Annotated in this window: 57 protein-coding genes, 2 pseudogenes and 1 riboswitch (2 of these 60 running past the window's edge); of the genes and pseudogenes, 14 read left to right on the forward strand and 45 right to left on the reverse strand. The window is 39.1% G+C overall.

Annotation, left to right across the window (positions count from 1 at the left end; genetic code table 11):
• The 9 genes from ACZSMY_RS05055 to ACZSMY_RS05095 form a co-directional block, all read right to left on the reverse strand.
• Positions 1 to 1569, reverse strand: the 5' portion of a protein-coding gene (locus ACZSMY_RS05055) for a gamma-glutamyltransferase family protein (RefSeq protein WP_465147520.1). 120 nt of this gene lie to the left of the window's left edge; 1569 of the gene's 1689 nt are visible here — the first part of the coding sequence; the start codon lies at positions 1567 to 1569; the stop codon falls past the left edge of the window.
• A 100-nt stretch (positions 1570 to 1669) separates the two neighbouring features.
• The gene (locus ACZSMY_RS05060; RefSeq protein ID WP_052485064.1) at positions 1670 to 2695 is read right to left on the reverse strand and encodes a WD40/YVTN/BNR-like repeat-containing protein; all 1026 of its coding nucleotides are present in this window, start codon (positions 2693 to 2695) and stop codon (positions 1670 to 1672) included.
• Between the two features lie 633 nt (positions 2696 to 3328).
• On the reverse strand, positions 3329 to 3697 hold the full coding sequence (locus ACZSMY_RS05065; RefSeq protein ID WP_042533985.1) for a hypothetical protein: 369 nt from the start codon (positions 3695 to 3697) through the stop codon (positions 3329 to 3331).
• A gap of 55 nt (positions 3698 to 3752) precedes the next feature.
• Entirely contained in the window at positions 3753 to 4274 is a 522-nt protein-coding gene (locus ACZSMY_RS05070; protein ID WP_042533983.1) for a hypothetical protein, read from the reverse strand.
• Positions 4275 to 4334: 60 nt separating this feature from the next.
• Positions 4335 to 4994, reverse strand: a complete 660-nt coding sequence (locus ACZSMY_RS05075; RefSeq protein WP_175297059.1) for an ABC transporter permease — start codon at positions 4992 to 4994, stop codon at positions 4335 to 4337.
• A gap of 96 nt (positions 4995 to 5090) precedes the next feature.
• Positions 5091 to 5780: an ABC transporter permease gene (locus ACZSMY_RS05080; RefSeq protein ID WP_289585248.1), complete on the reverse strand. Its 690-nt coding sequence runs from the start codon at positions 5778 to 5780 to the stop codon at positions 5091 to 5093.
• Entirely contained in the window at positions 5773 to 6693 is a 921-nt protein-coding gene (locus ACZSMY_RS05085; protein ID WP_455725383.1) for an ABC transporter ATP-binding protein, read from the reverse strand. The genes ACZSMY_RS05080 and ACZSMY_RS05085 overlap by 8 nt, the downstream gene beginning before the upstream one ends.
• A 128-nt stretch (positions 6694 to 6821) precedes the next feature.
• Positions 6822 to 7763 (reverse strand): sensor histidine kinase, encoded by a 942-nt coding sequence (locus tag ACZSMY_RS05090; RefSeq protein ID WP_042533977.1) that lies wholly within the window; start codon positions 7761 to 7763, stop codon positions 6822 to 6824.
• Positions 7764 to 7798: 35 nt separating this feature from the next.
• Positions 7799 to 8488 carry a response regulator transcription factor gene (locus ACZSMY_RS05095; protein WP_042533975.1) on the reverse strand — a complete coding sequence of 230 codons (690 nt, stop codon included), beginning with the start codon at positions 8486 to 8488 and terminating at the stop codon, positions 7799 to 7801.
• A gap of 253 nt (positions 8489 to 8741) precedes the next feature.
• On the opposite strand from ACZSMY_RS05095, the gene ACZSMY_RS05100 reads away from it, so the two are divergent.
• A complete protein-coding gene (locus ACZSMY_RS05100) occupies positions 8742 to 9416 on the forward strand; it encodes a GNAT family protein (protein ID WP_042533973.1) in 675 nt (224 codons plus the stop codon).
• A gap of 253 nt (positions 9417 to 9669) precedes the next feature.
• On the opposite strand, the gene ACZSMY_RS05105 is transcribed toward ACZSMY_RS05100, so the two are convergent.
• Positions 9670 to 10863, reverse strand: a complete 1194-nt coding sequence (locus ACZSMY_RS05105) for a CynX/NimT family MFS transporter (protein ID WP_455725472.1) — start codon at positions 10861 to 10863, stop codon at positions 9670 to 9672.
• Positions 10864 to 11209: 346 nt separating this feature from the next.
• Here ACZSMY_RS05105 and ACZSMY_RS05110 point away from each other — a divergent pair, with 346 nt between their 5' ends.
• Complete coding sequence (locus ACZSMY_RS05110) at positions 11210 to 12487, forward strand: N-acetylmuramoyl-L-alanine amidase (protein WP_256706251.1); 1278 nt, start codon at positions 11210 to 11212, stop codon at positions 12485 to 12487.
• A 532-nt stretch (positions 12488 to 13019) separates the two neighbouring features.
• Here the strand turns inward: ACZSMY_RS05110 and ACZSMY_RS05115 are convergent.
• Together ACZSMY_RS05115 and ACZSMY_RS05120 are read right to left on the reverse strand one after the other, a co-directional pair.
• Complete coding sequence (locus tag ACZSMY_RS05115; RefSeq protein ID WP_465147521.1) at positions 13020 to 13790, reverse strand: TatD family hydrolase; 771 nt, start codon at positions 13788 to 13790, stop codon at positions 13020 to 13022.
• 21 nt (positions 13791 to 13811) lie between these two features.
• Positions 13812 to 14762 (reverse strand): threo-3-hydroxy-L-aspartate ammonia-lyase, encoded by a 951-nt coding sequence (locus ACZSMY_RS05120; protein WP_193062112.1) that lies wholly within the window; start codon positions 14760 to 14762, stop codon positions 13812 to 13814.
• 316 nt (positions 14763 to 15078) lie between these two features.
• On the opposite strand from ACZSMY_RS05120, the gene ACZSMY_RS05125 reads away from it, so the two are divergent.
• Positions 15079 to 15546, forward strand: a complete 468-nt coding sequence (locus ACZSMY_RS05125; protein WP_368900700.1) for a glycine zipper domain-containing protein — start codon at positions 15079 to 15081, stop codon at positions 15544 to 15546.
• Between the two features lie 16 nt (positions 15547 to 15562).
• Here the strand turns inward: ACZSMY_RS05125 and ACZSMY_RS05130 are convergent, their stop codons facing one another.
• Together ACZSMY_RS05130 and ACZSMY_RS05135 are read right to left on the reverse strand one after the other, a co-directional pair.
• Positions 15563 to 16480, reverse strand: coding sequence for a DNA-3-methyladenine glycosylase family protein (locus ACZSMY_RS05130; protein ID WP_042533967.1), 918 nt, complete (start codon positions 16478 to 16480; stop codon positions 15563 to 15565).
• 167 nt (positions 16481 to 16647) lie between these two features.
• Positions 16648 to 17622, reverse strand: a complete 975-nt coding sequence (locus ACZSMY_RS05135; protein ID WP_465147522.1) for a D-cysteine desulfhydrase family protein — start codon at positions 17620 to 17622, stop codon at positions 16648 to 16650.
• A gap of 242 nt (positions 17623 to 17864) precedes the next feature.
• On the opposite strand from ACZSMY_RS05135, the gene ACZSMY_RS05140 reads away from it, so the two are divergent.
• On the forward strand, positions 17865 to 18257 hold the full coding sequence (locus tag ACZSMY_RS05140) for a hypothetical protein (RefSeq protein WP_465147523.1): 393 nt from the start codon (positions 17865 to 17867) through the stop codon (positions 18255 to 18257).
• A gap of 329 nt (positions 18258 to 18586) precedes the next feature.
• Here ACZSMY_RS05140 and ACZSMY_RS05145 read toward each other — a convergent pair whose 3' ends face one another.
• The 8 genes and pseudogenes from ACZSMY_RS05145 to ACZSMY_RS05180 form a co-directional block, all read right to left on the reverse strand.
• Positions 18587 to 19036, reverse strand: a complete 450-nt coding sequence (locus tag ACZSMY_RS05145; protein WP_042533962.1) for a YfmQ family protein — start codon at positions 19034 to 19036, stop codon at positions 18587 to 18589.
• Positions 19037 to 19213: 177 nt separating this feature from the next.
• A pseudogene (locus ACZSMY_RS05150) lies at positions 19214 to 20518 on the reverse strand (aminotransferase-like domain-containing protein); the annotation flags it as partial.
• 329 nt (positions 20519 to 20847) lie between these two features.
• Positions 20848 to 21084 (reverse strand): annotated as a pseudogene (locus ACZSMY_RS05155) (sigma-70 family RNA polymerase sigma factor); the annotation flags it as partial.
• Between the two features lie 694 nt (positions 21085 to 21778).
• A complete protein-coding gene (locus ACZSMY_RS05160; protein ID WP_256706248.1) occupies positions 21779 to 22885 on the reverse strand; it encodes a tetratricopeptide repeat protein in 1107 nt (368 codons plus the stop codon).
• Positions 22886 to 23079: 194 nt separating this feature from the next.
• A complete protein-coding gene (locus ACZSMY_RS05165) occupies positions 23080 to 23637 on the reverse strand; it encodes an isochorismatase family protein (protein ID WP_193062108.1) in 558 nt (185 codons plus the stop codon).
• A gap of 233 nt (positions 23638 to 23870) precedes the next feature.
• Entirely contained in the window at positions 23871 to 24365 is a 495-nt protein-coding gene (locus ACZSMY_RS05170) for a GNAT family N-acetyltransferase (RefSeq protein ID WP_212928205.1), read from the reverse strand.
• Between the two features lie 17 nt (positions 24366 to 24382).
• Positions 24383 to 24763: a VOC family protein gene (locus ACZSMY_RS05175; RefSeq protein WP_341172949.1), complete on the reverse strand. Its 381-nt coding sequence runs from the start codon at positions 24761 to 24763 to the stop codon at positions 24383 to 24385.
• Between the two features lie 17 nt (positions 24764 to 24780).
• Entirely contained in the window at positions 24781 to 25914 is a 1134-nt protein-coding gene (locus tag ACZSMY_RS05180) for an ArsR/SmtB family transcription factor (protein WP_052485060.1), read from the reverse strand.
• 263 nt (positions 25915 to 26177) lie between these two features.
• Here ACZSMY_RS05180 and ACZSMY_RS05185 point away from each other — a divergent pair, with 263 nt between their 5' ends.
• Complete coding sequence (locus ACZSMY_RS05185; protein ID WP_465147524.1) at positions 26178 to 27632, forward strand: DASS family sodium-coupled anion symporter; 1455 nt, start codon at positions 26178 to 26180, stop codon at positions 27630 to 27632.
• 718 nt (positions 27633 to 28350) lie between these two features.
• Positions 28351 to 29109 carry a sulfite exporter TauE/SafE family protein gene (locus ACZSMY_RS05190; protein ID WP_084612964.1) on the forward strand — a complete coding sequence of 253 codons (759 nt, stop codon included), beginning with the start codon at positions 28351 to 28353 and terminating at the stop codon, positions 29107 to 29109.
• 111 nt (positions 29110 to 29220) lie between these two features.
• Here the strand turns inward: ACZSMY_RS05190 and queE are convergent, their stop codons facing one another.
• From queE to ACZSMY_RS05225, 7 genes are all read right to left on the reverse strand, one after another.
• A complete protein-coding gene (gene queE, locus ACZSMY_RS05195) occupies positions 29221 to 29949 on the reverse strand; it encodes a 7-carboxy-7-deazaguanine synthase QueE (protein ID WP_193062104.1) in 729 nt (242 codons plus the stop codon).
• A complete protein-coding gene (gene queD, locus ACZSMY_RS05200; protein WP_042533947.1) occupies positions 29942 to 30409 on the reverse strand; it encodes a 6-carboxytetrahydropterin synthase QueD in 468 nt (155 codons plus the stop codon). Before queD ends, queE begins: the two co-directional genes overlap by 8 nt.
• On the reverse strand, positions 30409 to 31077 hold the full coding sequence (gene queC / locus ACZSMY_RS05205) for a 7-cyano-7-deazaguanine synthase QueC (RefSeq protein WP_042533945.1): 669 nt from the start codon (positions 31075 to 31077) through the stop codon (positions 30409 to 30411). Before queC ends, queD begins: the two co-directional genes overlap by 1 nt.
• An 82-nt stretch (positions 31078 to 31159) precedes the next feature.
• Positions 31160 to 31205: riboswitch (PreQ1 riboswitch) on the reverse strand.
• A gap of 251 nt (positions 31206 to 31456) precedes the next feature.
• Complete coding sequence (locus ACZSMY_RS05210; protein WP_042533943.1) at positions 31457 to 31930, reverse strand: thioesterase family protein; 474 nt, start codon at positions 31928 to 31930, stop codon at positions 31457 to 31459.
• Positions 31917 to 32885 (reverse strand): 3-hydroxyacyl-CoA dehydrogenase NAD-binding domain-containing protein, encoded by a 969-nt coding sequence (locus ACZSMY_RS05215; protein ID WP_042533941.1) that lies wholly within the window; start codon positions 32883 to 32885, stop codon positions 31917 to 31919. The genes ACZSMY_RS05210 and ACZSMY_RS05215 overlap by 14 nt, the downstream gene beginning before the upstream one ends.
• Positions 32886 to 32895: 10 nt before the next feature.
• Positions 32896 to 33780, reverse strand: coding sequence for a beta-keto acid cleavage family enzyme (locus ACZSMY_RS05220; RefSeq protein ID WP_042533939.1), 885 nt, complete (start codon positions 33778 to 33780; stop codon positions 32896 to 32898).
• Complete coding sequence (locus ACZSMY_RS05225) at positions 33770 to 34360, reverse strand: GbsR/MarR family transcriptional regulator (RefSeq protein WP_042533936.1); 591 nt, start codon at positions 34358 to 34360, stop codon at positions 33770 to 33772. The genes ACZSMY_RS05220 and ACZSMY_RS05225 overlap by 11 nt, the downstream gene beginning before the upstream one ends.
• A 258-nt stretch (positions 34361 to 34618) precedes the next feature.
• Here ACZSMY_RS05225 and ACZSMY_RS05230 point away from each other — a divergent pair, with 258 nt between their 5' ends.
• The 6 genes from ACZSMY_RS05230 (at position 34619) to ACZSMY_RS05255 (ending at position 40602) form a co-directional block, all read left to right on the forward strand.
• Positions 34619 to 35767 (forward strand): betaine/proline/choline family ABC transporter ATP-binding protein, encoded by a 1149-nt coding sequence (locus ACZSMY_RS05230; RefSeq protein WP_042533934.1) that lies wholly within the window; start codon positions 34619 to 34621, stop codon positions 35765 to 35767.
• Positions 35768 to 35784: 17 nt separating this feature from the next.
• Entirely contained in the window at positions 35785 to 36432 is a 648-nt protein-coding gene (locus ACZSMY_RS05235; protein WP_042533932.1) for an ABC transporter permease, read from the forward strand.
• Positions 36433 to 36448: 16 nt separating this feature from the next.
• Positions 36449 to 37357, forward strand: coding sequence for an osmoprotectant ABC transporter substrate-binding protein (locus ACZSMY_RS05240; RefSeq protein WP_042533930.1), 909 nt, complete (start codon positions 36449 to 36451; stop codon positions 37355 to 37357).
• On the forward strand, positions 37357 to 37998 hold the full coding sequence (locus ACZSMY_RS05245; RefSeq protein WP_042533929.1) for an ABC transporter permease: 642 nt from the start codon (positions 37357 to 37359) through the stop codon (positions 37996 to 37998). Before ACZSMY_RS05240 ends, ACZSMY_RS05245 begins: the two co-directional genes overlap by 1 nt.
• A gap of 262 nt (positions 37999 to 38260) precedes the next feature.
• Complete coding sequence (locus ACZSMY_RS05250; RefSeq protein ID WP_042533927.1) at positions 38261 to 39646, forward strand: FAD-binding oxidoreductase; 1386 nt, start codon at positions 38261 to 38263, stop codon at positions 39644 to 39646.
• The gene (locus ACZSMY_RS05255; protein WP_193062100.1) at positions 39643 to 40602 is read left to right on the forward strand and encodes a bile acid:sodium symporter family protein; all 960 of its coding nucleotides are present in this window, start codon (positions 39643 to 39645) and stop codon (positions 40600 to 40602) included. Before ACZSMY_RS05250 ends, ACZSMY_RS05255 begins: the two co-directional genes overlap by 4 nt.
• A gap of 79 nt (positions 40603 to 40681) precedes the next feature.
• On the opposite strand, the gene ACZSMY_RS05260 is transcribed toward ACZSMY_RS05255, so the two are convergent.
• The 4 genes from ACZSMY_RS05260 to ACZSMY_RS05275 form a co-directional block, all read right to left on the reverse strand.
• Positions 40682 to 41032 carry a hypothetical protein gene (locus ACZSMY_RS05260; RefSeq protein WP_052485059.1) on the reverse strand — a complete coding sequence of 117 codons (351 nt, stop codon included), beginning with the start codon at positions 41030 to 41032 and terminating at the stop codon, positions 40682 to 40684.
• 117 nt (positions 41033 to 41149) lie between these two features.
• Entirely contained in the window at positions 41150 to 42670 is a 1521-nt protein-coding gene (locus ACZSMY_RS05265) for a plasmid pRiA4b ORF-3 family protein (protein ID WP_193062099.1), read from the reverse strand.
• Positions 42671 to 42769: 99 nt separating this feature from the next.
• Entirely contained in the window at positions 42770 to 44641 is a 1872-nt protein-coding gene (locus ACZSMY_RS05270) for a serine hydrolase domain-containing protein (protein ID WP_465147525.1), read from the reverse strand.
• A 218-nt stretch (positions 44642 to 44859) separates the two neighbouring features.
• On the reverse strand, positions 44860 to 45258 hold the full coding sequence (locus ACZSMY_RS05275; RefSeq protein WP_042533922.1) for a c-type cytochrome: 399 nt from the start codon (positions 45256 to 45258) through the stop codon (positions 44860 to 44862).
• Between the two features lie 747 nt (positions 45259 to 46005).
• Here ACZSMY_RS05275 and ACZSMY_RS05280 point away from each other — a divergent pair.
• Positions 46006 to 46908: an alpha/beta hydrolase fold domain-containing protein gene (locus tag ACZSMY_RS05280; RefSeq protein ID WP_042533920.1), complete on the forward strand. Its 903-nt coding sequence runs from the start codon at positions 46006 to 46008 to the stop codon at positions 46906 to 46908.
• A 522-nt stretch (positions 46909 to 47430) separates the two neighbouring features.
• Here ACZSMY_RS05280 and ACZSMY_RS05285 read toward each other — a convergent pair.
• The 7 genes from ACZSMY_RS05285 to ACZSMY_RS05315 form a co-directional block, all read right to left on the reverse strand.
• A complete protein-coding gene (locus ACZSMY_RS05285; RefSeq protein WP_465147526.1) occupies positions 47431 to 47565 on the reverse strand; it encodes a hypothetical protein in 135 nt (44 codons plus the stop codon).
• 86 nt (positions 47566 to 47651) lie between these two features.
• The gene (locus ACZSMY_RS05290) at positions 47652 to 47834 is read right to left on the reverse strand and encodes a hypothetical protein (protein ID WP_042533918.1); all 183 of its coding nucleotides are present in this window, start codon (positions 47832 to 47834) and stop codon (positions 47652 to 47654) included.
• Between the two features lie 348 nt (positions 47835 to 48182).
• Positions 48183 to 48512, reverse strand: a complete 330-nt coding sequence (locus ACZSMY_RS05295) for a PadR family transcriptional regulator (protein WP_042533916.1) — start codon at positions 48510 to 48512, stop codon at positions 48183 to 48185.
• A gap of 416 nt (positions 48513 to 48928) precedes the next feature.
• Positions 48929 to 49684: an ABC transporter permease family protein gene (locus tag ACZSMY_RS05300; RefSeq protein WP_193062097.1), complete on the reverse strand. Its 756-nt coding sequence runs from the start codon at positions 49682 to 49684 to the stop codon at positions 48929 to 48931.
• The gene (locus ACZSMY_RS05305; RefSeq protein WP_289585264.1) at positions 49681 to 50484 is read right to left on the reverse strand and encodes a hypothetical protein; all 804 of its coding nucleotides are present in this window, start codon (positions 50482 to 50484) and stop codon (positions 49681 to 49683) included. Before ACZSMY_RS05305 ends, ACZSMY_RS05300 begins: the two co-directional genes overlap by 4 nt.
• A gap of 5 nt (positions 50485 to 50489) precedes the next feature.
• Positions 50490 to 51272, reverse strand: coding sequence for an ABC transporter ATP-binding protein (locus tag ACZSMY_RS05310; protein ID WP_256706239.1), 783 nt, complete (start codon positions 51270 to 51272; stop codon positions 50490 to 50492).
• Between the two features lie 230 nt (positions 51273 to 51502).
• Positions 51503 to 52372, reverse strand: a complete 870-nt coding sequence (locus tag ACZSMY_RS05315) for a DMT family transporter (RefSeq protein WP_465147527.1) — start codon at positions 52370 to 52372, stop codon at positions 51503 to 51505.
• Positions 52373 to 52498: 126 nt separating this feature from the next.
• Here ACZSMY_RS05315 and ACZSMY_RS05320 point away from each other — a divergent pair, with 126 nt between their 5' ends.
• The gene (locus ACZSMY_RS05320) at positions 52499 to 53869 is read left to right on the forward strand and encodes an aminotransferase-like domain-containing protein (RefSeq protein ID WP_465147528.1); all 1371 of its coding nucleotides are present in this window, start codon (positions 52499 to 52501) and stop codon (positions 53867 to 53869) included.
• Between the two features lie 141 nt (positions 53870 to 54010).
• On the opposite strand, the gene ACZSMY_RS05325 is transcribed toward ACZSMY_RS05320, so the two are convergent.
• The 5 genes in view from ACZSMY_RS05325 to ACZSMY_RS05345 are tightly spaced (at most 38 nt apart) and all read right to left on the reverse strand, a layout consistent with a single transcriptional unit that may run on beyond the window.
• Entirely contained in the window at positions 54011 to 55060 is a 1050-nt protein-coding gene (locus ACZSMY_RS05325; RefSeq protein WP_465147529.1) for a sensor histidine kinase, read from the reverse strand.
• Positions 55057 to 55782, reverse strand: coding sequence for a response regulator transcription factor (locus tag ACZSMY_RS05330; protein WP_042533906.1), 726 nt, complete (start codon positions 55780 to 55782; stop codon positions 55057 to 55059). The genes ACZSMY_RS05325 and ACZSMY_RS05330 overlap by 4 nt, the downstream gene beginning before the upstream one ends.
• Before the next feature lie 38 nt (positions 55783 to 55820).
• Positions 55821 to 56609: an ABC transporter permease gene (locus ACZSMY_RS05335; RefSeq protein ID WP_256706238.1), complete on the reverse strand. Its 789-nt coding sequence runs from the start codon at positions 56607 to 56609 to the stop codon at positions 55821 to 55823.
• Positions 56610 to 56640: 31 nt separating this feature from the next.
• A complete protein-coding gene (locus ACZSMY_RS05340) occupies positions 56641 to 57414 on the reverse strand; it encodes an ABC transporter permease (protein WP_042533902.1) in 774 nt (257 codons plus the stop codon).
• Positions 57414 to 57671, reverse strand: partial view of an ABC transporter ATP-binding protein gene (locus tag ACZSMY_RS05345; protein ID WP_042533900.1) — the final stretch only. The gene runs 477 nt beyond the window's last position; 258 of the gene's 735 nt are visible here — the last part of the coding sequence; the start codon falls outside the window, past its right edge — the gene reads right to left on this strand; its stop codon occupies positions 57414 to 57416. The genes ACZSMY_RS05340 and ACZSMY_RS05345 overlap by 1 nt, the downstream gene beginning before the upstream one ends.

A 57671-nucleotide genomic window follows, 5' to 3' on the forward strand; every position in this document is an offset into this window, starting at 1 on the left:
AGCTTCACGAATCTCGTTATACCCAATATTAAGCAATCCTTCCCTTACATCTGCTTCCGGAGCGGATTCCATCACAAGCGCATTATCCGTCAGGTGGAAACGATCCGCTTCAACAACAGCTTCCAGGTCCGAGTCTTCTTGAACCCAGTCAGCAATCACCTGCGTAAGCATAATTGGAATACGTTCGCCTCCCGGACTGCCAATCCCTAAAACAGGTCCCTCCTCATCTGCCACAATCATTGGAGAGGACCAGGTAACGGAACGCCGTCCAGGCTCAGGTTCATTTTGCTCCGTTTGACCAATATCAAATCGAGACATTTGATTATTCAAAAAGAAACCTTCTGTGTAGACACCGGAGCCAAAGAAATTGGTCAGTGTATTCGTCATGGAAACAACAGTGCCGTTGTCATCAATCACTGTAATATGTGTCGTATTAGGGGGCGAGTCGTCATAACTCCGCTCTTCGTCCTCAGGAAGCAAGCTGTCACCGGAGATTTCTTCTGCTAAAGCAGCATTCTGTTCACGGTCAACGAAAGAATCAACCGGAACATCCACAAACGAAAGGTCACCGAAATCCGTATAAATAAATGCTTGAGCGATTCGCCACGACATCGCAATGTCATGCACAAATGGCGTGCTATTCCGTTCTTCTTCTAATGTTCCCCGCTCTTCAAGGATTTGCAGCATTTGAATGACGCTGGCACCAGGAAGCGGCGGCGGAGCACCAGTCACCTCGTATCCAGCAAACTCTCCGGTCACGGGGGCATGCCGTCCGACACGAAAGTCAGCAAGTGAGTCTCCGTCCAGACCTTGAATCGCTGCTAACGCTTCTCCAGTATCCCCTTCATAAAAGGAAGCTCCTTCACTATCACGGATATCACGCAATGCTTCGGCCAATGCCGGCTGTTCTAAAGTGGCTCCTGCCTCAATCGCTGTCCCATCCGGATAGAAATGCTCCAGCTGCTCAACCGGCAGACGGTCCTGAGCAGATTGAAGCTGCTGTGCTAACGTTGCAGATACCTCCGAACTTTCTGCCAAATCAATCGCCGGGTCAATTACTGTCTCCCAGTCAGCAGTCCCATAGTCATCATGTAATTCCTTTGTCCCGGCTACAAATCCAGGTACACCAATATCTGATGAAGGAATGCCGCCTTCAGGGACAACTTCACGATAATCATATGCCTCAGGGTCTTGACCCTGCTCTTGAACGAGTGTTACTCCGCCGCCGCCAATTCCTGATGCAAAGGGCTCTACAACAGAAATGGCATACGCCGCTGCAACGGCCGCATCCACGGCATTACCTCCATTTTCCAAAACAGTCATTCCAGCTTCTACAGCATCTGGATGCCCTGCGCTGACACCATAAGCCTCTGGCACATCTGTTTCAGGTTCTGGCTCTTCTTCATTTTCTGGCGGAATCAGTCTCTCGCTTTCATCTTCTGATGGATTCGGCTCAGGCTGCTGGTCCGTCTCTTCCTCTGAGACACATCCGCTAAGCAACAGCAATACCGTTGCGGTAAAAGTAAAAATTAAACTGCTCTGGCGCTGGTTACGCCTTTTCACCTGCATGAATGCAACTCCTTCCATGATGTCATTGCGCTTTTTTTTGTTAAATATCATTTATCTAACATTCCCGTATTCGTATAAAGACCATGGACACGATGGTCTTTTAATCCTCGGAAACGACCATCGCGAATCCATGAATTCTTTCTCCCGTTAAATCATCCGGCCAATCCAGCGGTGCTTTTTCCCAGCTTTGTCCTGCATCAAAAGAAAGATAGAAGCCGAGATTATTCACAGCGTAAAAAATACCTGACTGGAATGGATGAGAAGTTAACGCAAAAACAGAGGAGCATTCTGCATCCGGCAAGCCTTTGTATACAGGCGACCAAGAACCGCCATCTTCACGCCGTACTAAAATCGTTCTTGCACGGGATGGATCGTATGCTTCATAAGGACTCCTGGACGCAGCAGCCACCATTGTATCTGCATCCCCTGAATCTACGGCAATATCAACCAAATAGTTATAAGGCTCCAAACCCTCATTGAACGTCTGCCAGGAGTTTCCGCTATCAAAGCTTTCAGCATACCCGCCGCCCGCAGCTTCGTATATCCGTCCTGGAGCTTGCGGGTGTGTTGTTAAAGCATGACAATCATGTTGGGAATTCGGTTTTCGATCTTCCCAACTGCCCCCTTTATCTTCACTTTTCATCACGCCGCCAAGTTCAATGCCGACAAATATGCGGTTTTTCTCATGAATATCCGGTTCAATCCAACGTACGTGATGCGTGTACGGCCGAGGCGGGAAACTCCAGGAAGATTTTGAAGGTAAATCCAGTAAAGCCGGGCAATCAACCCAGGTTTCTCCTCCGTCTTCTGAACGAAAAAGCCCGCTCGGTTCGGTGCCTGCCCAAACGACATGACATCCATTTTTAACCTCTGTTGAACTGACCGCAACACTCATCACCCTGTTATGTGATATTCCTGATCCAGCGGGTACCCATGTCTTGCCGCTGTCATTACTTATCCATAACCCTTCGTTAAAGGTCCCTCCATACAGCCGTCCTTTCCGGCTGGGATCTGCAGCAAGGCATATAAATGAAACCGGTGCCGGTCTTTCCTCCATTATCCATTCCTGTGCCTCTTTCTTCATTTCATAAAGAGAACGTCCAGCTGAAAAATATAAAACTTCCATGCGGTTCACCACCTTGATTTATTTGAAATCTTTTAAGACAATCCAGATACCTATTTAATAGAAATATTCGGGAAACGATTCAATCTATCGGGTATATTTGTAAAAAAACTCCCTTTTCTACAATAAGAAAAGCTAAGAGGATATCGAGACTTAATAAAAAATCTTTTATAGTTTGCTTTATTCACCATAAATCAAACTTGTAAACGTCCGAACCTGACTTTTTATCACGGAGAAACGCCCGTAAAACTTCCGCCTTCAAATAGAGCGTGGAAAATGAATTTATTTTAGCGGGGGATAACGGCGCTGACTCCCACTGCATAATATTTCGTCTTATGATTCCATTTTTTCAAAGTGAAATACGCTGTGCTGTACAATCGGCATTCACTTGGTTACATATCAACATACTTTTCGAGTCATGCAAGTTATCGCTAGAGTATCATAAGTCATTCTACAGTCAAAAAGATTTTGTTAAAAATTTTTAAACGATCATTTTTTAATAAAAGTAAGATGGGTCTTATCCCATACAGAAAAGGCCTTACCATGGATAAGACCCTTTCCCGAGACAATGTCGTATGTTATTTCTTGAACTGCGGATGCTGGGTTATACAGAAAGTCTCCTACCTCTACGCTAAATCAATATTCTTTAAAAAAGCTTTCTGGCAATGTGCTAAAAATGCTCCAAAGACTGATAACTGCACCAATTAATGACACAATACTGATACCCACAGCCTGGAAGCTGAATACACCGGTCGGTACAAGGATGATAAACCCCAAGAAAAAAATAGATTGATAAATCGCTGAGATAACCCTCCAAAATTTATGGTTGAAAAAAGATAATAACACAGGAGGAATGAACAAAATAATCATTATGATAATACTTGCTTGGATAACTTGCGGATCATTTAACGACAGTGTATTGACATCCCGTTGAAAATAAGCAGTGACAAACAACGTTACGATGGATACAATCAGCATGAAAACTAATAAAACGAATCTTTTCAAACAGCATCCTCCTATTCGGTAAAAAATGTATGAAATTTGAGCCTCCCTCTTCTGGTTAAACTGCGCCTTGTAATTTGCCCTGATAGATAGAAATTAATCCAGGCAGCTGCTGAATATCCTGCGGTGTGATAAGCTCCGGCGGCTTGTCAAAAGAAACCATACCAGCTTCCATCAGCAGATAAGCCACAAATTGCGAGCAGAAGTAAGCATTTGACCGTGGAATGGGCTTATTAAACATGACTCCAAACAGTCCTATTACGTTATAGTGGTAATTGTCTTTTCTTTGCTTAAAAAATGCTAACGTTTCTTGTAATTTCTTGTTTTGTTTTGAACTGATTGCATAAGCATAGATGGAGCAGTCCGCTTTCTGAAACAGTTCCTCTTCTGTATTTTCCTTCACAAATCCTCCCCAAAATGGATTGCGTAAATGCTTCCTGCCAAAGCTGTATATTTCATTTAATTCCAAATCCAAGGCTAACGAAACATGATTGTATTCTGCTTTGGTATACAGACTAATAGCTTTCGTCAATAAAGTACCAGTGTTTGTAAATAACAAATAAATGTAGTCTTGTTTCATCGCTAGTAACTCCTGTATATTTTGATTTTTCGGTCTTTTCAAAATAGAGACCTTATGTCATTAAGATATATCTTTGTGCTCAATGTTTTTTATTGATAAGTAAGAAGCAACGATACCAATAAGACTAAGTGTCACCGGAATACCAATAAAGGATCCTATCGATAAGTCTTCATTACTGACACCAAAGAAAATGGCAATAATAACAGAGGTAATAATGGTCGTCCTAACTGATTTTTTAAGCATTCCAAAGAACAAAGGAACTAAGCTGACACCACTGGCAGAAAGGTCATATAAAATCGTATTTCTAAAATGTTCGATGAGCATGGGAATCGTTATGTCACTGTCAATAAATCCTAAGTTGCTGTTTAACATAGATAAAACAAATGCAGCAAAAATTCTGGACAGAAGCATAGAGAAAAAGGTAAAGCCTATGATAATCAATAGCTTCGAGATAATGATCTTTTTTCTGCTGATTGGGTATGTGAACATCAAGGTAATGGTTTTATCATTGTATTCTTCGATAACTAATTTTGAAATTAACACTCCTGAAAAAACGATGAATACCATTCGTGTTATACTGTCAATCAGAAATAAAAAATCTGTACTGCTGGCAGCAAATTGTTCCCTGTCTATATATAGCATGAAGAATAAAAATCCGGTAACGGCAAAGCATGCCGCTAAGGAGTTATTTATATATCGGCTAAAATTTATTTTTCTCATTTCCAAACTCATTAACTTAAAGATTTTTCTCACCACTCTTCCTATTGACATTGAAAATTACATTGTTGGCAGTAATATTCCGGAATACCCTCATCGCTACGTTACATCCTTGCGCTCCATATTTCTTATCGCTAAATACGAAGCAGCCGCACCAATAATGATAAATACCAATGATCTGACAATGAAGGAACCTATCGAAAGGTCTGATAGATTTTCATTACTTATGCCAAAGAAAATGGCAATAATAATCGATGTGATAATGGTTGTTCTAACAGATTTTTTGAGCATCCCAAAAAATAAAGGAACTAAGCTGATACCGCTGAAAGAAAGGTCATAGATCACGGTGTTTTTAAAATATTCCATTATCAAATGAATCGTTATGCCTCCATCGATAAAATCCAATTGGCTGTTTAACATGTATAAAACTGCTGCTACAAAGATTCTTGATACATGTATAAGGAAAAATGTAGCACAAATGATAATCAATAATTTAGAGATAAAAATCTTTTTTCTGCTGATGGGATACGTAAACATCAAAGAGATGGTTTTATCATTGTATTCTTCAATAAACAGCCTCGAAATTAATATACCTGCAAACACAATAAAAACCATTCTCGTGCTGTCAACAACAAAGAAAAAATCTTCACTGGTGGCACCAATCGTGTTTCTATCCGTATACATTGCAAAGAATAACAATCCGGCAAGAATAAAAATTGCTGCTAAAGCACCAAAGACATACTGTCTGAGATTTATTTTTCTTAATTCTAAACGAATTAATTTAAACATTTTTTCCGCCTCCAATTAAGGACAAGAAATAGTCCTCTAATGAAGCCGACTTCGTATTGATTGATGTAATGGAAACATCCTTTTCCATTAACTTCTTATAGATTTGATTTTGTGATGTCCCTGATTCATATATCCTTATTTTGTTCGTATCAAGTACTTTGAAATTTTTTATATTCAGCTCTGAATCAATAATATATACTGCTTTCCCGGCATCATCGGTTTCTAATTCTATATACTCTGCATTATTTTCTCTAATCGAATCCATGGAAACTTCTTCTACTAGATATCCATTATTCATTACGCCTATTGTGTCAGCAATTTGCTCTATTTCCGCTAAAATATGACTTGAAATCAGAATGGTTATGCCATACTCTTTATTCAGGCTTGCCAGTAAGTCTCTCATCTCAATAATGCCAACTGGATCCAGTCCATTAACCGGCTCATCTAATATCAACAGCTCTGGCTTCGTGATTACCGCTCTGGCAATTCCCAGCCGTTGTTTCATACCTAAAGAGAAATTTTTAACCGGCTTGTTATCGATGTTTTTTAGATTCACAAGATTCAAAGCGGTCTCTATCTCTTTTTTATTGTGATAACCCATGTATTCACAATGCAAATCCAAGTTATCCATTGCAGTTAGCTTCTCATAAAAAATGGGATATTCGATAATTGCACTCATCCTTTTAAATAACTCATAAGAAGTATCCGTCAATGTTTCGTTAAACACTTCAACGGCACCCTGGCTTGGTTTAAACAGATTTAAAATCATTTTCATGACTGTACTTTTACCTGCGCCGTTCGGGCCTAAAAGCCCATAGATTTCTCCCTTCTTGATATTCATATTGACATTGGAAACAACATGACCTCCATGAAAAGATTTTCCTAAATCATGTGTTCTTAAAATGTATTCCATAATAATAAATCCCTCCCTTTCTCTGCAAAATTGCTATATTAATAATCATAAACATTAAAATTATCTTTTTTCTTAACAAAGTCTTACGAATTTCTTAAGTTTGCAAAGAACGGGACGGAAGCGGATTTTTAGTTTTCCTGCGAAGACAGTTTCTTTAATTTCACAGTAAATACTGTTTTATCATAAGCTTTGCTGGATAATGATATCTCACCTTCCAGACTTTCGACTAATCTTTTCGTAATGGTAAGCCCCAGCCCGCTTCCTTGATACAGCTTATTTCGCGAGTCCTCAAGCGTATACAATCTTTCAAATACGCTTTCTTTATTCATTTCATCAATACCTTTCCCCTTGTCCCAAACCTCGATGTAAGCAAATGCGTTATCATGTTTTAAGTTTAACCCCACTACTTGACCATCCTTTCCATACTTGATGGCATTCGATATCAGGTTTCTAAGGATTCTGTCCAGAGCTTCTTCATTTCCAGCTACATAGATATGCTCATCTGGAATGTTAATGGAAACATCTAATCCTTGCTGAGTTAACATTTCATAAAACTCTAAAATGCTCTTTCTGCAAATTTCATTAATATGTATCTTTTCGAGTGTTATCTCCTTATCTCCAGACTCCAGCTTTGCCAAATCAAAAAACGTATTGATCAATGTCAGCAGCTCTGCCGCCTTTTCATGTGCTTTACGAACCTCTTTGCCCGCTTCTTTTTCGATAACTTTATTCGATTGAATGATTTCTAAATATCCAACAATAACAGTCAGCGGTGTTTTTAAATCATGAGAAATATTTGAAATCATTTTCCGAATCGATTCTTCCTTTTTTGTATAATCCGCCAATATTTTCTGATTATGGTTTAAAAGATGATTGATGCTGATCAATAAAGGAATAAGCTCTTTATCATCGGTAAAAACAAGCAGATTCTCACTGGTTTTATCAGCGATAATCTTATCCAATTTTTCATGCATATATTTTATTTGCTTGTCTCTTGCTATCTTTGCTTTATATTGAAAAATGATAATCCCGGTTAAAATCAGGGTAATCCCTATAAAGAAATAAGCCATGCCTTTTCCCCCCTTTTCAAAAGATATTCACACATCTATTCCCCTAGTTTGTAGCCAATTCCCCAAATGGTCATAATATAATGAGGCTCAGCCGGGTTGTCCTCAATCTTTTCTCTTAGTCTTCTAATATGAACATTGATGACATTTTCGTCTCCAAAGTAGTCGTTTCCCCAGACCGTGGTATATATTTGAGCCTTTGTAAAAACATTATTGGGATGCTTGAGAAACAGCTTTAAAATATCGAATTCCTTGGAAGTCAGTTTGATTTCCTTACCATGTTTTTGAACAGAGAAATTATTGATATCAATTGTTAAATCTTTATGGTTTATCACCTGCTCTTCTTTTTTTGTCTCCGAATAACTGGTGGCACGCCGCAATGCCGATTTTACTCTGGCGGAAAGCTCTATCATGGAAAAAGGCTTCGCTATGTAATCATCTGCACCAAGCTCCAGGCCTAGCACCTTTTCCACGTCCGTATCCTTCGCTGATACAATTAGTATCGGCACGGAGCTGTCCCTTCGAATTTGTTTCATTACCTCTATGCCATCTAATTTCGGCATCATAATATCAAGAATGATTAAATCAAATGTATCGTTTTGAAATTTTTGCATTCCTTCTTCGCCTTCCAAAGCAGTAACTACCTTATAGCCTTCTTTTTCTAAATAATTTTGTATCATTTCGCTTACTGAGATATCATCTTCTACGATGAGAATGTTATTGTTCAAGTGAGACAGCCTCCTATAAAATTTTAGTTTAATAGATTTCTATTATCTTTATTGCCGACTATACCCTTTTGCCTGCCTCTTTATATATTACAGAGATTTTTACAGGTATTTCATAAAGTTTAACACATTCCTTTGCACTTTATAGATGTACTTTGCCTAAGGATGCCTTTTATGGTAAAAAGAACATATAATATTCTGTTAAAAAATCATATTGTTAGCTAAGCAAATGGTTAGGAAAGGGAGGAACACTTTATTGGTATCTGATATAGCATTGATGAAACATCATGTAAACGTGTTATTTAAAAAGGATGATAATAATCGAATGACCTTTGTGAATGAGCCGCCAAACGAGGCTGCACCTCGTATTTTCATTGGCGGGACGCAGCTTGGTAATGTAGTAAGATACTCCAATGCCCTTGAGGAGAACGTAATAAAGAAGCTGGAACGAAGCATTCATGCAGATTTTGCTATAGACTTGGCAGAAATAATCACCATTTTAAACACAGACCGGCAAATCAGCAATTTTTGGACTGGACCTGCTTTCGTGTTTCCTGATGTCAGCAGCATAACAACAAAAGCAATACGAATTACCGACTTCAACAAAGACTGCCTGAAGCAAAATTTCCCATATATCTACGAAGTGCTTAAATATAAACAGCCTTGCTTTGCTATTATTGAAGATGAAGCAGCTGTATCCGTTTGCTGCAGCGCGAGACAAACTAATGAAGCGGCTGAAGCAAGCTTAGCTACATTTGAAACGTATCGTGGAAGAGCATACGCGATAGACGCTTCCATTGCTTGGGCAGCTGAAATTCAAAGTCAAGGATTACTTGCATTGTATAGTACCTCCTGGGATAACTTTGCATCCCAATCTGTAGCAAGAAAATTACATTTAATACAATATGGAACGGACATTCATATGAAATAAGACAATATCCCCGAACACAAGTCATTCTTAAATTAATGGACACAATTACTGAAAATCTGATGTATTCTTTTTCATGCTCGAGAAATAAACCGGGATGAAGATTAACGCAAAATCAAAAATAGGCCCCCTTGGACTTGGTCAGTGGATCCTGTAAACACTCTGGAGCTCTCGTTTAACTCTCTACACAACAAAAAATCCTGCTCGTAGCAGGATTTTTATCAAACATTCTTATTAATTATCAAAGGGCAGATCGTTACACAAACTTATTCCTGCCAGCACCTAATCCTGCAACCATCATTAACAAGCAAACAACGATGATAGCAATAATCGGCGCAGACCAGGCCTGCGTAATATCAAATAGAAGCCCGATAAATAACGGTCCAATGGCAGCAAAAATATAACCGACGGATTGCGCCATCCCAGACAGCGCTCCAGCCTGACGTCCATTACGTGCGCGCATGCCAAGCATAGCAAGTGACAGGCTGATGGCCCCTCCAAAAGTAACTCCAATCAGTGTTACCCAGATGAAAATCAGCGGAAGCGGTCCCCCGATTAGCAGTCCGATAAATCCAACTGCTGCACCGCCGCTGATTCCCAGTACGATCCCCTGCTGGTTAGAGAATTTCTCTGCCAGCACCGGTGCCAGAAAAGTAGACGGCAATCCGACAAACTGCACATAAGCTATCAGCCAGCCGGCAGCAGATACGGAAAATCCAAAGCTTTGCATGATTTCTGGCAGCCACGATACCATTACATAAAATATAAAAGATTGCAGACCCATAAATAACGTAACCTGCCAAGCCAATGGGGATTTCCACAGGTTGCTGTCATTAAAAGGCTTATTGCTTAACTCCACTTGTTCTTCTTTAGGCGCAGGGTTCCGGCTGATAACAAAAATCCAAACAATGATTCCGACAAGAGCCAGCACAGCCCACGATAATAAAGCCAATTCCCATCCTAAGCCTGCTCCTTTTGCAAGCGGAACTGAAAGTCCAGAAGCCGTGGCCGCGAATATTGCCATCGATGTGGAATAGACACTCGTCATTTGACCGACTTTATGCGGGAATTTTTCCTTGATGACTGCCGGCAGCAGCACATTCATTACTGCGATGCCAACCCCGATAATAGCTGTTCCGATAAATAATGTCGGTGTATATGGAATGGACCGGGTGCCTATTCCGGCGAACAGCAGGATCAGGCCAAGCAAGACCGCTCCTTCATTCCCCAGCTTCCGGCCAAGCTTTGGCGCAAGCGGCGATACTATGGCAAATGCGATAAGCGGTAAACTGGTAATCGTCCCCGCACTCCAGTTTTCCAGTCCAATCTGATCACGAATGGTCCCTAACAACGGTCCAACGGAAGTAATTGCCGGCCTCAGGTTAAAACCAATCACCATGATAGCAATCAAATATAGCATTCTCTTATTAGAGGATGCTTCCTCAGTCAGACTATTTGTTCTTGCTCTATTTTTCTCCATCTAATACCTTCTTTTCTACTTTCCACCCCCTTTACAGGAAAGGAGGAGGAATAATTTTGCACAATATATATATGTTATGGCAATGTACATCCTATTGTCAAGACACCCATTTTTAATAGACTGCAATCAACGCATCTGCTCTGCGATGCCCCAATGTGTTAACACTGATAAAACGCAGCTTCATCCAGGAAACAGTTTTCATATTAACCTGTACCCGCAAACTTCCAATCTAATAATTTTGAATAAAAGGTATATCTATGAAATTTATTGGAGAGCCTGTCAATATAACAAACTATTAATTGGAGGTATTTTCAATATGAAGTACAACCTAATGATAGGCATTGCTTTTCTTATTTGCCTATTCATTTTTATACCAACAGTACATGCAGATAATGGGACATTGTACAAAGTTGATACGGAAACAACAGAGTTAATGGATGCGCCTGCTCAGGATACAGTCCTTCTAAGTGAATTAAAAAAAGACTATAAGGTTACTATTTTTGAAGAATCCAATGGCTGGGGCAAAACATTTTATAACGGCGAACAAGCTTGGGTCGCGTTACATCACCTATCAGCAGTGGATGAGATACAGACAGAGCCAGAAAACGAACAATCCGATACAGAAGATAATCAAGCTGAAACAGCAGCTGCTGCAGCAGAAACAAATACAGAAACTGCCGAACCAGCAGAAAACGGACAACTGTACCGAATTCAAGCACCAGCAGTAAATGTACGCAATGCGCCTGATAAGAATGCAGCTGTCGTTACGCAGATGAATCATGGTGAGAAGGTTACTATTTTTGAAGAATTGTACGGCTGGGGCAAAACATATTATCATGATGAAGAAGTATGGATCACTTTATATTTACTTGATAAAGATGACGAATCAAATGGAAATAGTGACACATCAGAAGAAAATGAAAAAACAGAATCATTAGAAACAGTAGAAGAAACCGAAAATGAAGCGTCAGAAGCAACATCTGAGCCAAAAGACGGTGAAAGCGAAAAGGAAAATGGCGAAACAAAAGAAGTTCAAGCGGAACAAAGCACTGAAAATCCGCTTGCCGGCCGTCAATTTGTGATTGATCCAGGTCACGGCGGGAAAGATCCCGGTGCAGTGGGGTCCGAAGCATATGAAAAAACATTAGCTTTAACCACAGCAAAAAAATTAGGAGAACAATTACGCCATCAAGGAGCTTCTGTTACGTTTACCAGAGAAGATGATACGTACCTCTCATTGGGAGAACGGGTCAACATAAGTAATTCTGCCAATCCAGATGCATTTATCAGCCTGCATTATAATGCGTCGGAAGACCAGGCTGCGCATGGAGTGGAAACCTTTTACAAGAATGAAAGCGAAAGCCAGATCCTTGCTGAGTATGTACAAACGTCATTGATGAGTCATGTTCATCTCGACAATCGTGGAGCTAAACAAGCAGATTTCCAAGTACTAAGAGAGAATCAGCAAACTGCGATTTTAATTGAGCTTGGTTTTATCAGCAATTCAGAGGAACAGCAGACAATTCAAACGGATAATTATCAAAATCATGCAGCAGAAGGTATTATTGCCGGATTAGAAGACTATTTCAGCTAAAATCAACGGATGAAAAGGTAAAAGTGTATCTAGGTGACACTTTTACCTTCGATTACGTTTTTTGGACTTCCTTTTAAATTACAATCTGTAATGAGCTGCTCAGGAGGAATATTACGAATCTTTCATTTTACGTTTAGAACTTTTTAGTTTTACAATCGCTATCATAATAGCTGCAACCCCGATTAATGGAAGCACAAGGAATAATGGTTCACCCGTACCAGAGTACATAATAGGTCCCCAAATGATAGGCACAATACCGTAAACAATAAGATAAATAATTCCCATTATAAATTCAAATATATGCTTTTTTTTAGATATGGTTTTCACCCTTTTAATTTGAATCCAATCAGGAATGCTAACTTATCAAGTCAGGATTTTTTTGGATGTTATTTTTAATCCCTTATAAAAAAGCATCCTCTTTCACTATCTTATTCCCTTATTTTGAAATTAATTAACGTACTTCCCTTTAGAGTCCGGGCTATCATTCCATTTCTTTTCACAAAACCTGAATGGATATTAATCCCTTTACAGTTTATTTATTAAACCGTTCTAAATGATAAAACTGATACGTATTATTCGTCAGCTGTTGTCGAACTTTATCAAAAGGCAGCTGTTTTACCTCAGCTATTTTCTTTATCACATCGATAATCATATTTGGATGTGTCATCTGATTTTGAAATGGCTCTTTAAACGGCCATGGCCCATCTGTTTCTGCCATAATAAGTTCTAACGGATATTGTTTGATTAAAGACTGAATCTCCTCTTCATACCAGCAATCAGGCGTGATAGAAATCATATATCGATTATCTATCATACGGTTAATCGTAGCTTTATCCCCTTTAAACCAATGAAAATGGGCTTGTTCCAGTTGATATTTTTCAAGCATATCACAGACAACAGAGGCATCTTCATAAACAGCATGTAATACGATTGGCAGATTATACTTTTTTGCAGCCTGTATAAACCGCTCTAATATGGCGTGATAAGGTGCAATATCCAGCGAGTCATCATTACGTTTGGTATAATACGGAAGCCCTACTTCTCCAATAGCCACGATTTTTTCGAATTTTTGTTCAATCTCCTGAAAGATACGATTGATTTCTTGATCAGGCGGCAATGCTTGTTCCGGATGCCAGCCGAAAGCAGGATAAACAAACGGATATTTCTGTGCTAACCACCATACCTTTTGACAGCTCTCAAAATCACTTGCAACGGCTATCATCCCATCTGCTTGAAGCGTTTGAATTAACTGTTCCTGCTCGTCAGGCTGGTACCAATCTAAATGAATATGTGCATCAATCATTATGCAAACTCCCTCATCAAATCAATCTGTTATATCCTTAAACAAATCCCCGGCTTTTCTTACATCCACATTTCCGCCGCTTAATACGACACCTGCTCTTTTGTTTTTAACAGAAAGCTTTTGATATGCTGCTAAAGCGACTGCTCCAGATGGCTCCACAACAAGTTTTAATCGCGTCCATAGGAAGTACATAGCAGCTTTTATCTCTTCTTCAGAAACCGTGATAAAATCATCTACATGCTTTTGAATGAAAGAAAAAGTAATTTTTCCTAACGAAGGTGTATTTAAACCGTCAGCTATCGAGTTTGGAGCTTCAATCGTCTGCAATTCTCCTGCCTTAAATGATTTCGTCGCATCATTGGATACCACAGGCTCCACTCCAATCACCTTGCATTGAGGCGACAGCTGTTTTGCAGCAATGGCACATCCGCTTATCAACCCGCCGCCTCCACAAGGAACGAGCAGATAGTCAAGCTCCCCGACTTCTTCAATCAATTCTTTTGCAACGGTGCCTTGTCCGGCTACAATTGGCTCCGCATTGAAAGGAGGAATTAATGTATAACCAAATTCATCTATTAAATCCTGCGCTTTTTCCTCTCGGGATTCCGTCTTGCGGTTATATCTTATAATCGTTGCACCATAGTCTTTCACAGCTGCTGCTTTGACTTGCGGCGCATCATCCGGCATGACTACTGTCGCAGGGATACCAAGTATTTTGCAGGTTAAAGCCGTAGCCATTGCATGATTTCCGGAAGAATAAGCGATTACTCCTTTATTTTGGGACGCTTCCGGCAGAGAGCTTATCGCATTATAAGCACCCCGAAATTTAAATGCTCCCATCCGCTGGAAATTTTCACACTTGAGAAACATTTGGTTTCCGGTTAATTCATTCAATAATGTTGACGTATGGACTGGGGTTTTATGTGCAATTCCTTCTAGGCGATTTGCTGCTTCTACTATTTTTTCATACATTTTGAATTCCTCCCTCACTTTTATATCAAGACAGGTTGCTATTTTAATAATTTTTAGTAATGCCTATATCCTCCTTTCGACAAATCGGACTAAATTTCCTGCTAAAATCTTTCTCAATTGATATAAAGAACAATCAAGTCACAGTTGTATATTTAAATCGAGTTTTTAAATGATATACTTAACTTTTTATATTAGTCTTCATTTTAAATGAAATTTGCATCGCTTGTGCCATTTGAATATAATTATATAAACTAAGCTTTTTTACATATTGAAAATATCTAATCATTTCTTATCCGGACATACAAGGAGGTCAACCATGATGATAAGTCCCCAAGCTGCTGACAAACTTAACGCCAGTATAGAAGATTTAAAAAATAGTTTAGAAGAAAAAGTTTCCAAAAAGCTTGATTTGGATAACTGTCATCGAATGATTCAAAGATTGGTTGAGCTTTCTTCCAGCTGTGAAGCATGTAACCAATATTTTGTTGATTTAGAAGGTCATATAGCCCAGCTTTTAGACAAGTCAGATCAGCTGACAAAAAATGATTTTAAAAACCATCACCAAATATTAAATAACATCCGTACACACCTCATGAAAAAACACAAACTAGTTGCGAAAGACTATTATCTCAGTATCTATATGTCCTATGGTCTCAGCTTAGGACTAGTTTTTGGACTCTTATTCGATAGCCTTGCATTAGGTTTGCCAATTGGCTTAGCTGTTGGTGTAGCGATTGGAGCAGGTTTAGACGCAGATGTTAAGAAAAAAGGAAGAACCATCTAGCATTCCAATCAGCCGTTCAATACAGCATTCTCCACAGATAAAACGTAGCATACGCTTCCCAGGTTGACCATGCTGCCGATAATTCTCTAATCTCAGCTTTTGTCGGCTTTCGTTCCATTCCCTTTACAAATTGGATGGCATTGATTAATCCCACATCATCAATAGGAAAAGCGTCCGGATACCGAAGACAGCGCATCAATACGTAATTCGCTGTCCATGGACCAATCCCGCGAATACGGATCAATTCTTTTTCCGCTTGCTTCAAATCATCTACATGTAATAAGTTTTCTTTTGATAAATCTCCATTTGCCATTAACTTTGCTACACCAATAATATATTCCCTTTTCCTTTTTGTCATTTTAATATCAGCCATATCTTCCGCAGTTAATTTAGAGATTTTTTCATACAAAGGGAAAATCCAATAATTTTTTCCATTATAATCCAAATGTTCTCCAAATTTTTCAACAAATTGACGTTTTAATGTGTACGCAAACTTCAGGTTAATCTGCTGGCCTAATATCCCCCAGCATAAGGCCTCAAATAAATCATTTAAACCCATAATCCGAAGTCCGTAAAATCTTTCAATGACTGGTTGCAGTAACAAATCCCGGCGACCCATTTCATAAAAAGGCAGCAGGTCGGTGTCAAAGTCAAACCATTCACAAATATAATTTACGATGGTCTCTTTATCTTCAAATGATTCCGGTTTTGTACCGGCTAAACACTCAACAGCCAGATAGTCACTTCCTGCTTCACTTATCTGTATCAATGTACGCAGATGATTTATTTCAATCACACGGGTAATCGTATTCTCCTCTATTTCATACATGCATTCATTTGGATCCCTCAGGAAATAGTCTACATTCACTTTAAAATTAAACGGCTCCGGTGCTTTTATGAAAATGCAGTTTTTACTTTCTTTCCAGCTTCTCACTTTCTTCGTCCCCCTATCTTCAAGATCTGTTTTATATTTTGCTTGCGAATTCAGCAACCTACTATGGTTGTACAACAAGCAGCACTTATGCCAAAAGGCAAAGAGACGCTGTTTTCACACTGACCCTTTGCCTTTTAGTTAATGCTTGCATTATCATTTAACAAAAATTATTCTCCATCATTCTTTCTTAAAATATCCTTCACTCTTTCTCTCATCTCTTTCGTATAGCCTTGCTGTCCGCCGGTATGAATAAAAAGGATATTTTCCTGGTCAACATAGTTTCCGTTTTTAATTTCAGTCACTAACCCTTTAAAAGCCTTCCCTGTATAAACAGGGTCAAGAATCATTCCCTCATTTTTAGCAATATCCAAATAAAATGCCAATTCTTCATCTGTTGCCTGACCATAGCCAAGTCCAATATAGTTATCGTTAATGGAAATAGAATCAAACGGATGGTTTGTGTCTTCCAAATCATTTACGATTTCCATCACATCTTCTTTGAACACTTCTGCTATCTGGTCTACAGAATAGCCAATGATTTTCTTTTTGGTACCTGCCCCCTCATTTGCAAACCATAGCCCTGCATATGTTCCGCCAGAACCAATTGCAAGGTTGATAGAATCAAAATGAACACCCATCTCTACTTCCTGCTTCATGATTTCATTATAACAATTAATATAACCGTAAGACCCGATGGCATTTGAAGCACCTACCGGAATAATCAATACCTTTTTCCCTTGTTCTTCTAACTCCTGCTTCTTCTTCTCCATCGCATCTTCTCGGGATGCATCCGGCGGAATAATATTTACATTCGCTCCAAGCATATCGTCAAGAAACAGGTTTCCTTCATATTCTTTCACTTCGCCTCTAAGCACCAGATGGCATTCTAAATCCATCATGGCACAAATCGCGGCTGTCGCTCTGGCATGGTTTGATTGGCAGGCTCCTGTAGTAATGATTGTTTCATATTTATTATCCAATGCATAGGCAATAAGGTATTCCAGCTTTCTTATTTTGTTTCCCGAGACTTCCACTCCTGTAAAATCATCTCGTTTGATATAAATATTTTTCCCAAGTTCATTACTGAGTTTTTCCAGCTTTTTAATGGGTGTATCCAAGTTAGCAATATTTAATTTACGCATGGTCGTTCCTCTCTCTTTCATCCAGTTTATACCTTTATGATAGCGAACAAGAACGAACATAAGCAACTAATAAATGAAAGAAATTTATTATTTTAGTGTAAAGAATCGATGAAGAGGGTAAATTTTCTATAAGTCAGCACTCTTTTCCTGTCAGCATCAGTGGAAAGAGACTACAATCAGAAGAAAAGTTGAAACATGCATTTATACTTGTTTAAAAATAAGGTATGGGAGGTGTCACAACGTTGAAAAGGCCTTTGGGAGTTATAATAATAAGTTATTTATTTGGCTTTAGTTCGATGCTTTTATTATTTTCTGCTATTTTTTATGATGCGGATACCGATTCCATGCGCAGTATAGCGGAACGTTTCGCACTTCCGAATATACCTGAGCAATTAATGAGAGCAATAGTAGCTTTATATTCATTAGTAATGGTCTATGGTTATATCCAATTGAAAAAATGGGGCTTTTGGGCAATGATAGCTTATTTAGTCTATTTTGGGATGATTAGTTCTCTGCTCGTAAACCATCAAACTCACCTGCCATATATAGTTAATATGCTTCCTTCTCTGGCTATGCTAGCTTATACGATCTATGTAAGGAAAGCATTCTTTAATCCATCGAATTTTCAACATTAGAATAATTGAAAATGCCCTTTAAATAACAATAGAACTTCCTATTTCATAAGAAGTTCTATTGTGACGCCTATTCTATTTGAACCCAATCTTAAATGAAAACCCATATAAGAACAGAAACCAAAATAATCGCGGGCAGTCCAAGAAAATAAATATAAGTAAGACTTGAAAAACTCTTCTTTCGTTCGTAAGTATCGTCCAGCTTTTTTGTGACAAAAAGTGTTCCGATTAATGCAAGAACACATACGATAATCACCAGTATGATAAGGGTATTCAACATCTCCCTTTCCCCACCTTTATAAAATAGTCAACGCAGCCGCATAACAATAACCTCAGGCATTATGCAGCTGATTATTTGTTAAAGCAGCCTGTTGCAGATAATCTGAATCCAGCGTATAGGAAGCGGTCTTTTTCTTCCATTGTTTCACGACATCTACCCGATTTTCATATCCGAAAACATGGAAGGTCATTTCTTTATTTTTCTTTTTAAAATGAATAATATATGGGGGCATCTTTGTTTCAGGATGAAGAAACAAAGCTTCCTTCCCTGGAAAGATATGATTCTTATATAAAAATTGAGCTTCATTAAAAGAATCTATAAATCTCCTTTTTTCATCTCCATCAAGCGGTGCTCCGTCGAAGGTTATCGTACTGTTTCCTGCATCAATTTTAGGATGCAGTTCAAATTTATTTAAAACCCATCCTACCAAAGCGCTTGGCGGGCTGGTTAAAAATTTCAATATAATTCCTGCCAGCGTAATTAATATAAATGTCCATGTCATTTTCGAATTCCATCTCCCTGATAAACTATCACTTTCTAATTTTGATATAAGGTTACACAGCTTGCTGATTTTATCCTAACCTAGTTTTATTGTACTGGATATCCCAAAAATGATACCATCCAATTCGCATAAAAATCCCCCATCCACTTTACGAGCAGACAGATTTTTATCGCTTTTTTATTTTCCGCGCAAATGCTGAAGAGCTTTCGAAAATCTGGATATTCCTTCCCAAATATCTGTGGGCGTACTCCTGCCATACGTAAAACGAACGAATCCTTTGCTCTCACCAAAAATAGAGCCTGGAACAAAAGCAACTCCTCTCTTCAATGATTCATCCAGCAATTGAAATTCATCCACCGGATCTTTCAGCTTGCACCATAAATGAATCCCGCCATCTGGTTCCAGGAATTCTGCCTGATCGCCTAAAAAATGAATCAGTGCTTTGGATAATTGCTTTCTCCGTACTTCCAGCTGCTGCCTGATTTTATGAATATGTTCATCGAATTGCGGAGATCCGATAAACTCATTTGCAACCCATTGCGGAAAAATACTATGTCCAAAATCAATCTGCTGTTTTGCATCAGCTAAGCGTTGAATAACTTTTTTCGGTCCAACAATCCAGCCGATTCGTAATCCAGATGCAACGATTTTGGATAAAGAACTGATATATAATACATTTCCGTTATCGTCCATTCGTTTTAAAGAAGCTGCTACGTTTCCATCAAATGCCGTAATGCTGTACGGATCATCCTCTACAACAGGAATGCCATACTCCGAAGAAATCTCTAATATTCTTTTCCGTCTGCTTAAAGGCATTTGCACTCCGGTTGGATTTTGGAAATCCGGATTGATAAAAACCATTCGAATGCGATGTTTTTTATGCAGTTCGACGATATCATCCGGATTAATCCCATTTTTACTGCTCTTTAAAAGAAAGGGACGTAAACCTGCTGATTTAAATAATGGCAATGAGTAAGCATACGATGGATTTTCTATTGCGACAGCATCACCAGGCTTTAGTAAACATTGCACAATAAGGTGAAGAGCTTGCTGCGCACCAGAGGTAATCAGGATTGATTCTGCATCAATAGAGATTCCCTTATACGCATACAAATGATTAGAAATCGTTTCTCTTAAACGGACATTGCCCTGAGGGTGATCATATCCCAGATGCTCTGTAAAAGGCTTCTCTTTAAAAATGGAATGAAATTGTTCTGCCGGAAATAGATCCGCCGCCAGTTCTCCGCTTGCCATATTGATCATTTCATTATTTTGTGTCTCCGTCCGTATTTTTTGAACTAACGGCAAATTAGGAAGAAATGAGCCATCCTCCACATACCTTCCCCAGTTGGGAATTCTTTTATCGGAGATTCCCCATATATCCGTACTAATATGCGTACCGCTTCCTTTCTTTCTTTCAACAATTCCTATGGATTGCAGCTCATCATAAGCGGCAACGACCGTGCTGCGATTTGTTTGTATAGTGGTGTTTTTGCTGAACGGTCAAGTGTGAAGTGCATATGGATTCCCCAATTGTGTTGTAGATTTTAACGTACAGTGAATAACCCTGCCAATACTCTTTATTCGCGCACTAAAATGAATATATTCTAGACTTTTAGCTTCATTCTGCTAATCAAAGATATCTTCTACTATCATAGCGAACAATGACCTAAATAAGCAACTCACAGATGAAATGATTGGGATTTTATTCTTTCCACCAAAAAAGCCCGAATCACAATGAAGTTATCGGGCTTAAATACATGAAGGTAGATTGTATTAATTATCCTTTAAATATACCGCTTCCGCCTACGCTAATCAAGAAAATCTTTTAAACGTTTACTGTGTCTTGGAAGCCTTAATTTCCGCAATGCTTTTGTTTCAAGCTGACGGACACGCTCTCTGGTCACGCCAAATACTTTTCCCAGTTCTTCCAGCGTTCGTGACTTCCCGTCATCCAATCCAAAACGGAGACGGAGAATACTTTCTTCCCGGAGAGGAAGGGTATCCAATACCTCCTCTAATTCCTTTTTTAACAGTCCATCCGCTGCATATTTGATTGGTATTATCGTGTTGGGCATCGTTGCTTTGTGGGTGGCAACATGGGCATGGAACCAAACTTCCATCCGTCTGACGGTTTCCATGGCAGGGATGATGATTGTTTTTGAGTCTTTATTTGGACTGCTTTATTCTTTTATTTATCAATTGTCATTCCCCTCCGTATGAGAATCGATTAGTATTTTCTTTATTATCGCCGGTGTATCTTTTGGAATTTGGAGAATCAATAGAGAAAAGATTTCGGAACATAGTTTATAAAATGAAAAATAACTTTCAGAGAAATTTTTCAAGGAGAAATACAAGCTGTACTTATGAGAAAGCTGTTTTTTCTCCTTCTGACTCGGCAAGAGAAGCCTTTATTCGCTCATTCACCGTCTTCTCATATCAAAAAATCTTCCTGCTCTTCGCAGTTTCAAGATCCCGTTGAATCTGTAATATCTGACGTTCTATCCACTTAAACTTCTTAAAACTTAACCAATGCAATGTTTTGAATAGGTAAAGATCGAGTGTTGAAATACCAACCTCTCTCTATTTGCAATAATATTCAATATATTATCCTCTCATGATAAAAGGATACCAAGTATATCCTTATTTGACGATGAAGCATCCTGTTCCGCAATGCTTCCAATAAACGAAAAAGCAAAAAATGATTGTTTTACAACTATCAATCATCTTTTGCTTTTTTAACTACAGCTCGTTATAGGAGTCCTCATAGGATTCAGCAAGTTCTATAAATCTTTCATTATCTAAAACATCTTCAAATAAAGGATCTGTCACAGCATAATCAATTAAGCTGGGGTCCTCATCCATTGCCTCTTCCAAATGATCCAAGCCTTCTTCTATCTCCCCGCGCTCAATATCGATAAAAGCCAGGCCGTAATAAGCAATTCCTTTATCTAACGGATGCTCCTCTAGCATTTCTTCGTAGAGTTCTTCTGCTTCATCCAGCTGCCCATTTTTTGTTAAAAGGATGCCTTTATAATCCAGATTATAAATGATATGCATTTCATCATCTACTTCTAATACGGCGTCAGCGTATTCCAACGCTTCTTCATAATCCTCTATAAGTTCATAAGCATATACAAGCATATCCAGTGCATCGACATCTTCCGGATGCTGTTTCAAATATTCTTCTAAATAAACAATACTTTCTTCTGTTTCATCTAAATAGAGCAGGCTGGCTCCCATACCATATAAAGCGAAATCTGCCTTGGGTTCAATTTCTAAAGCTTCTTCAAAATAAGTCAGAGCTTCTTCATCTTCATCAAGAAAAGATAGTGCATTTCCCATAGCAACATATTGTTCCGGTGCATTCGGATTTAAATCAATCGCTTCCTGCGCAGCTTCCATAGCCTCTTCATATTCGCCCAGATCTATTAACGCATATGCAAGATTGCTGTAAGCAGCTTCCATCTTGTCATCCAGTTCAATTGATTTTTCTAACGCTTCTCTTGCTTCTTCCGGTCGTCCAAGTTCAATGAGAATAAAACCCTTATCATTATAAAGGAAAGGCTCTTCAGCGTGATCTTCCAGAGATTCCTCGATTAGCTCTAAAGCTTCTTCATAATCTCCATTCGCGTATAGAGGCTGCAGCTTCATTGATAATGAATATGTACTGGTGCTTGAACCAGAGGATAATTGTTCCGCTTCCTCTTCCTCTGCTTGTTCTGAATTCGTGTTTTCCTCGGAAGATTCAGATGAAGAAGTTTCTGATGCAGTGGATTCCTCGGACGTACTGCATCCGGCAATAAATAGTAATAATGACATAAAAATAATAATTCGCTGTTTATTCATTTTATCCTCCTCTATTTGACAAATTATTCTTTAAAATGACATTTTTATTATAGTACAAATGGAACATAAATGGAAGACATATCCAAGACTGTTTTCACAAAAATTTTTGCTAACAGATACTTGTCTCGTGAGCTTCGTGAAATAATTCTCAAAACAGTAAAAGCGGCACAGGTATATGCCGCTTTTCTATCAAATTATCTATATGAATCATGTGCAGGGTGAAATAAATCTTCCTTTGCATTTCTTACTATGGAAAAATGATCCACGTTATAATGTCCATGAAGTGTATCGTTATGGTGTTTTATAATTTGTTCTGGATTCAGCAAGTCGTTCCCCAGGCTGGAGTGGCCGTCTCTAACTAATGTGACATCCAATCCGTTAATGGTTGCTGTTCTGACGGCACTGTCTATGCAATGCTGTGTTTCACAGCCCATAACAACAATATGTTTTACTTGATGTGACTTTAGGTATTCCAACAGACCTGTTCCATAAAAAGCATTGGTAGCAGATTTGTCAAAGATTTTTGATTCTGCAGGCACATAGATGTCTTTGTGAATTTCAAATCCGCTTCCTTTTCCATCACCGACATCTAAATCCCTTACAAATACACTTGGCACCACTGCATTTTCTGCTTTTTCAATTACTAAATTAATATTAGCAATAAGCTGTGATTTTTGAAAAACTGCGTTTCTTTCATGATTGCCTTCGATTAATTCCTGTTGTGCATCAATAACTAATAAGACCTGATTCAATTTAAGTCCCCTTCCAATTTAGGGAAACACGATGTAACGGACTAGTTAAACGCTCTCCCTTTTTTACTTATTACATTCTTTTTATTATTTATCATATGAACGCCTCCTTTAATGAAATTCATTTTAATAACCTTTATAAACCAAGGTAATCTTTATTTTACCATAATTTATTTTACCATAATAAATAGACGATATTTTCAAAAAAATAAATTTAAGCTAATACTAAGTTGATATTATAAGCTTCGCGAATACCGAAGATTAACAAATGGTTCGCCTGTATCCGTCACGCCGCTTTTCTTTTCCTGCTTCCGAAATCCTCTTGCTTCATAGAAAGGGATTCCTCTTTGATTTCCATCCTGTACAGACACCCATTGTTCTGTTGCTCCTGCTTTCTTATGTTCTTCTGTAAGTATATTTAATAATTGTCTTCCTATTCCTTTGTATCGATATTTTTCCTCTACATATAATACAAAAACTTGGCTGACTCTGCTCTCCGTTATTGCACCGCCAATAACGCCTGCCACCTTTGAATTAACGATAGCAACATGGGTATAAGAGCCTTGTTCTATATCCGCCTTTACTCGTTCGTGGTTATACCATTCCTCTGCATGCTTGTTCCGGTACTTCTCACTTAACTTACCTTCTACAGTTTGTTTCCAGCCAAAGGAGCAAATAGCAGCAATGGATTTGACATGCTCTGTGACTGCTGTCTCAATAGCTATATCCATTTTGATTCCTCCCTTCTTTAACCCCGATATATGGTTTCTACTATCCAAATTCGATATCCATCCGGATCGGCAATAACCGCTTCCTTCACACCCCAGGGACGCTCAATCGGGTCTTGTATAATTTTTACGTTTCGATTTCTTAGAGATGAAACAGCTGAGCTGACATCATTGACCAGAAATTCTATTACCATTCCTTTTTCTACCGGTTCTGGCTCATCAATGATATGCAATAATATAGTTGTATCATGCTCTGAAGTCCCTGCAGAAATGAAGGCCATACTTTGATCAGTAAAACCTTGCTCTAAATATAATATATCCTTATAAAATGCAATGGATCTGTCTAAATCCTTTACTGGAACAACGATTGTATTTAACTTTTCGATTCGAAAATCTGTCATCTTTATTCTCCTCTTCTTTACATGTTGGAAAATGAATGGAGGCTTTCCGCTACTTTTTTCAGTTCATCTCTGTTTAGTGAAAAATACTTTGTATTTCCTTCCTGATGCACCATAACAAGACCAGATTGCAGCAACTGATTTAAATGACGAGAAACCGTGCTTTGCTTCAGGTTCAGCTGCTGGATAATCTGTTGGGCGAACATCTCTTTATTTTCAGCTAATAAGTCAATGATTTGCAGTCTTGTCCTGTCACCCAATCCTTCAAAAGCAGTATAATAGTCTGCCAGCTTTTCTTTATTTCCTGCCGTTTCTATCTGCGGATCAAACATCAGGTAAACATGTTTATCAAATTGAATAAAAGAAAGCAGCCTTTCCATATTACAAACAGGAACAAAGGTTATCATTTCTGCTCTGTTAATGTTCTCCAATTCTGCGGTATCTGGATACAAGCCTGTGATTGCAAAAATCGCTTCTCCATTGGTACGATAGGATTTTGACAGTAAAGACTCTTGCTGTCTTACCCATGCTGCTAGCATTTTCTGCTTTTCTTCCCACTGTTTTTTCAAACCGGCAGCCCAAAAAGCCCTTATCAATCGGATAATGCTTTCTTTTATATCGGATAAACTATCATAATCCGCTGCATTGTTTTCTACTTTTTCTATCGGGACAGACCAGCTGAGCAGTACTGCTTTCACGGCTTTCTTACGATTATCAGGGTCCTGTAATTGCCTTTCGTCCAGGTAAACTTCCCGCATTGCCTCTTCCACAACCGGTATACGAGGCAGGTATTTATAGTAATAGTCCATTGTTTCTCTAATTCCATAAATAAGAAGCTCCATCATGTCTGACTCCTCTAGCTGCTTCCACCAATCGATAAAAGCATCCCAATCCATGGTTAAATCCGCGGTCTTTTGGATATAGAAATCCCTTAAAATCACTCCATGCGCAAAAACAGTTCTTAATAATTTCAAATCATTGTTAGCGTTATCTGATAAGTTATCCGATAAACTCCTTATCCATCGATTCTGCGCTGAGGAGCTGTTTAAATCGTAATCCGCCAGCTGGATATTCGTAAAAATATAGACTCCTAAGGAACGGACTGCATCCAGCTCTGTTTTCGGTAAAGCTGGTACAAATAAATTTCTCTCCACTTTGTCACCTTCTTCTTTATTCTATATTCGTATATTGAATATATTAATATAATGTATATCCTTCGTCAATCAGCTTTCGATTATATGATTGGATAACAGTTATTTAAAATGCGGCTCTATTAAGCGCCAGTTTATAAAAATGAAATGTATTTTTTGAATGAATTGTGAATAAATACACAAATTCATTTATTTGTAACATGTGAAATCAATCACAAATATAGGATTTTATATTACAATTAAAGTAACTAAAGGGAGGGGTTTTCATGAAAAAGAAAGATGCTATTGCACTTATTGCAGCTTTTTTAGTTCTTCTTATTATTTTAATTCTGCCTAATCCTGATTCATTGCCTCTAGTTGGACAGCGAGCGCTTGCTGTCTTAGCATTTGCGGTTGTTTTATGGGTTACGGAAGCAGTTTCCTATCCTGTCAGTGCGGTAATGATAGTCAGTCTGCTGGCCGTTCTTATCGGAATCTCCCCTGCTATCGAAGATCCAGGTACGATATATGGAACAAGTCAGGGGTTAAGCATGGCCGTAGAAGGATTCAGTTCTTCCGCTGTGCTGCTTGTTGGAGGAGCGCTTGTTTTGGCTACTGCTATGGAGATTACAGGTCTTCATAAACGCATCGCATTGTATATTATGTCAAAGGTTGGAACAAAGCCTGGAGCACTTGTGATCGGAACCATTATTGTCAGCTTTGTACTGGCGCTGTTTGTACCAAGTGCCACCGCGCGTGCAGGTACGCTTGTCCCTATCCTATTAGGAATTGTAGCTGCATTTGGATTGGCAAAGCAAAGTAAGCTTGCAGCATTATTAATGATTACCGCCGTACAATCTATTTCTATATGGAACGTCGGAATAAAAACAGCGGCCGCACAGAACATGGTTGCTTTAGGATTTATGGAATCTGCTTTTGGTATAGATGTGACATGGGGAGAATGGTTTCTCTACGCTGCTCCTTGGGCATTTATCATGTCTATCGTACTTTATATTGTTATGGTTAAACTAATTAAACCAAATATGTCGGAAATAAAGGAAGGAGTAAGCATAACGAACCAGCTGAAGGAGCTCGGGAAAATCAGTGGAAAAGAATGGCGCTTAATCATTATCGCCGGCTTGTTATTATTATTCTGGTCGACGGAAGGTGTTTTGCATCCCTTAGATTCTACTACAGTTACCATTGTTGCAGTTGCCATCATGCTGACACCTGTTATCGGTATCTTTTCCTGGAAAGAAGTGCAAAGAAAAGTACCTTGGGGCACATTAATTGTATTCGCAACAGGAATTTCATTAGGGATTGTTCTGTTAGCAACAGAGGGAGCAACCTGGCTTTCTTCTAATTCCTTTGAAATACTCGGGGTGTCTTCCCTGCCTCTGGTTGCGATGATTGCCGTACTTGCTTTATTTAATATTTTGATTCACTTGGGCTTTGCAAGTGCCACCAGTCTGGCATCTGCTTTTATTCCAATCGTTATTGCTCTGGTCGGATCAATGGAGCCAGCAGCCTTTAATGGTCCAGGTCTTGTCTTGATTATGCAATTTGTGATCAGTTTTGGCTTCCTATTGCCGATCAGCGCTCCGCAAAATATGCTCGCTTATGGTACAGGTACATTTACTTTAAAACAATTTATCAAATCCGGTGTGCCTCTTACTGTGATTGGGTATTTGCTTATTATTCTGTTTAGTGCAACCTATTGGCAGTGGGTTGGATTGTTATAACGAGCTGAAAAAGCGATATGGAAGCTGAATTATGTATGCTTCTATATCGCTTTTCTTTTTTCAGTAACTCAACTTTCGCACCTAAGAATAAGCAAATATATTTTGCTATTCCAAGATGAACGTGTTCTTCATTATCATACTTGCATTTTGGTTAAATATCCGGCCTTTTTGGAATTGGTGATGGTGCATAGCTTCTGCAACCAACCACTCCGCTTTCCGACGTACAAATGTTTTCGATGGGACGAGTAATCGCAGTCCCAGGACGTTGCGGTCCTAGTCTGCCATGGGGACGGCTTCAGCTAACTTGATAAGAAAACCGCTTTTCAAGTGGATCTTCAGCTCGCCCTGCGATGCACAAATGTTTTTGATGGGGCGAGTAATCGCAGTCCCAGGACGTGCAAGTGCAGGCGTTGTGACAACGCCTGCACTAGTACGTCCTGTACGTCGGAAAGCAAAATGGTCCGCCGCAGCGGTGCTTTACACTTCATCTTTTATTCTTGGTCAAGGGTGTTTCAACCCCTGTTTCTATAGAAATGAAGTTACTTTTTAATGTGCGAAAGTTGAGTCAATAAAATATAATATTGATAATAGTAAAAGCTGTATTCACTATAACTTGAATAGACTGTCAACATATACTTCAAGTGCCTTCATCCCAAAATTTCTCGCCCGCTATGCTATAATGACTTATGTAGTAAAGAAAAAGAAGGGGATTTTTGTTTTGATTGTTTTATGTACGATGTTAGTGATTGGATTGTTGCTTGGTTTTGTCGGGGCTGGCGGTTCCGGATTTATTATTGCTATATTGACGGAAGTTTTTGGTATTCCTATCCACACAGCGCTTGGAACATCTCTGGCTGCAATGGTCTTCACATCCTTATCGGGCACACTCAGTCACCTGCGGGAAAGAAATACCATGGTAAAAATCGGGCTGGCAACTGGGCTATTTGGTGCAGTTGGAGCTTTTTTTGGTTCCAGGCTGGCAAGCTTTATCCCGGAAAGTGAATTGAAATTTTTTACTGCCGGAATGCTCATTTTATCAGCCATATTGCTGTGGATTCGTGTAACAGCAGGATTTGGCAAGTTTGCCACACAAAAATTTGCTGAGAAAAACCGTTCCTCGAAAAGCAGATTTTGGATGACAGCTGCTGGGATCGGCATCATTACCGGCTTACTATCAGGAGCATTCGGGATTGGCTCAACGCCGTTTATCCAAATCGGGTTGCTAGTATTCTTTGGTTTGTCGATTCAGCTATCTGCAGGCACGACGATGCTTGTTATTATACCAATCGCACTGGTAGGCGGTATCGGTTATTATTCTGTCGGTTTTCTCGATTTGAAATTATTTGCAGAAGTAGTTATCGGAACAATTATAGGTTCTTATATCGGCGCGAAATTCACCACTCGTCTGAATCCAATGATATTAAAAATTGCAATGGTTGCTGTGCCGTTAATCGGCGGGATTATTTTATTGATTTAGATTCCTGTCCATTCGGAGAAAAGCCAGAAAGTGAAAGAAAAGATTACCCTATCAAAAAGGCGACAGCTCTTACTGCCTTTTTAATAGGATAATAGCTTTTAATCTCCCTTACTATACGCCCCGCTTATTTCCCCATACTAATGCATGTACCTGCGGAAGAACACGAACACGATTCAGCACTGTGGATGCCACTACCTGATCAATTAACCATTCATATTTATTTAATAAATGCCGGGATAATTGCTGCGGTTCGATTTCCTCTAAATCATCATTTCCAACTTGCAGAAAAAAAGCCAGTTTTGGATAGCGCTGATGCACTTTTTCTGCATAACGAAGGTCCTCTTTATCAAAAATTACTACCTTTAAGCTGGCATGCGCTAATCGATCATTGATTTCCAATTGATGGATGATATCATCTAGCGTCTCCCAGTTTGTTTTCATCTTAGAGCTTGGCGGTTTAGGAGAAATGGTCAGATCATCAATTTTTACAAACCAGTCCTGGTAGCGGCTTCCCTGTGTTTCCAGTGCAACCTCAATAGACTTTTCCTGAAGCAAATCAATCAGATTATCAATAGCAGATAACAAAGCCGGATTCCCTCCTGAAATCGTCACATGATCAAAGCAGCTTCCTCCTACTTCTTGCAGCCGCTGCCAAATGTCTTCACTCGTCATCTGAACAATATCTTCTTTGGCGCTTCCGTCCCATGTAAATGCGGAATCGCACCAGGCACATCGGTAATCGCATCCAGCAGTTCGGACGAACATGGTTTTTCTTCCGACTACCATTCCTTCACCTTGAATTGTAGGGCCGAATATTTCTAAGACCGGTATTTTACGCATGATTCATCCACTCCCGTCTTGCTTCCGCATAGCTTGTCGGTGTTTCAAATAACCGAACAAATTCCACCTGGCATTGGTTAGGGAGTTCCTGAATTGCCGCTTCCATTTGTTCAAAAATCCAGACGACCATATTCTCAGCAGTTGTGTTCATTTTGGGCAATGTTTCATTTAAATAACGGTGATCTAAAAATGTTTCAATCTTGTTCTTCCAAATCTCTTTTATATCACCAAAATCAATTACGAAACCCACCTTATCTACAAAACCGCTGATACCGAATACAACCTGATACGTATGTCCATGCAGATTCTTACACTTCCCCTCATAACAATGAAGATGGTGCGCTGCATCGAAGGAAAACTCTTTACTTACCATCACGCGTTTTTGGTGATAGGCCAATTCTTTTCTATGAATATCTTTATCCAGCTTTTGCAGCTCTTCGACAATACGAAACCCGAACATTACTGATTCATCTCCTGTCTTCTAACTAAGTATTGGTCTAATCCACGCTGGCGTAATTGACATGCAGGACATTCTCCGCATCCTGCTCCTCTAACCCCGTTATAACAGGTCAACGTCCGTTCTCTGACATAATCAAAGGCTTGCAGTTCATCCGCTAATTCCCATGTTTCTGCCTTATCCAGCCACATTAATGGCGTATGAATCACAAAATCTTCATCCATGGATAGATTTAAGGTGACATTTAATGATTTGGTAAAGATATCCCGGCAATCCGGATATCCGCTGAAATCTGTTTCACAAACTCCCGTAATAATATGTTTGGCATCAATTTGCTTGGCTAGAATGGTTGCAAAAGAAAGGAACAGTAAATTTCTTCCCGGAACAAACGTATTCGGTATGCCGCCATCCTCTGCATTCTCTACTTCAATGTCCTCCCTGGTCAGCGCATTGGGCGCTAATTGATTCAGTAAAGACATGTCTAAAATATGATGACTCAATCCCTGATCTCCAGCGATTTCCTTTGCCACCTCAATTTCTAAGCTGTGGCGCTGATTGTAGTTGAAAGTGACTAACTCTACATGCTCAAACTTTTCTAATGCCCAAAATAAACAGGTGGTGCTATCCTGACCACCGCTGAATACAACAACTGCTCGATTATTTTTTTCCATAAAAAAATCCCCTTTCCAATTTGAAAAAGAGAATTCTAAACACCCGAAAAATGCAAAAAACCATACCTAAGGCGCGGTATGGGTATCCTTAGTTTTTTATAGAGGGTGTTAGCTAGAACCTCTTCTACTTTGTATCGTAGATTTTATTCAATTTCTTTTACAATTGGCAGTATAACATATATTTCCTGATGATGTTATCCTGATTTCTTTTTTCAAACATGAAATTACGTTTCATCAACCAGTTTGGCTTTGCAGTGTTTGCTTTTTCTCTCTTTTTAATATTACAAAAGCTCCCTTTATTCGTTTCATTATCCACGATAAAGGGAGCATCATTACAGATTACTGCATGAAATTCTGCTTTCAGCTGCTATTGTATATTTTACTTTTTCTCACGAATCCCCATAAGCGTGTTTGCCCCTGCTGGCCAGTTTTCTTTTGCCAGTCTTGGAAATTGATTAATCCGTACATCAACAGATTCCGGAAACGGCGCAGGGCGTCCAGATGACTGATCTATCCCCATCACCATCTGTTCACTGGTTGCCACAGTATCATTTTCTTTGTTTTTCATTTCAAACCAAAGATGCACACGCTTTGCATCCCGGTTCAACACAGTGACCTTTGTAAGCAGCTCCTCGTTTTCATGCGCCTCTTTTACATATTTAATATGCGCTTCCAGCGTAAAAATGGTATAAGCACTTGCTTTTCGTCCTTCTTCATCCAGACCGATCACATCCATGAAAGCATCGAGGCTATAACTGAAAATCAATGCGTAGTATGCATCGTTCAGATGTCCGTTATAGTCTACCCACGCACGTAACACATTGCCCTTCCATACTTGTTTACTTTCTGTCATAGGAGATCAGCCTTTCTGCCGGCCAGAAGCCTTCTTCCTCTAAAAGCCCCATTAATTTAATCAAGAAACGGTCCCGGCGATGTTCAAGGTCATCGATAGAAATCTCTCCGCTTTGTTCAGCAGTCCCTGAAATCACTTTTTCACTTAATTCTTCCGTCAGTTCAGGTGCCACTAAACGGGTCCAAGGCAGCTTCAATGCAGGGCCGAATTGTTCAAGCATGTGCCGCATCCCGTCCTTACCGCCTGCTAAATGAAGCGTTAGAAATGGTCCCATCAGTGCCCAGCGAAGACCAGGGCCGTAGACAATGGCTTTATCTACCTCTTCCGTTGTCGCTACGCCATCATTGACAATATGAAGCCCTTCACGCCAAATTGCTTCCATAAGCCGGTCGCCAATGTGGCCGTCAATTTCACCTTTCATCACAAGCGGCTTCATATGCATGCTTTCATAAAGCTCCTCTGCCTTTTCCATATAACTGCGCTCTGTCTGCTTTCCTCCTGCGATTTCCACCAATGGAATTAAGTAAACGGGGTTAAATGGATGGGCAACAATGATTCGTTCTGGGTGATGCACACAATCTTCCTGCAGGACAGAAGGCATGTATCCAGAAGTACTTGAAGCGATAATCGCTGTCGGTTTAGCAGCAGCATCCACCTGCGCTAATACCTTTTTCTTCAAGGCTTCCTGCTCTGGAACATTTTCCTGTATCAAATCGGCTTCTTTTACAGCTTCCTCCAGCTCGTTGTAGAAGGTCAGATTCTCCTTTGCAGCTTCGTTGCTTATTCCGTATTCTTCTAATGTTGTCCAAATAGCATCTATCATTTTTTCTGTTTTTTCTTTTGCATCAGGAGCCGGATCAAAAGCATTGACCTTATGACCATTTGCTAAAAAGCGTGCAATCCAGCCATTGCCAATCACGCCGGTTCCTAAAACTGCCATTGTTTTTTGCGCCATATTTCACCTCTTAGGAATTAAATTTTTTAAGATTTAAATGTTCTCTTGCCTCTGCAGCCGTCATCGGCTCCAGCTTGACACTATTTAAAATGCTGACAGCTTGATCAACCAGCTGTTCATTTGTACCAAGTACACCTTTTTCTAAATATAAGTTATCTTCTAAACCGACCCGGACATTCCCGCCGAGTAAAGCAGCCTGTGCCACAATCGGCAGCTGCATACGGCCAATACCAAAGGCTGACCAATGCGCGCCATCAACCACTCTTCTTTTCATATATTCGATTGTTTCTGCATCCGCATCAGCGCCCCATGGAATACCAAGACAAAATTGATACATTGGTGTTCCTTCTACTAGTCCTTCAGAAATTAATTGGTTAGCAAGACGGATATGTCCTGTATCAAATACTTCCATTTCGGGTTTTACGCCGCTTTCTTTAATCAGCTTTGCGTGCTCCCGAAGCCAGTCTTCCGGCCCTAAATAAACTTGATTGCCAAAGTTTAAACTGCCGCAATCCAAGGTGGTGAGTTCCGGAAGCAATTCCCCGACCGGTTCATGACGCTCTTTTGGTGTCTGAATATCAGTCCCTTCTCCTCCACAAGTTGGATTTTCTAGATTTGGAACAAAGTCGCCGCCCCCGCCAGCCGTAATATTAATAATCACATCTGTATCGGATTCACGGATTCGTTCCACGGTTTCTCTAAAAAGGGCCACATCGTGACTGAGTTTCCCTGTCTTGGGATCACGAACATGGATATGTGCAATTGCAGCACCTGCTTTTGCTGATTCAATAGCAGATTCCGCAATTTCTTTTGGCGTAATTGGAACATGTCTGCTTTTCTCTGTTGTATCACCTGCACCAGTCAGTGCTGCAGTGATGATTCGTTTATTCTTCATTTTTTGCTTCCTCCTTTTTGGTTGGGGTGACAATAGGAACATGGTTAAAAATCTCGCCACTTTCAAAAAACGCAACAAGATTATTTATCCAATTATAATAGGCATTCCATTCATCCAGCTCCTGCTGTAATCTCTCCATTCGAACTTTTACTTCTTCTGAGGAATCCTCTGTCAAAAAAGTTTCTAAATGACGAATTTGTTCTCTGAGACGGCGTTCTAAACTCGTATTACGTTTTACAACCTCTGACCAGTTACTTGTAAATAAGGATATAAATGTTTGTGCATAATCGCGTTCTACATTGTAATGATCTTTGCGGCTGCCTTTCACGTATTCTTTCTCAGCGATATTAAATGAGATCATCTGTCGCATGACCTGACTCATTCTTGTTTTACTCATTCCAGTTTCTTCAGCCAGTGAATCTAATGTCATTGCCTCGCGATTCATATAGATAATGCCAAGCAGCCGTCCGACTGTCGAGGATACGCCGAACGTTTCCATGTTATCTGCGATTCGATCTGTGAGCAGTTCTTCGCAGGATTTGATTTCTTGAAGCAATTGATTATTTGAAAATGATTCCATCGTCAAGCTCCCCTTTAACTTGTATATGTGTCACTGTAACACGGATTAAATAAAATTGGAAAAATCAAGTTTGATAGTAAATGAGCGTAAAAGTAAGCAATTCTAAGATAAACTGCACTGTATACTTTGTAAAGTTTAAATTGCACAGATTTTACGGTTTAAATCGCTTTTTTCGGATTTTCATTTTTACCTGTCTGTTTATTATACTGAGTAAGTCTAAATTTTAGTTTTACGGAATAAGCAATGGAGGTGCTTGTAGTGCTTGAATTTAAAGAAGTAACTAAAAAATTCGAAGGAAATAATACTCCTTCCGTTCATAAACTGAACCTGAAAGTAGAACGAGGAGAATTTGTTGTTTTTATCGGCCCAAGCGGGTGCGGGAAAACAACTACGATGAAAATGATTAACCGGTTAATTGAACCTTCCGGGGGAGAAATTCTTGTAGACGGCGTGAATGTCCTCAAGCAGGATGCTGTCCAATTACGTCGATCCATTGGATATGTTATTCAGCAAATTGGTCTTATGCCCCATATGACTGTGGGAGAAAACATCTCTCTTGTGGGATCGCTTTTAAAATGGAATAAGGAGAAACAGAAAGAACGGGCAAAAGAACTTATTTCACTGGTTGACCTGCCAGAGGATTATTTAGATCGTTACCCACATGAGTTAAGCGGAGGACAGCAGCAGCGAATCGGGGTACTGAGAGCGTTAGCTACGAATCCCCCATTGATTTTAATGGACGAACCATTTGGGGCGCTTGATCCAATCACTCGTGACAGCTTACAAGAGGAGTTTAAAAAACTTCAAAAGGAAATGGATAAAACGATTGTTTTTGTTACCCATGATATGGATGAAGCGATAAAACTTGCTGATAAAATCGTGATTATGAATCAAGGAGAAATCGTTCAAGTCGGCACACCAGATGATATTCTTCGCCATCCGGCCAATGAGTTTGTAGAAGACTTTATCGGAAAAGACCGGTTATTAGAAAGCCGCCCGGAAGTAACACGCGTTGAACAAATTATGAATCCAAACCCGATTACGATTGAAGAAGAAAGCAGCTTAAAAGAAGCTATTCAAAAAATGCATGCCAATCGTGTCGACTCCTTGTTAGTAGTTGATGGAGCTGGAATTTTAAAAGGATACATTGATATTGAAATGGTCGACTCCAATTATAAAAAGAAAAGCTATGTTCATGAAGCGATGGATACAGCAAAATATGCCGTGGATAAAAACAGCCTGCTCCGGGATACAATGCATCGTATGCTTCGTCGTGGCAGCAGTTACGTACCCGTTGTAACAGATAATAATAAATTAGCAGGAATCGTAACAAGGGCGACCCTTGCCGATATGGTTTTTAACACTATTTGGGGCGATGAAACAGAAGATATTACTGCTATAGAATAAAAAGGAGGCAAAAAATAATGCAAGCTATTAGAGATACACTTGCATCCTATGGATGGGAGCTGCTCGAAAAAACAGGAGAACATATGTACATTTCTATCGCTGCGATTGTTTTAGGTATTCTGGTTGCGGTCCCCTTGGGAATTTTACTCACTCGCATACCGAATAAAACAGCGGATCGGTTTATCTCGTTTGTCGGGATATTACAAACTGTTCCAAGTTTAGCTATTTTAGCTTTTTTGATGCCTTTCTTAGGCGTAGGTGTTGTACCTGCGATTATTGCTTTATTTATTTATTCCGTACTTCCCATACTTAGAAATACGTATACCGGCATCATGGAAGTAAATACAAGTTTAAAAGAAGCGGGTAAAGGCATGGGAATGAACACCTTTGAAGTTATCCGAAAAGTTGAGCTCCCTCTTGCTTTGCCTGTTATTATGTCAGGCATACGGTTCGCAACCGTTTATTTAATCGGCTGGGCAACACTGGCAGCATTTATTGGCGGCGGCGGTTTAGGTGATCTTATTTTCGATGGTCTGAATCTATATCAGCCTGAGCTTATTGTTTTAGGTACTGTGCCGGCAACGATTTTGGCTTTACTTGCCAGCGGATTATTATCGCTTCTTGAAAAAGGATTAACACCTAAAGCCTTAAGGAAAACTGTTTAAAAAGGAAGGATTATAAATGAAGAAATTATTGCTGATTCCCCTTCTTTCGGCGCTGCTCCTTTCAGGATGTGCCCTGCCAGGTCTCAGTGGGCCTTCAGAAAGTACGGTTCGAATTGCAACCTTAGATACGGTAGAATCCGAAATTTGGGGTAATATACTGTCTCAGATGATTGAGCATTATACAGATTTAGATACGGAGTTAGTAACGAATTTAGGATCAACGATGGTCCTTCATCAAGCAATGATGCAGGAGGAAGTAGATATGACTGCTACCAGATATACCGGCACAGATATTGCCGGCGTCTTAAATTACGAAGATATTACTGACCCTGAGGAAGCGATGGAAATCGTACAGCGGGAATTTGATGAAAAATTTGACCAGACATGGGGCGACTCTTACGGTTTCGAAAACAGCTATACGATTTCCATTACACAAGAATTTGCAGATGAAGAAAACATTACACATGTGGATGATCTGGAGCCTTTTGCCGATGACATGAATTTTGGTGTAGATAATGCCTGGGTCAACCGTTCAGGTGACGGGTACGAGGCTTTTACAGAAACACACTTTGCTTTCGGCAATGTCTATCCAATGGCAATAGGCTTAGTATATGAAGCTGCTGCTTCCGGTAATATGGACGCGGTTCTTGGTTATTCTTCAGACGGAAGAATTGCGGCGTATGATTTAAAAGTATTGGATGATGACTTCTTCCCTCCTTACGATGCTTCTCCTGTAGCGAGAAATGAAATCTTGGAGGAAAATCCGGAAATCAAAGAAGTCATGCAAAAGCTTAGCGATACCGTAACAACAGAGGATATGCAGGAAATGAACTATCAAGGTGACGTGGAATTAGTCAGTCCTGCCACCATTGCCCGCGAGTTTCTGGAAGAAAACAACTACTTTAAAGATAAGGAGGGCATGTAATGAGTGTCTGGGAGCAATTGATAACCTATGTATCTCAAAATGGTTCTTATATTTGGACAGAATTTTACCGTCACTTCTTAATGGCCGCTTATGGCGTGTTGTTTGCTTCCATCGTCTCCATCCCTATTGGTGTGCTTATTGCCAGATATGGAAAATTAAGTGGGTGGGTACTCACACTTGGAAGTATTATTCAAACTATTCCTGTATTAGGTTTTATGGCCATCACCATGGTTGCGATGGGATTAGGAACAACAACCGTCGTAACAACTGTGTTTTTCTATTCCCTATTACCAATTATTCAAAATACCTATGTAGGGATAACCGGGGTTGATCAAACGGTGAAGGAAGCTGCCTACGCTTCAGGAATGACACGGTTCCAGCTGCTGATGAAAGTAGAATTACCCCTTGCTATCAGTGTCATGATGGCTGGAATTCGTACAGCACTTGTTGTTGGGATTGGCGTTGTAGCAATTGGAACGTTTGTCGGCGCCGGAGGACTTGGTGCTATTATTGTGCGCGGAACAAACGCTACCGATGGAACAGCGATTATTTTAGCAGGTGCTGTTCCTACAGCCTTGATGGCAATTGCAGCAGATTTAATTATGGGTAAGATTGAAAGAATGCTGAACCCAGTGAAGTAAAATAAATAATAGAAATCATTATACATGTGTGTTCAAACATCCCGGCTTGTTACCAGAATTAACATAAACAAGCCGGGATGTTTACGTTTTATAAATGGCCTTATACAACTTTTCTGGACTAGTCCCCTATCCAGCAGGATTTCTTTTTTAAATCATTGAATTAATCTGAAAAGTCTTTATAATAAGGATAATACATATTATCCTTATAGCAGGATATATTTACAACGGATTTTCCATTTTAACGATTGAAAGGAGTAAAGCTATGAAACAAGTAATACAAGCATTAGGTACAAAATTAGCGCACGATCAAATCTCTGACAATGATACGGTGAGAGAGCTACATAGCAAAGACGAAACCTATCAACAGACAAGTCTTCCGGATATCGTTGTTTTCCCAAAATCAACTGAGGATGTTACGCATATTATGGAGATTGCCCAAGAATACCAAACGCCGGTAACGCCATTTGGAGTTGGGACGAGTTTAGAAGGACATGTCATCCCTTATAAAAATGGTATTACCATAGACTTTTCATTAATGAATCAGATTCTGGAAATAAAAGAAGGTGATTTACTTGTCAGGGTCCAGCCGGGTGTAACAAGAGAGCAGCTGAATAAAGAATTAAAGAAATATGGTCTCTTTTTCACCGTTGATCCTGGCGCAAACGCAACGCTTGGCGGGATGGCAGCAACCAATGCCAGCGGTACCACAACCGTAAAATACGGCGTCATGCGTGATCAGGTTCGAGATATGGAGGTGGTTCTTGCGGATGGGAGTGTAATTCATACAGGGAATTTGGCTGCAAAGTCTGCTTCCGGCTATCATTTGAACGGTCTTTTCATTGGTTCTGAAGGAACACTTGGCTGCTTTACCGAACTGACGCTTCAGGTATATGGCATACCAGAACATATTGTTGCTGCGCGGGCAACGTTTCCGAGTCTGACGAATGCCATCGAAGCGGTAACTTCTATTTTGCACGCAGGCATCCCTATCGCCAGAGTGGAGTTTGTAGATGAAGCCTCAGTGGAACAAATCAATAAATTCAGTGAAACCAATTATCCTGTTAAGCCGACGCTTTTCCTGGAATTTCACGGAAATGAATCTGGTTTACAAGAAGACCTTGCATTTTCTAAGGAAATTATGCAAGATCACGGCTGTGACCATTTTAATTCGGAAACAGACAATGCCGCCCGTAACCGTTTATGGGATGCAAGGCACAATTTGGCATACGCTTATATTCATGATTATGTCGGTAAAAAAATGATGCTGACAGACGTTGCTGTTCCCATTTCAGAATTAGCAAATTCCGTTATCTATGCCGGAGAAGAATTAAAAAAACTAGCTATTCCAGGAGGGATATTAGGGCATGTCGGTGACGGAAACTTCCATTCATTGATTATGATTGATATGGAGAATGAAGAAGAAGTTAAAAAAGCAAAACAATTTAATGAAAAAGTCGTTCAGTATGCGCTGGAGCGAGGCGGAACCTGTACAGGTGAGCATGGTGTCGGCGTTGGAAAGAAACCTTATCAACGCGTGGAGCATGGAGCAGCTCTCGACGTTATGACAAATATTAAAAAAGCGTTAGATCCAAATAATATCTTAAATCCTACTAAAATAGTAGATATCGATAACGAGGATAAGCTATGAAAACATTAGAGAAGATAAGCGCATTAGCCGGTAAATATTTTGCAGTACTTGTCATTATAGCAGCTGTTATTTCGTTTATCTTCCCTTCCGCCTTCCTTGTTTTTGGAAGCTTTATTACACTCTTGCTTGGCGTGGTTATGTTTGGTATGGGGCTGACATTAAAGCCTGTTGATTTCAAATTAATTGTTACAAAACCATTGCCGGTAATTATCGGCATAGCGGCACAATATACAATTATGCCCCTTGTTGCTTTTGGTATCGCTTATTTATTAAGGCTGCCCCCAGAGCTTGCAGCCGGACTTGTTTTATTAGGCTCTGTCCCAGGAGGCACCGCATCCAATGTGATGGTTTATTTAGCAAGAGGAAACGTTGCCCTGTCAGTTGCGATGACTTCCTTTTCAACGATGCTGGCTCCAATTATGACACCATTACTGCTTTATTTATTAGCCGGTCAATGGCTGCCCGTTAATCCAGTAGCCATGTTTTTGTCCATTATCCAAGTTATTATTATCCCTATTATTCTTGGTTTCTTGGTACAGCGTTTCTTCCCTGTTGCCGTAGAAAAAAGTATTGCCGTTGTTCCGTTAATATCCGTTACAGCCATTTTGATTATCGTAACAGCAGTAACAGCTGCCAATGCTGCCAATGTTGCTTCTGCAGGAGCACTTGTATTTGCTGCAGTGTTCTTACACAATAGCTTCGGATTATTTTTAGGTTATTTTACTGCCCGTTTGATAGGACTTAACGAAAATGATCGGAGAGCCATTTCCATCGAAGTGGGCATGCAAAATTCAGGGCTCGGCGTTTCCTTGGCAACAACGCATTTCAGTCCGCTTGCGGCCTTACCAAGTGTCTGGGGTGCGATTTGGCATAATATTTCCGGGCCGATTATCGCAACCATTTGGGCAAATAAATCACCCGATAAAAGAGATGTGAAATTAAAAAAAGCAAATTGAGGTCAATTCTACCATAAAAAAATCCAGGCTGAAATTTCGGCTTGGATTTTTTACGGTGTTACCTGCTATAGATAGACACTTAACCAGTCTTTGTTTGACGTACAACCCCAAATATACCCGCAATCATATAAAAGAAAGCCCCGATAAATACGCCGCCATAGGTGATAAGTAACGTAGCCGCTGCAAAAATAAGCAGTATAATGCCAGCAGCTTTTGATTTCTTATCCCCTTTAAACCATATAATGGCAAGGATGCAAATGATAATTGCTATCCCCATAATGCCGAAACCGATGGTAAATGCTTCTAATAATCCGCCCAAATGATTTGAATCTCCATATGCCTTATCGATGGTTTCCATGTACAATCCGATTGATAATATATAAGATAACCCGCCAAGGAGGCTTAGGCTTATTTCAATGGATCTCTTCATATACCGGTCTCCTGTTCTTTTTTATTTCAATTCAATCAAATGATAGGAAAACATCCTTTCTATGTGTATGTGCATCACAAAGAAAGGATGTTTCTATTATTTATACTCAGAAGCTTCCTAAAAAGGCTTATCCTCTTCCATCATTTGAATAAATTGATTCATCCCATGTAATTCTTCGGTTTTTACTAAAGGAAGAGACAATTTATCAAACAACGGTTCCGCATGTGTTGCAAAGAAATCATCAAACATATGGACCGCTTGCGGCAAGGCTTCTATTTTTTCGAAAAGCTGAAATATTTTTTCTTGGATACCTTCTGAGTAATAAATCGAGTCTACTAAATCATAATGTAATACCGCTCCCGTTTGTCGATCCAGAAGTACAAGGATATATGGAAGAAATGGCCGGGATTCAGGTGTCCTCTGTACCGGCTCTCCTGCTTGGATGAATGCCAGCTCCGCCTCCACGCCATTGATTTTATCTATTTTATTCCTCATCCGTTTCCATTCTATTTCTGACATATCCAATTCTAAATCAGGGTCTTGGACAGCCTTTTCAACCAGATCAAATGTTGACAAAATGATTTGTTCGCCTTCTTTATTTAAAGCGAGTATTTTGCCGCTATCAAAGCTCGGAGTTATTTTAGACAGATTATCCGTACGTGAAAGGAATGATTCCAGTTTAGACATCACTTCTGTGAAAATCAAACTTTCTTCTTGATTAAAACTCCATGGGACGGTATCCGGAATCATGCTGGTAAATGAAGGCCATTGATTTTTCCCGCGATACTTTCTGTTGAGACTTTTAATTAAATCATATTCGTCCTCATTCAATTCCTCTCTGCTATTAAAATTAACCGTAAGAGAATACTGCATGAAAACAACTGCTAAATTATCATCAAATGGATCGTCATCCAGCAGATCCAGATAAGATAATAACCCTCTGCTACCCAGAAAACCGGAAACGCCATAACTTTCTCCTGCATTCCCCATGATGGAACAATAGACATAATCATTTACCCTATCCGACCAGACTGCAATAAATTGATTATCTTGAATTTCAAGCCATGGTTGTTTTTCTTTCACTTGATCAGCTGCATCAAATAATTGATTCCATTCCGATTCATCCGGCTCTATTTCCTCAGCGCCTTCTTCACCAAGAAGCCAGTCTTCGTAAAACACACTTAATTGATGATTGATGTATTCTACAAGTTCCTCATTGTCGGAAAACGTATACGTATTCTCGAAACCTTTTTCCAAAGGCTGGTTCCCTTCTGCCGCAAGACAGAATGGTAATGGCAGATCCATCGGCAGCTCCACTTTTTGTTCCAAAATAATCTCATGCTGCCAATCCAGATTCAAATCATAAATATAGGTCAGCTTATCACCGGGATTTTTCAAGAAATCCGTTAAGATCGCCGTTTTTTCATCAACGGCCCCTGTCTGTTCAAGTAGATCTCCTGCTTGTGGCACAATCGAGGTACCTTTCTGTGAAAAAAAGTGCAAATGTTCGTCAGACCACGCAAATGCAGTCTGCAGGAATAGATGCAATTCTTCAAAAGTACTCTGTTCCGATACGATTAGTGTTCGCTGTTTCGCGGGGTTCACATCTTTTACTTGAATATTTAATTGAAGAACCAAGAAAATACACCCTCTCTCTATTTTCATTTTGTCTGTTCATTTTCTATTATAGCTTTCACATTTAACTTAAGCTTTCATAGTAAAAAAATGCAACTATTTTTATGCGTACATCTGCCAGATAATCAGCCAAATAATAAACAGAATACTGCTGAAACCCGTTAGCAGATAGCCGGTCTTTTGCATTTTGGACAACGGAGCTTTTTTCCTGACCAAAATCATCATTACAACAGCGATAATACTGGTCGCGGTAAAGAGATAATTCCCTATAAAGTGTGGCAGCAGCTCGGAATAGGTGCGCATCGGGTTAGATAGCATACGGATAATCAGAACCGCTATATTCACTGCCAGTAAAGTTCCAGATAGCATTAATAACCAATTCCACTTTGCAATTGGCGCTTTTTTTCGTTTTCGTCTCCTTCGAAAAAATGCCAGCACCATTAACACAAAAGGAGAAATTAAAAAATAAACCACGCACCAAATAAACAGTCCTAAGCTAATGAGCAGAAAAGGAGTATTTTTGTCCATAGGAAGATAATCCGCATAAGCAGTTGAAATCTGTTCGGACATCCCATCATTTACATGAAAGTACATGACATTACTTGGTATAAATACGTCATCTCCGCTTTTTAATTTATAAACATAAGGACTTGTTTGTACATAAGTTGCTTTGAACCCTGCTAAATCCAATTCAATTTCATTGTCATCCATTGGCTTAACATCGAGTGGTGCAAGATATGCGTAAAGATTCATAAAACCATTAAACGTACGGCGTGCCGATAAATAAGATCCTTCTACTTCAGCAGCCGGCGGGAGGTTTTCTCGAACTGTTTGATCCCCTCTGCCCACTAATTCATCTGTCAGACCAAATAAAAGATCGATTTCATCTGCTTGATTAGTTAAGATGATAATCGCAAAATTATCTTCAGGAACAATTTGCATATTACTGGAGTAAGCGACCGTATTACCGGAATGGGTCAATCCTCTGTATTCGCCATCATATTCCCAAAAACCGTGAGCAAGTCCGGGAACTCCTTCTTCTGGAGCATAGCTTGTTGTAAGTAATTTTTGAAGTGTCTGGTCTTCTTGGAATAAAGAAGTCTTTTCTGGTTCAGACGGCATCAAAGCCTGTGCGAACTTCGCTAAATCGGCTGCTGTTCCATTTATTCCCCCGCTGGGATACATAGAAATATAAAAAGACTGTGATTCCATAAAATCACCATTCTCTCCAGGAAAATAACCTATCCCTTTATGACGCGTAATTTCCTGATTATCTTCTACAGGTAAGTGCATGGTGGAATGATTCATTTCCAATTCATCAAAAATATGCTCATTCACATAATCATAAAACGGCTGTCCGGTAATCTCTTCAATAATATAAGCTGCTAAAGAAGTTGAGTAATTGGAATAAGCAACAACTTCTCCAGGCTTATAAACCTGTTCCGGCTCTGCTAATTTTAAGGATTCTTCCAAGTCAACCAACTGCTCCGGAGATTCAAACAGCAAATCAAAAATATATTCTTCAAAGCCTGCATTATGATGCATTAAATTCAAGATGGTAATGGGGTCATCGTAATTTAATTTGGTCAAAAATTCCTCCGGCAAATAAGTTCGTATATCCTCCTCTAAATCCAGTTCTCCCTGTTCAGCAAGCTGCATCGCAGAGACCCATACAAATAGTTTTGTAATCGATCCCCATTCGAGAACAGTTGTATCCGGATTCATTGGAATTTGATTTTCTACGTCGGCATACCCATATCCTTTAGATAGAACAATTTGATTGTCTTTAATAGCAATGATTGCCGCTCCTGCTACAGTGCTACCTATGTATTCTTCAGCATATTCGTCAACGAACTGCTCCAGTTCTTCTATTGGAATACCAGATGGCGTTGTATTTTCTGCCGCTGAAAAAGTATAGGGAAAACATAAGCTGAAAAAAACTATGTGAAGAAAAATACTGATTCTTTTTATCATCTTGCTATCCTTCTCTCTTTTTGGTTAAATAAGCTTCTAAATAAACTGGCCAATTATTTTGAAATAACGTTCACATTACAAAGCTTCTCCGCCCCAAAATGATTTTTATATATTCATACTTCTTCAGAGAGTCTTTAAATCCCTTTTTATTTACGGATATGGCAAAAGAAAAACAACAGCTGCATGGGAACTGTTGTTTTTCTGATCATTGCACTATATTATTTATGCTCGCTCAGCCATTTCGCAAGTTCATCCAAATCATCATCACCAAGATCCGGAAAGGCCGGCATTCCTCCGTCTGTTCCATTTTCAACGATATCAGCAATTTCATCCTGTGAATAATTGCTGCCAACTTCGGTTAAATTTGGACCGGCTGCTCCTGACAAATCTTGACCATGACAGCTGGCACAATTATTTTGAAAAACTTCTTCTCCAGTTTCAATACTTGCAGATTCTCCATCTTCCGCTTCTCCCCCTGGATCAGATGATTCCGTTTCCTCACTGTTTTCCGTATTATCAGCCCCTTCATCACCGCTGTCACTGCCATTATCACCGTCACAAGCCGCAAGTACAATTGCTAAAGTGAATGCTAAAAACAAAAGATAGAATTTTTTCAACTTACTTCTCCTCCTTTGGATGATTTGAATTTTTCACAAAATACGGGTAATGAATAGGCTATCTCGTATCAAATCAACTTCATGATTATCTCGAAGAAGCCAGTAAATGGAGACCCCGAAAATGTGATTGAACCAATAATGTTACATTATATTCTCAATTTTCATTTTACTCCTCTTTTCTTTTTAAAGCTTTATATATGCTTATATAATCCCCCTTAACAAGAAAAACATATATCATTTTTTCTATAACAGCTGGTGCTAATCATCTTACCCAAAAGCTTAAAGAATAAAGAGAATAATGATTAGGTAAAATGACAGGAATATGTTGATGGTTTCAATTCGGTAGGCGAGTTAAATTTTATAAAAACGTTAAATAATGGAGAGCAGCATATACCTATATGGTATGTAGAATTTGCAGTTTATATATTATAATAGAGACAGACATTTTGTATTCATGTAAAAAGTGCATAATCGAGAACGGTAAGATAGAAATTCAAGGATACAGCCATTCCCTTTTGTTTAAAAATGAAGTTATACGGGGATTTATGCTTACAAAGAAAAGTGCTAATGGTTGTACAAAGCTAAACGATTACTGCTAGTATAAAGATAAGAAAAGTCAACAGCAGGTATTCCTGATGGATACATATTTTACAAATTAGGAAATGGATATTATAAGTGAGGCCCCCCTGCGTATTGTCCGAGGTTTATTAAACGCTGGTGAATAGTGACCTACAGGAGGAAAAGAATATGAGAAGTTTTCAAAGCCGGATTGCGGAACGTATACTTACACGGCTGAGTAATAAAGACAGTTTTACCGATCCTCAATTATTCAAATCGTTTCTAAAAGAAAAACAAAAAGAAAATGAGAAACCATATGACCTGCCAAAATATATCCAGACAAGGTTCAACATTGAAAAAAAGATGTTTGATGGAATGGAATGGTATATCTTTAATCAAGAAGAGAATCACTCAGGAAAATCCATCCTCTATTTGCATGGAGGCGGTTATATCAAGCAGCCCTCGTTATATCACTGGCATTTTCTTGGGAAAGTAGCAAGAGAAACCAAAGCTAACATATATGTTCCTATTTATCCAAAAGCACCCAATCATCATTATAAAGAGTCTTTCGAAAAAGTGCTTCCAATATACAAATGGATGTTAGAAACAACCGATAGCGATAATATTATTTTGATGGGTGACTCTGCTGGCGGAGGATTTGCATTAGCATTAGCACAATTGCTTTTGGAACAGGGGCTACCACAGCCCCGACATATCATATTAATTTCGCCTTGGCTTGATATTACGATGAAAAATCCAGAAGCTCATGAACTCGAACCTAAAGACCCGATGTTAGGTATCTATGGGCTGATTCAAATGGGAAAGGCATATGCAGGAGGTACTGACCGAGATAATTATTTACTAAGTCCGATAAATGGAGAGATACATGGGATAGGAGAAATTACTTTGTTTATTGGGACACATGAAGTTCTTTTACCAGATGCTAAAAAATTTCAAGAGATGGCTGCATCGCAAGACATCCACATTAATTATTTTGAATATCCGGAAATGAACCATATCTTTGTGCTTTACCCCATTCCAGAGGCCAGAGAAGCAACCAAAGAAATAGTAGATATTATAACAAACAGCTGATGTATTCGCTGCCTAACGTATTCAACTTCCTGTTCAGAAACTGTATCAACCTGCGACCTTTTCAGGACAGCTTACAACAAAGCAGCCGCTAAAGCGTTGCTTTTCCCGCTTTTCTTTACATAAAACGAATTAAAAGCAAAAATAAAGTAAAATGACAGGTGCGGAAACAATATTACGTATGTAATTCCTAATTTGGTCCGCAGAGATGCCTCACCATTCCCGTGATAAAGATGCTTCACGCCGGAAAAATTTAAATTGGAGCAAATCGTTAAGGAATAAACAGTTCACGACCAATGCAGAACAGAACAGCGACAAGCAATGTAACTGTCCAAACCGGCAAACGCTCCCCCAAAGTAATTATGTAATAATTCGAATGTAAGATAATCCCGCCTGAATACAGAGACGGTCATTCCAGAAATATAGAGCAGAACTGGAAGTGGCAAACGATCGTACAGAGGGAGCGTCAGAGCAAAAAAACTGGCAGGCTATATATAAATCCATGCTGGGAAACTTGTTAATAACCTATCCTTTATTTACTAAATAAATCAACACTATTAAAGCTCCAAATATAATGGAAAACCTGAGCCGTTTTGGCACGTTTAAAAACCATTTAGATGCCATTTCCTGACCAAATCCTGCTTTTTTATCATTATTCATTTTACCAACCCTATCTGCTGTAAAAAATCGCCCCTTTTCATTACCGTCAATTTGGGAGTAAAGCGTAATTTCATTCACAAGAAAAGCTATTTATCTTTCTCTGACTGTAATTTATCAATTTTTTCTTCTAATTGACTTATTCTTTTATTTCTTTTGATACACATGACGACGAGCGATACGATTCCTATAACGAGCAAAATAACAAGTAACAAAAAGAGTAATTGAATTATTACGTCTCCCATATTTAATCCGCCTACAGATGCTGACAAAACAAAATTCTCCTTCCCTTCACAAATTTTTCTTTAAAAAGATACTTGCACGTTGTTACCTATTCCGAAAATGTGCCCTGATATGGAACAGGTAATAATGCGCTAAAGATGCATAGTAGTTTATAAACTTCCAAAAATATCCCATATCTAAATAATATAACTTAACCCTGTCTTCTTCAACACCTGTTTTTAAAACGGCTTCATTTTTAATTCGCCAAATAAATCATTTACATTATCCATGTCCTCTTTTTCCCCGTAAAAAATCCGTGTTCGTTTAAAGACATCAAATCGTTGCCTTTCAGACTTCTTAATACCAAAAAACAATTTCAAATTAATACTGCGTCTTCTTCAATCTAATCCTTCCATAAACAAATCAATAATTTCTTTTGTTTCCTCCCACTCTCTGGCTGTCTCTTTTAAATATGCTTTCCCCAACATCGTAATTCTATAATATTTTCGCTTTCCGCCATGAGACACTTTACCATAGTAAGATTCGATTAATCCTTTCTTTTCAAGACGCTGAAAAACGGCATATAGTGTCGCTTCTTTAATCTGAAAACGACTTTCAGTCCGTAAGCTGATTTGCTTTGATATTTCATAACCGTACTGATCATTTTCATAAATCAGACGCAGTATAATCGATTCTAAATGTCCTCGTATAATATCACTTCTAATCATAACATATCCTCCTTATCACATAACCATATCTGGTAGAGTAATAAATCAACTGATTACTCTTCCTGTTAAAGTAATTATATATAAAACAGATTTATCATTTCAAATATCTATAAATATTATTATACCAGATATTAATACATTTAAAAAAATATATGAAACTCATAATTATAATATTGTATTTTCATAAAAGAGTAATTAATTAAATAACCACTCTTTTTACATTAGTAATTTAGTATTGACCTTTTTTAGACTTTTAATGAGATTTTATAAATGAGTGAGGAACAATCTTATAATATGAAAATACTATAAGATAAACAATCCGCACCCTGCTTTTTTTAAAACAAGATGCGAATAATAGAGGATCAAGGGAATTATTGCGAAGCTTTTAGCTGCAGCTGCTTCTCTCTTATCGCTGCTTAGCTATCCCTCCGAAGAAAAGACAGCCAATAAGCAATTGCACATATTACCCCCCAAACAAAAAGCGTAAAGAAAGCAATCCACGGTGACAGTTCGGTCACTTCATAAGCAGGCGTTCCGAGTAAGCTCATGCTCGCTTGATCCGGCAGGAATCGCAGTCCTTCTGGCCATTGTAAAATACCAGTCGCAATAAATATAGGAATCATAATCAAAATGGAAAGTGGTACGATGGCGCTGCGCGTTAATCCCGCAATGCTAAAAGCAATGATAGACATTAGCAAGTAGACCGCTGTCCAGCGTGTGAGATCAATCAAAATGCAGCTCATATCTACATCCGAAAAGATATGAATAATTAATCGTGACGGGATGATAGTAACCAATATTCCGCATAACACCGCCAGTCCCACCGCAACTATTTTTCCTTTCATTAATAGCTGACGATTAGGAACAGTAATTAACGTCATACGATTCTGCCCCTCTTGATATTCACTGCTTGCTGCATAAACAGGCAGAATAAGAAACGCGTAAATAGGAGCAAACATAACAAGACCAAAATCTGCCACTGTAGACGGAGGCATATCATTTCCAGGATAAAAAACAAGACCACTTGTGTCCAATATAGCAAGCCCAAGATTCATAATCGTGGTGATAATGATAAATAGTACGATTGTTGGATGTGAGATAATCTTAGTGAATTCAGATCGAACTACATCCGAGAAAGAAATGACAGTTTGCTCAGAAGCAGCTACCTTCATCGGGCGTCCCTCCGCTTCATTAGAATGAGTGAAACAATTAATACGCCAATAAGCCAGAGGGCTAACACCATCCCTCCCATTAGATTACTCGAACTGAATGGCGGTCCTATCACAGGCATAGCTGGTTCTTGTAATAAAAAATTACGAGCTGCGCTAATTGGTGTCCATGCGTCCACGGCTGGCGCAAATGAAGCAATCGCTTGAGACATGGTCACCCCAATAAATCCACCCATGATTAAAATACCCAAAAGGGTTCGCCGGGTAATAAGCGTGATGCCTAAAGATATCAAGGTAATCGCGACAAGGAAAAAGATACCCCCTGAAATCCGGATAAACACTTCAGGTGACGATAAGATATCTAGCTGCCAATCTTTGACCATAAAGTACGCTGTAACCAGCGATATGATGGCATAAACAATTCCAATGCCAAGTGTATAAAGGATTGTCGCAATAACCTTACTGATAATCATTTGCTTTCGGGAAGGCACTGCAAGCAAACTAATTCCTAATTGGCCAGCCTGAAATTCAGCACCCGCAATGACTGCACCAAGTAATGGGAACAGGATTCCAGGATTAAATATTGCTGAACCGATGGTGCTGAAAAAATCTAGTTCTGCTTTGATGGGTCTTCTATACTCCCAGTGCATGCCATTCCCATCTAACGTTTTTAGGTTTCCCAAGAAGCCAGTTCCACTAAAATAATGAAATAAGAGACCGGCACCCAATAAGATAAAGGTGATAATCCAAACGCTTCGCAATGTAATTATTTTTGTGAATTCAGATCGTATTGCTGCTATCATGCTCATCACCAGCTTTCTTCGCTCTTGATACCAGTTAAGGCAAAAAAAGCTTCCTCAAGAGAATCATGATCTGCAACAACCTCTTCCAGCGATCCTGAATCAATAATCTTTCCATTATTGATAATCACAATATCATCCACTATTTTCGACGTTTCGTCCATTAAGTGACTGGAGAGTAACACCGTATTCCCATTTCGTGCATAGTCTTGCAGAAGTCGCCGCACACTCCGGATACCTTCAGGATCTAACCCATTTACAGGCTCATCGAGTATAAGAATTCGGGGCTCTCCAAGTAATGCAGCAGCCAGACCAAGACGCTGTTTCATCCCTAAAGAATACTTTTTCACTCTTGCTTTTGCCGCATTAGAAAGACCCACCATTTCCAGTACTTCAACGATTCTTTCTTTTGGAATACGATTCGATTCAGCTATCCACTTTAGGTGATCAATACCCCGGCGCTCCAGAACAGCCGCAGCACCATCTAGCATCGCACCAACTGTTCGCAATGGCTGACGATGATTAACAAATGGTTTACCTTCAATAAGCGCTGTGCCGCTGGTAGGAAAATCCAAACCGAGTAAAATGCGCAGTGTACTCGATTTCCCTGCTCCGTTAGGCCCTAAAAATCCAGTCACCCGGCCTGGTTGTGCTGTGAACGATACATTTTCAATGGCTGTTTTTTTGCCGTATCGTTTTGTTACATTATTAACTGCAATCGCTTCTGTTCCTGTCCTGCTATTTTTCGCATGCAAATACATCGCTCCCTTTCTTCCAATCGTTTTTTTCATGTACTTCTTTAGTATAGTAGCGAAAAATAAACTGCTGCATTTGACTTCATATACGTCTATTAACAGAAAGATTACAATTCAATAAACAAGGACCAGGTATACAAATACTACTGATTTCAAAAAGTCATTTTTTCACCTTCAAAAAACAGCTGGAAAATATGTTTTTTCCAGCCGCTGATTAATAAAAGTATATTAAACTTTAACGGTACTTTCTTTTACGCCCCCCTCATTCATGCTGCGTTTTTACCAATAATCACGCAGCTGACGGTTACAACAGCAATAATTACGGTATACAAATTAAATACTTCATTCAGAAATAAAAAAGAGAATGTAATCATTAAAAAAGGTTGTAAATATTGCAGTTGACTTACTTTGGAAATTCCGCCGACAGACAATCCTTTATACCAAAATACATACGCCAAAAATTGACTGATTACTGCTAAATAAATAAAGCTCACCCAGCCCGTTATAGGCACAGCTAAGATTTCTTCTGCATGAATAGAACGAATAACAGGTATTAAAAATAAGGGAGCTCCAATAATGACGGACCAAGCTATGGTTTGCCAGCTGCCTATTTCTTTAGCTAATTTAGCCCCCATCGCATAACTCAATCCCAATATAATGACAGATATAATCAACGCCATATCCGCCAAATGGATAGTTCCTAATCCTAAAGTAAATGCATATATAATCACAGATAAAGAAGCGATCGAACTAGCTACCCAAAATTTAAAAGCAGGCCTTTCATTCGCTATAACCATCGCAAAAAATGCTGTGGCCAACGGAAGCAATGCTAGTTCAACTGCCCCGTGAGATACTGGTAAATCTGCCATTGCATAGGTTGTTAACAGCGGGAAAATTAAAACTGCCCCAAACGCAATAATAAAAAGATCTCTGAATTGTTTTTTGGTCGGTACAGGTTGTTTATTGATTATCAAAAATAAGACAGCCAATAGCGAGGCTGGTATTGTTCTGCCAAGTCCAACAAATGTAGAATTAAAATATTGAACCGCTACATTCGTTGCTGGTAATGTGAGGCTGAAACATAGCACTCCAAGCATCCCCCAAACAAAACCCGATAAATGATTACGCTCTTCCATAAATACTGCTCCTTTTCATTGAATTATTGTACCGGTACATATAACATACTAATATAATAATTTTCATCATAAAAGAAGAGTTATCACGATGTGTACCGGTACAAACCTGAGCAGGGAGGTATTTTAATGAATAAATTTGAAAAAGTGGTTCGTTATATTATAAGTTTGATTAAAGAGGAGAAATTAAAACCAAGTGATAAATTGCCCTCGATCAGAGCAATGGCAGAAGAATTTTCCTGCAATAAAAGCACCATTATTAGGGCTTATAAAGAATTGGAGGGTAAACATTATATATACTCCGTCAGCAAAAGCGGATATTATGTAATTGAAAGCATGGAACGTGAAGAAGATAACCTTGAAGTTTTTGATTTTTTATCGGCAAGTCCTGATTTGAATGTCATGCCGTATAAAGATTTTCAACATTGTATTAATCAGGCAATAGATATATATAAAAATGAAATATTCTCCTATTCCCCTTTTGAAGGTATTTATAGTTTAAGGTGCGAAATACAAAAATACCTGCAGGATTTTCAAGTTTTCGCAGATGTGAATAATCTATTTATAACCACCGGAGCGCAACAAGCTATTAATTTAGCTGTAAATATGCCCTTGCCTAATAAAAGAACGAATATTCTCGTGGAACAGCCTACATATTATGGCGCCTTGGAGTCTATCAAAAATACCGATTGCAATATCTATGGGCTGGATGTTTCGAAAAATGGTATTGACTTAGAAAGTCTGGAGCATATCTTAAAAAATCATGATATCAAATTATTTTATGTCATAACCAGATTTCAGAATCCCTCCGGCTTCAGTTATTCGAATGAAGATAAAAAAAGAATCCTCGCTTTAATTCAAAAATACGATGTTTACTTAGTTGAAGATGATTATTTAAGCGAATTAGATTTAGATACGAAAGCCGACCCTTTTTATAGCTTCGATGACACAAATAGGGTTATCTATATCAAAAGCTTTTCAAAAGTTTTTCTGCCAGGGATGAGGATTGCTTCAATTATCGTACCTGACAGGATGAAAAATGAGTTTATTAAGTATAAATTTACATCTGATTTTAATAGTCCGGCCATCTCACAGGGAGCTTTTGAAATATACCTTAAAAGCGGTATGTTTCATACTCACATTGAAAAAATAAAAAAGGTATACAAAAACAAGTTAGATATTCTGCTTGAAGCGTGCAAAACATATTTTGATGATTCTATTAAATACAGCAAACCCAATAATGGATTTTTTATTTGTATTTACTTACCTGACAATATCAAGGCGGCATATATAACCAATATACTGAAAGAACAAAGCGTGTACGTTAAAGATTGCTCAGATATGTACCTAGATGATTTTAATAAGGAAAACGCGATAAGAATATGCATTTCAAAAATCGAAGAGAATAAAATAGACAAAGGAATCGAAATTATCTCGAAAGTAATAAAACAGAACCGGAAAAGATTGAACTATATTGCGGATAATATAATGATTCCTTAATCGTTATTTTATTTTTGTCAAGAATTGAAAACCCAGCTAAAAAAACAGCTGGGTTTTCAAAGTGCCTGAATGATGTTCAAATATTTATTATAATCATCACCTTTCCGCGCATGGCAATACAGTTCACGTATATATATCCATCTAAAACGAAACTGGAATTGTAAAATAAAAGGATGTGCCCTTACCCCATTCACTCTCTGCCCAAATCTCACCGCCATGTTTATCAATTATTTTCTTACAGATAGCTAGCCCGAGTCCCGCCCCGCCAAAATGCCTTGATCGGGATTTTTCTGTACGATAAAACTGTTCAAATACAAACGGCAGATCTTTTTGTGTGATACCTGCTCCATTGTCTGTTACAGATACTTTTAGTTTTTGTTTATCCACATTCACTCTAATCGCAATAACCCCTTCTTCACCAACATATCTTTTCGCATTGCTTACTAAATTATCGAAAACCTGGGCGAGCTCGTTTGCATTAACAAGCAGATTCACCTCCGGAAAAGGCTTTATCACTTCTAATTGCATCGGCGCATCCATAAACTCCAGCTTTATTGGATGGATGATTGTTTCCAGCAGTTCTTGGGTATTCCAAACAGAAAAGCTTTCTTCTGCTGCCTTTATATCTAATTGCGAATATTGAAAAAGTGTTTCAATTAAGTGATCCAGATTTTCCGTTTTATTTTTAATTACCGAAATATAGCGTTGAAATCGGTCCTTGTCATGGATAACTCCATCCTGCAAACCTTCTACATAGCCTTTAATCGATGACATCGGCGTGCGTAAATCATGTGAAATACTGGCAATCAAGTCTTTTCGCGCTGTTTCGTGAGCAGCCTCTTTTTCCCGTAATTCTTTTAACTGGTCTTTCATTTCATCAAAAGCACGAGATAAATCACCTATCTCATCATTTTCCCGATAGGAAACAGCAAAATCAAGATTTCCTTCCCTGATATTTCTTGTTGCCTTTCCTAATTCTCCTAGGGGCTTTAAAACATTCCGGGAAATGACCCAGCCAGTAATCAGGGCCCCGATAATAAATGGGATAAGCAGAGCCAGCAAAACCGGAAGAAGCGTGCTAAAGGAAATACGATTGCTTGAGTTGACTCCAGAAAGCAGCGCAACCACTATCGGCAGCACCAGCATCGATGAAAAGGACAAAATCAGCTTCCCTCTTACACCCAGCCTCATTCTTTATCTCCCACAAATTTATAGCCTACGCCCCAGACAGTCTGGATCCATTTAGGGGTGGCAGTATCCTCTTCTATCTTTTGACGGATTTTTTTAATATGGATGGTTACGGTGTTTAAATCGCCATACTCATTGATTCCCCACACGTGGTCATAAATTTGCTGGCGGGTCAAAACGTGGTTAGCGCTCTTAGCTAAAAAACGCAGCACCTCAAACTCCTTAGTTGTCAGCTCTATTTGTTTTGCATTTATTTTGACTGTATAAGCATTTATATTAATCTCTATATTATCAAAGGTTAAGACTTCTGTTTTATATTCTGTTGATGCGCTTCCCTCTTTTTCTACCGTTGAAAGCTGATCATATCTTCTTAACTGCGCCTTTACACGAGCAACTACTTCTCTTGGGCTGAACGGTTTCACCACATAATCATCCGCCCCTAACCCCAAACCTAAAACTTTATCTATCTCTGATTTTTTTGCACTCAGCATAATGATAGGGACAGCTGATTCCGCCCTTATCGTCCGGCATACTTCCATTCCGTCTAATCCAGGAAGCATAATATCCAGCACAATCAAATGTGGCCGGTATTCCCGAAAGACCGCAAGGCACTCCTCCCCGTCCGTACTAATCTCAACATCATATTGTTCCTCTTCCAAATAATCTTTGATTAATTCCGCAATCTCCAGCTCATCATCAACGACCAGAACCTTTTTATCCCGCATGACGCAGCCCCTCCTAATCCCGTCTTAAATATTAATAATTATAACAATACATCCTTCTTTTTGATAAAAATAAGACTGCCTATGTAAAAAATGACGATATAAACAAAGATGACTCCTGTATCAAAAAGGATTTCCCGGGATGCTTCCTGGTTGATAAATAAAGCAGGAAATGCGTTCATGATATGGACAATGGAATAAGCGGTAATCTCTCCATTTAATAAAGGGGCAAATATAAATAAAGCCAATGCTGTACCGATGGTTATTCCAACATTCAGTGATAATAACGCAATAAACATGAGCAGCATAGCAAAACCAAATACAGGCAGAATATAAGCAAACGCAGCTGTGTAGGTAAGCACGATCCCCTCTCCACCATAGATAGACCCCCCCTTTGAAAAAAGCGGTTCTCCTTGAACCACCAGCTGCTCGCCCCAGCCTAAGAAAAAGAAGCCTGTACCGTAAGCAGTGAGGGTGGTAAAAACAACCATAAAACAGATACAGACCAATACGCCGGCTGACTTTGCTATTAAAAATTGGATACGAGTAACAGGGCGTAATAATACCAGTTTAAAGGTGCCACGCTTATATTCTTCCGCTATCGATTCCGCAATAAAAATAGCCTGGAACATGATGATAAAAAGGGAGGATTCGGCTAGCGCCTCCAGCGGATACGACTGTCCGTTCAATAGATAAGCAGCTTGCTCTCCCCTGTCCGCCTGATACTGTAATATATTTACCAGCTGAACGGTAATCATAACCCCCATAAACAAATAGAGTTTTTTTTGTTTAAAGAATTTGTAGATTTCATTCTTGATTAAACCTGTCATTTAATTCCCTCCACGCTTCCCATTAAATCAATTAATATAAGATTTCTTTCTTTTTAAATAACCAGAAGGATAATCCTGCAAATAAAACTCCGTATATGAGGACAACTCCAATATTTTGCAGTATTCCAGACCAACCCTGTATCTGCATCAACTCTTCAGGAAAATACATTAAATGATGCGCTAAGGAATACGGAGCAATAGCTGAGACACCATTTAAATTTAATCCAACCGTAATCAGGACCAGCGATATAATAATCGCCGTACTCATATTTTTAACTAAAACGGCAATAAAGCCCGCAAATATTCCGTACGCCATCGTCGGCAGCATAAATAAAGCATATACCCCTACGGTTACACCAATTCCTTTCATTGGCGGATAACTGACTCCCAAGTACTCTGTCACCTCTCCCCAGCCGATAAAATAAACCCCTAATGTATAGGATAAAATCAAAAAGAGAACCGTTGAAACAATAATAAATGCAAACAAAGCCATTAGCTTTGCCGATAACAGCTGCCATCGCGCAATCGGGCGCTGCAGGGATAATTTTAATGTTCCATTTCGGTAATCATTACTGATACAATCCGCTATCACGATTGGAATAAAAATAATCATAAATTGAGAGAAAATCTGGATCATCGATAGCGGAACAGATTGACCATAATAAAAATCCCAAACCGTCATTTCCGAACCGCCTGGTTGATAATCATATAAATTCAAAAAGGTGATTCCCAGCATAACTGCTGCAAACACATAGATTTTTTTCATTTTAAAAAGTTTATATAACTCATTTTTTAATAAGCCCATTAATGTTGACCCCCGCTGGTTATGTTAAAGAAGGCTTCTTCCAAGGAATGAGTTTCGCTATCATTAATCAGCTCACTGACATCGCCTTCTGCAAGAAGTTTTCCGTCATTAAGAATCCCAACACGGTTACAAATTTGGCTAACTTCGTGCAGTAAATGGCTCGAAATAAAGAAAGTAATCTCTTTTTTCGAAGAAAGCTGCAGAATCATTTCTTTGATTTCTATCATCCCTTGTGGGTCCAGTCCATTTGTCGGTTC

Source organism: Oceanobacillus sp. B139/18 (assembly GCF_055524595.1).

What these genes read in the sequence shown, in the direction of transcription:
- ACZSMY_RS05110 (WP_256706251.1), top strand. Translation starts at nt 11,210, where the DNA reads ATGAAGTACAACCTAATGATAGGCATTGCTTTTCTTATTTGCCTATTC.
- ACZSMY_RS05170 (WP_212928205.1), bottom strand. Translation starts at nt 24,365, where the DNA reads ATGGATATAGCTATTGAGACAGCAGTCACAGAGCATGTCAAATCCATT.
- ACZSMY_RS05085 (WP_455725383.1), bottom strand. Translation starts at nt 6,693, where the DNA reads ATGGAATACATTTTAAGAACACATGATTTAGGAAAATCTTTTCATGGA.
- ACZSMY_RS05070 (WP_042533983.1), bottom strand. Translation starts at nt 4,274, where the DNA reads ATGAAACAAGACTACATTTATTTGTTATTTACAAACACTGGTACTTTA.
- ACZSMY_RS05340 (WP_042533902.1), bottom strand. Translation starts at nt 57,414, where the DNA reads ATGGGCTTATTAAAAAATGAGTTATATAAACTTTTTAAAATGAAAAAA.
- ACZSMY_RS05240 (WP_042533930.1), top strand. Translation starts at nt 36,449, where the DNA reads ATGAAGAAATTATTGCTGATTCCCCTTCTTTCGGCGCTGCTCCTTTCA.
- ACZSMY_RS05285 (WP_465147526.1), bottom strand. Translation starts at nt 47,565, where the DNA reads ATGAATAATGATAAAAAAGCAGGATTTGGTCAGGAAATGGCATCTAAA.
- ACZSMY_RS05270 (WP_465147525.1), bottom strand. Translation starts at nt 44,641, where the DNA reads ATGATAAAAAGAATCAGTATTTTTCTTCACATAGTTTTTTTCAGCTTA.
- ACZSMY_RS05080 (WP_289585248.1), bottom strand. Translation starts at nt 5,780, where the DNA reads ATGTTTAAATTAATTCGTTTAGAATTAAGAAAAATAAATCTCAGACAG.
- queC (WP_042533945.1), bottom strand. Translation starts at nt 31,077, where the DNA reads ATGGAAAAAAATAATCGAGCAGTTGTTGTATTCAGCGGTGGTCAGGAT.
- ACZSMY_RS05315 (WP_465147527.1), bottom strand. Translation starts at nt 52,372, where the DNA reads ATGGAAGAGCGTAATCATTTATCGGGTTTTGTTTGGGGGATGCTTGGA.
- ACZSMY_RS05225 (WP_042533936.1), bottom strand. Translation starts at nt 34,360, where the DNA reads ATGGAATCATTTTCAAATAATCAATTGCTTCAAGAAATCAAATCCTGC.
- ACZSMY_RS05185 (WP_465147524.1), top strand. Translation starts at nt 26,178, where the DNA reads ATGAAAAAGAAAGATGCTATTGCACTTATTGCAGCTTTTTTAGTTCTT.
- ACZSMY_RS05145 (WP_042533962.1), bottom strand. Translation starts at nt 19,036, where the DNA reads ATGACATGGACATTTATATTAATTACGCTGGCAGGAATTATATTGAAA.
- ACZSMY_RS05250 (WP_042533927.1), top strand. Translation starts at nt 38,261, where the DNA reads ATGAAACAAGTAATACAAGCATTAGGTACAAAATTAGCGCACGATCAA.
- ACZSMY_RS05255 (WP_193062100.1), top strand. Translation starts at nt 39,643, where the DNA reads ATGAAAACATTAGAGAAGATAAGCGCATTAGCCGGTAAATATTTTGCA.
- ACZSMY_RS05295 (WP_042533916.1), bottom strand. Translation starts at nt 48,512, where the DNA reads ATGATTAGAAGTGATATTATACGAGGACATTTAGAATCGATTATACTG.
- ACZSMY_RS05090 (WP_042533977.1), bottom strand. Translation starts at nt 7,763, where the DNA reads ATGGCTTATTTCTTTATAGGGATTACCCTGATTTTAACCGGGATTATC.
- ACZSMY_RS05300 (WP_193062097.1), bottom strand. Translation starts at nt 49,684, where the DNA reads ATGAAGGTAGCTGCTTCTGAGCAAACTGTCATTTCTTTCTCGGATGTA.
- ACZSMY_RS05335 (WP_256706238.1), bottom strand. Translation starts at nt 56,609, where the DNA reads ATGACAGGTTTAATCAAGAATGAAATCTACAAATTCTTTAAACAAAAA.
- ACZSMY_RS05325 (WP_465147529.1), bottom strand. Translation starts at nt 55,060, where the DNA reads ATGAGGCTGGGTGTAAGAGGGAAGCTGATTTTGTCCTTTTCATCGATG.
- ACZSMY_RS05075 (WP_175297059.1), bottom strand. Translation starts at nt 4,994, where the DNA reads ATGAGAAAAATAAATTTTAGCCGATATATAAATAACTCCTTAGCGGCA.
- ACZSMY_RS05060 (WP_052485064.1), bottom strand. Translation starts at nt 2,695, where the DNA reads ATGGAAGTTTTATATTTTTCAGCTGGACGTTCTCTTTATGAAATGAAG.
- queE (WP_193062104.1), bottom strand. Translation starts at nt 29,949, where the DNA reads ATGCGTAAAATACCGGTCTTAGAAATATTCGGCCCTACAATTCAAGGT.
- ACZSMY_RS05135 (WP_465147522.1), bottom strand. Translation starts at nt 17,622, where the DNA reads ATGCGTAAATTAAATATTGCTAACTTGGATACACCCATTAAAAAGCTG.
- ACZSMY_RS05260 (WP_052485059.1), bottom strand. Translation starts at nt 41,032, where the DNA reads ATGAAGAGATCCATTGAAATAAGCCTAAGCCTCCTTGGCGGGTTATCT.
- ACZSMY_RS05245 (WP_042533929.1), top strand. Translation starts at nt 37,357, where the DNA reads ATGAGTGTCTGGGAGCAATTGATAACCTATGTATCTCAAAATGGTTCT.
- ACZSMY_RS05330 (WP_042533906.1), bottom strand. Translation starts at nt 55,782, where the DNA reads ATGCGGGATAAAAAGGTTCTGGTCGTTGATGATGAGCTGGAGATTGCG.
- ACZSMY_RS05235 (WP_042533932.1), top strand. Translation starts at nt 35,785, where the DNA reads ATGCAAGCTATTAGAGATACACTTGCATCCTATGGATGGGAGCTGCTC.
- ACZSMY_RS05160 (WP_256706248.1), bottom strand. Translation starts at nt 22,885, where the DNA reads ATGAATAAACAGCGAATTATTATTTTTATGTCATTATTACTATTTATT.
- ACZSMY_RS05280 (WP_042533920.1), top strand. Translation starts at nt 46,006, where the DNA reads ATGAGAAGTTTTCAAAGCCGGATTGCGGAACGTATACTTACACGGCTG.
- ACZSMY_RS05320 (WP_465147528.1), top strand. Translation starts at nt 52,499, where the DNA reads ATGAATAAATTTGAAAAAGTGGTTCGTTATATTATAAGTTTGATTAAA.
- ACZSMY_RS05120 (WP_193062112.1), bottom strand. Translation starts at nt 14,762, where the DNA reads ATGTATGAAAAAATAGTAGAAGCAGCAAATCGCCTAGAAGGAATTGCA.
- ACZSMY_RS05175 (WP_341172949.1), bottom strand. Translation starts at nt 24,763, where the DNA reads ATGACAGATTTTCGAATCGAAAAGTTAAATACAATCGTTGTTCCAGTA.
- ACZSMY_RS05210 (WP_042533943.1), bottom strand. Translation starts at nt 31,930, where the DNA reads ATGACAGAAAGTAAACAAGTATGGAAGGGCAATGTGTTACGTGCGTGG.
- queD (WP_042533947.1), bottom strand. Translation starts at nt 30,409, where the DNA reads ATGTTCGGGTTTCGTATTGTCGAAGAGCTGCAAAAGCTGGATAAAGAT.
- ACZSMY_RS05215 (WP_042533941.1), bottom strand. Translation starts at nt 32,885, where the DNA reads ATGGCGCAAAAAACAATGGCAGTTTTAGGAACCGGCGTGATTGGCAAT.
- ACZSMY_RS05305 (WP_289585264.1), bottom strand. Translation starts at nt 50,484, where the DNA reads ATGATAGCAGCAATACGATCTGAATTCACAAAAATAATTACATTGCGA.
- ACZSMY_RS05115 (WP_465147521.1), bottom strand. Translation starts at nt 13,790, where the DNA reads ATGATTGATGCACATATTCATTTAGATTGGTACCAGCCTGACGAGCAG.
- ACZSMY_RS05125 (WP_368900700.1), top strand. Translation starts at nt 15,079, where the DNA reads ATGATGATAAGTCCCCAAGCTGCTGACAAACTTAACGCCAGTATAGAA.
- ACZSMY_RS05220 (WP_042533939.1), bottom strand. Translation starts at nt 33,780, where the DNA reads ATGAAGAATAAACGAATCATCACTGCAGCACTGACTGGTGCAGGTGAT.
- ACZSMY_RS05310 (WP_256706239.1), bottom strand. Translation starts at nt 51,272, where the DNA reads ATGAAAAAAACGATTGGAAGAAAGGGAGCGATGTATTTGCATGCGAAA.